General features: G+C 71.3%; 50 protein-coding genes and 1 pseudogene (1 of these 51 only partly in view). 18 read left to right on the forward strand and 33 right to left on the reverse strand.

What is annotated here, in order from left to right:
• Positions 1-770 precede the first annotated feature (770 nt).
• On the forward strand, positions 771-1772 hold the full coding sequence (gene trpS / locus OOK38_RS11195) for a tryptophan--tRNA ligase (RefSeq protein WP_266761316.1): 1002 nt from the start codon (positions 771-773) through the stop codon (positions 1770-1772).
• Between the two features lie 192 nt (positions 1773-1964).
• Here the strand turns inward: trpS and proC are convergent, their stop codons facing one another.
• The 3 genes from proC to OOK38_RS11210 all read right to left on the reverse strand — a co-directional run bounded on the left by proC (position 1965) and on the right by OOK38_RS11210 (position 4689).
• Complete coding sequence (proC, locus tag OOK38_RS11200) at positions 1965-2774, reverse strand: pyrroline-5-carboxylate reductase (protein WP_266761314.1); 810 nt, start codon at positions 2772-2774, stop codon at positions 1965-1967.
• Between the two features lie 197 nt (positions 2775-2971).
• Positions 2972-3805, reverse strand: coding sequence for an ABC transporter permease (locus tag OOK38_RS11205; protein ID WP_266761312.1), 834 nt, complete (start codon positions 3803-3805; stop codon positions 2972-2974).
• Positions 3802-4689 (reverse strand): ABC transporter ATP-binding protein, encoded by an 888-nt coding sequence (locus OOK38_RS11210; protein ID WP_266761310.1) that lies wholly within the window; start codon positions 4687-4689, stop codon positions 3802-3804. Before OOK38_RS11210 ends, OOK38_RS11205 begins: the two co-directional genes overlap by 4 nt.
• A 308-nt stretch (positions 4690-4997) precedes the next feature.
• On the opposite strand from OOK38_RS11210, the gene OOK38_RS11215 reads away from it, so the two are divergent.
• Positions 4998-6419 carry a SulP family inorganic anion transporter gene (locus OOK38_RS11215; RefSeq protein ID WP_266761308.1) on the forward strand — a complete coding sequence of 474 codons (1422 nt, stop codon included), beginning with the start codon at positions 4998-5000 and terminating at the stop codon, positions 6417-6419.
• Here OOK38_RS11215 and OOK38_RS11220 read toward each other — a convergent pair.
• The 4 genes from OOK38_RS11220 to OOK38_RS11235 form a co-directional block, all read right to left on the reverse strand.
• Positions 6383-7177 carry a class I SAM-dependent methyltransferase gene (locus OOK38_RS11220; RefSeq protein ID WP_266761306.1) on the reverse strand — a complete coding sequence of 265 codons (795 nt, stop codon included), beginning with the start codon at positions 7175-7177 and terminating at the stop codon, positions 6383-6385. The genes OOK38_RS11215 and OOK38_RS11220 overlap by 37 nt on opposite strands.
• A gap of 270 nt (positions 7178-7447) precedes the next feature.
• On the reverse strand, positions 7448-7945 hold the full coding sequence (locus OOK38_RS11225) for an EamA/RhaT family transporter (RefSeq protein ID WP_266761305.1): 498 nt from the start codon (positions 7943-7945) through the stop codon (positions 7448-7450).
• A gap of 66 nt (positions 7946-8011) precedes the next feature.
• On the reverse strand, positions 8012-8296 hold the full coding sequence (locus OOK38_RS11230) for a peptidase (protein WP_266765792.1): 285 nt from the start codon (positions 8294-8296) through the stop codon (positions 8012-8014).
• A 78-nt stretch (positions 8297-8374) separates the two neighbouring features.
• Positions 8375-8695 carry a peptidase gene (locus OOK38_RS11235; RefSeq protein WP_266761304.1) on the reverse strand — a complete coding sequence of 107 codons (321 nt, stop codon included), beginning with the start codon at positions 8693-8695 and terminating at the stop codon, positions 8375-8377.
• A gap of 133 nt (positions 8696-8828) precedes the next feature.
• On the opposite strand from OOK38_RS11235, the gene OOK38_RS11240 reads away from it, so the two are divergent.
• Positions 8829-10979: a PQQ-binding-like beta-propeller repeat protein gene (locus OOK38_RS11240; RefSeq protein ID WP_266761303.1), complete on the forward strand. Its 2151-nt coding sequence runs from the start codon at positions 8829-8831 to the stop codon at positions 10977-10979.
• A gap of 83 nt (positions 10980-11062) precedes the next feature.
• On the opposite strand, the gene ilvD is transcribed toward OOK38_RS11240, so the two are convergent.
• The 4 genes from ilvD to OOK38_RS11260 form a co-directional block, all read right to left on the reverse strand.
• On the reverse strand, positions 11063-12916 hold the full coding sequence (gene ilvD, locus OOK38_RS11245; RefSeq protein ID WP_266761302.1) for a dihydroxy-acid dehydratase: 1854 nt from the start codon (positions 12914-12916) through the stop codon (positions 11063-11065).
• 181 nt (positions 12917-13097) lie between these two features.
• Positions 13098-13715: a TetR/AcrR family transcriptional regulator gene (locus tag OOK38_RS11250; RefSeq protein ID WP_266761301.1), complete on the reverse strand. Its 618-nt coding sequence runs from the start codon at positions 13713-13715 to the stop codon at positions 13098-13100.
• Positions 13712-14536 carry a sugar phosphate isomerase/epimerase gene (locus OOK38_RS11255; RefSeq protein ID WP_266848386.1) on the reverse strand — a complete coding sequence of 275 codons (825 nt, stop codon included), beginning with the start codon at positions 14534-14536 and terminating at the stop codon, positions 13712-13714. Before OOK38_RS11255 ends, OOK38_RS11250 begins: the two co-directional genes overlap by 4 nt.
• Before the next feature lie 720 nt (positions 14537-15256).
• Complete coding sequence (locus tag OOK38_RS11260) at positions 15257-16189, reverse strand: Ppx/GppA phosphatase family protein (protein WP_266761299.1); 933 nt, start codon at positions 16187-16189, stop codon at positions 15257-15259.
• 129 nt (positions 16190-16318) lie between these two features.
• Here OOK38_RS11260 and OOK38_RS11265 point away from each other — a divergent pair, with 129 nt between their 5' ends.
• Entirely contained in the window at positions 16319-17158 is an 840-nt protein-coding gene (locus OOK38_RS11265) for a hypothetical protein (protein ID WP_266761298.1), read from the forward strand.
• A gap of 54 nt (positions 17159-17212) precedes the next feature.
• Here the strand turns inward: OOK38_RS11265 and OOK38_RS11270 are convergent, their stop codons facing one another.
• Entirely contained in the window at positions 17213-19021 is a 1809-nt protein-coding gene (locus OOK38_RS11270) for a hypothetical protein (protein WP_266761297.1), read from the reverse strand.
• Between the two features lie 363 nt (positions 19022-19384).
• On the opposite strand from OOK38_RS11270, the gene radA reads away from it, so the two are divergent.
• Both radA and disA read left to right on the forward strand, forming a co-directional pair.
• Positions 19385-20794 (forward strand): DNA repair protein RadA, encoded by a 1410-nt coding sequence (radA, locus tag OOK38_RS11275; protein ID WP_266761296.1) that lies wholly within the window; start codon positions 19385-19387, stop codon positions 20792-20794.
• 68 nt (positions 20795-20862) lie between these two features.
• Positions 20863-21987 (forward strand): DNA integrity scanning diadenylate cyclase DisA, encoded by a 1125-nt coding sequence (gene disA, locus OOK38_RS11280; RefSeq protein WP_266761294.1) that lies wholly within the window; start codon positions 20863-20865, stop codon positions 21985-21987.
• A 149-nt stretch (positions 21988-22136) separates the two neighbouring features.
• On the opposite strand, the gene OOK38_RS11285 is transcribed toward disA, so the two are convergent.
• On the reverse strand, positions 22137-22970 hold the full coding sequence (locus OOK38_RS11285) for a hypothetical protein (protein WP_266761292.1): 834 nt from the start codon (positions 22968-22970) through the stop codon (positions 22137-22139).
• A gap of 191 nt (positions 22971-23161) precedes the next feature.
• Between OOK38_RS11285 and OOK38_RS11290 the strand changes: the two genes are divergently transcribed.
• The 5 genes from OOK38_RS11290 (at position 23162) to cseC (ending at position 27740) form a co-directional block, all read left to right on the forward strand.
• On the forward strand, positions 23162-24079 hold the full coding sequence (locus tag OOK38_RS11290; RefSeq protein ID WP_266761290.1) for an A/G-specific adenine glycosylase: 918 nt from the start codon (positions 23162-23164) through the stop codon (positions 24077-24079).
• Positions 24080-24330: 251 nt separating this feature from the next.
• Positions 24331-24870 (forward strand): SigE family RNA polymerase sigma factor, encoded by a 540-nt coding sequence (locus OOK38_RS11295; RefSeq protein ID WP_266761288.1) that lies wholly within the window; start codon positions 24331-24333, stop codon positions 24868-24870.
• Entirely contained in the window at positions 24858-25508 is a 651-nt protein-coding gene (locus OOK38_RS11300; RefSeq protein ID WP_266761286.1) for a hypothetical protein, read from the forward strand. Before OOK38_RS11295 ends, OOK38_RS11300 begins: the two co-directional genes overlap by 13 nt.
• Positions 25509-25527: 19 nt before the next feature.
• Positions 25528-26235, forward strand: coding sequence for a two-component system response regulator CseB (gene cseB / locus OOK38_RS11305; protein ID WP_266761284.1), 708 nt, complete (start codon positions 25528-25530; stop codon positions 26233-26235).
• Between the two features lie 8 nt (positions 26236-26243).
• Complete coding sequence (gene cseC / locus OOK38_RS11310) at positions 26244-27740, forward strand: two-component system sensor histidine kinase CseC (RefSeq protein ID WP_266761283.1); 1497 nt, start codon at positions 26244-26246, stop codon at positions 27738-27740.
• 42 nt (positions 27741-27782) lie between these two features.
• On the opposite strand, the gene OOK38_RS11315 is transcribed toward cseC, so the two are convergent.
• From OOK38_RS11315 to OOK38_RS11325, 3 genes and pseudogenes are all read right to left on the reverse strand, one after another.
• Positions 27783-28229: a VOC family protein gene (locus OOK38_RS11315; RefSeq protein ID WP_266761281.1), complete on the reverse strand. Its 447-nt coding sequence runs from the start codon at positions 28227-28229 to the stop codon at positions 27783-27785.
• Between the two features lie 279 nt (positions 28230-28508).
• A pseudogene (locus OOK38_RS11320) lies at positions 28509-28883 on the reverse strand (helix-turn-helix transcriptional regulator); the annotation flags it as partial.
• Positions 28884-29065: 182 nt separating this feature from the next.
• Positions 29066-30589, reverse strand: coding sequence for an MDR family MFS transporter (locus OOK38_RS11325; RefSeq protein WP_266765791.1), 1524 nt, complete (start codon positions 30587-30589; stop codon positions 29066-29068).
• A gap of 297 nt (positions 30590-30886) precedes the next feature.
• On the opposite strand from OOK38_RS11325, the gene OOK38_RS11330 reads away from it, so the two are divergent.
• Positions 30887-31486, forward strand: coding sequence for a TetR/AcrR family transcriptional regulator (locus OOK38_RS11330; protein ID WP_266761279.1), 600 nt, complete (start codon positions 30887-30889; stop codon positions 31484-31486).
• Between the two features lie 78 nt (positions 31487-31564).
• Here OOK38_RS11330 and OOK38_RS11335 read toward each other — a convergent pair whose 3' ends face one another.
• On the reverse strand, positions 31565-32281 hold the full coding sequence (locus OOK38_RS11335) for a M23 family metallopeptidase (RefSeq protein ID WP_266848387.1): 717 nt from the start codon (positions 32279-32281) through the stop codon (positions 31565-31567).
• Between the two features lie 887 nt (positions 32282-33168).
• On the opposite strand from OOK38_RS11335, the gene OOK38_RS11340 reads away from it, so the two are divergent.
• Positions 33169-36300, forward strand: a complete 3132-nt coding sequence (locus OOK38_RS11340) for an NACHT domain-containing NTPase (protein WP_266761275.1) — start codon at positions 33169-33171, stop codon at positions 36298-36300.
• A gap of 104 nt (positions 36301-36404) precedes the next feature.
• On the opposite strand, the gene OOK38_RS11345 is transcribed toward OOK38_RS11340, so the two are convergent.
• A complete protein-coding gene (locus OOK38_RS11345) occupies positions 36405-38930 on the reverse strand; it encodes an ATP-dependent Clp protease ATP-binding subunit (RefSeq protein WP_266761273.1) in 2526 nt (841 codons plus the stop codon).
• 430 nt (positions 38931-39360) lie between these two features.
• Between OOK38_RS11345 and OOK38_RS11350 the strand changes: the two genes are divergently transcribed.
• Positions 39361-40119 carry an SCO3374 family protein gene (locus OOK38_RS11350; RefSeq protein WP_266761271.1) on the forward strand — a complete coding sequence of 253 codons (759 nt, stop codon included), beginning with the start codon at positions 39361-39363 and terminating at the stop codon, positions 40117-40119.
• Here the strand turns inward: OOK38_RS11350 and OOK38_RS11355 are convergent.
• From OOK38_RS11355 to OOK38_RS11400, 10 genes are all read right to left on the reverse strand, one after another.
• Positions 40098-40433 (reverse strand): Lsr2 family protein, encoded by a 336-nt coding sequence (locus OOK38_RS11355; RefSeq protein WP_010986119.1) that lies wholly within the window; start codon positions 40431-40433, stop codon positions 40098-40100. The genes OOK38_RS11350 and OOK38_RS11355 overlap by 22 nt on opposite strands.
• Before the next feature lie 227 nt (positions 40434-40660).
• Positions 40661-41230 carry an amino-acid N-acetyltransferase gene (locus tag OOK38_RS11360; protein WP_266761268.1) on the reverse strand — a complete coding sequence of 190 codons (570 nt, stop codon included), beginning with the start codon at positions 41228-41230 and terminating at the stop codon, positions 40661-40663.
• A 9-nt stretch (positions 41231-41239) separates the two neighbouring features.
• A complete protein-coding gene (locus tag OOK38_RS11365) occupies positions 41240-41692 on the reverse strand; it encodes a BlaI/MecI/CopY family transcriptional regulator (RefSeq protein WP_266761266.1) in 453 nt (150 codons plus the stop codon).
• Between the two features lie 192 nt (positions 41693-41884).
• A complete protein-coding gene (locus tag OOK38_RS11370) occupies positions 41885-42070 on the reverse strand; it encodes a hypothetical protein (RefSeq protein ID WP_266761265.1) in 186 nt (61 codons plus the stop codon).
• Between the two features lie 13 nt (positions 42071-42083).
• Positions 42084-42668, reverse strand: coding sequence for a hypothetical protein (locus OOK38_RS11375; RefSeq protein WP_266765790.1), 585 nt, complete (start codon positions 42666-42668; stop codon positions 42084-42086).
• Positions 42669-43071: 403 nt separating this feature from the next.
• A complete protein-coding gene (locus OOK38_RS11380) occupies positions 43072-43869 on the reverse strand; it encodes a type III pantothenate kinase (RefSeq protein ID WP_266761263.1) in 798 nt (265 codons plus the stop codon).
• 8 nt (positions 43870-43877) lie between these two features.
• Positions 43878-44855 carry a carboxylating nicotinate-nucleotide diphosphorylase gene (nadC, locus tag OOK38_RS11385; protein ID WP_266761261.1) on the reverse strand — a complete coding sequence of 326 codons (978 nt, stop codon included), beginning with the start codon at positions 44853-44855 and terminating at the stop codon, positions 43878-43880.
• 5 nt (positions 44856-44860) lie between these two features.
• Positions 44861-46630 (reverse strand): L-aspartate oxidase, encoded by a 1770-nt coding sequence (locus tag OOK38_RS11390; RefSeq protein ID WP_266761259.1) that lies wholly within the window; start codon positions 46628-46630, stop codon positions 44861-44863.
• Positions 46627-47619 (reverse strand): pantoate--beta-alanine ligase, encoded by a 993-nt coding sequence (panC, locus tag OOK38_RS11395; protein WP_266761257.1) that lies wholly within the window; start codon positions 47617-47619, stop codon positions 46627-46629. Before panC ends, OOK38_RS11390 begins: the two co-directional genes overlap by 4 nt.
• Complete coding sequence (locus OOK38_RS11400; protein WP_266761255.1) at positions 47616-48554, reverse strand: Rossmann-like and DUF2520 domain-containing protein; 939 nt, start codon at positions 48552-48554, stop codon at positions 47616-47618. The genes panC and OOK38_RS11400 overlap by 4 nt, the downstream gene beginning before the upstream one ends.
• Positions 48555-48773: 219 nt before the next feature.
• Between OOK38_RS11400 and OOK38_RS11405 the strand changes: the two genes are divergently transcribed.
• Complete coding sequence (locus OOK38_RS11405) at positions 48774-49982, forward strand: low specificity L-threonine aldolase (RefSeq protein ID WP_266761253.1); 1209 nt, start codon at positions 48774-48776, stop codon at positions 49980-49982.
• Positions 49983-50094: 112 nt separating this feature from the next.
• Here OOK38_RS11405 and OOK38_RS11410 read toward each other — a convergent pair whose 3' ends face one another.
• Positions 50095-50313 carry a hypothetical protein gene (locus OOK38_RS11410; RefSeq protein WP_266761251.1) on the reverse strand — a complete coding sequence of 73 codons (219 nt, stop codon included), beginning with the start codon at positions 50311-50313 and terminating at the stop codon, positions 50095-50097.
• Between the two features lie 159 nt (positions 50314-50472).
• On the opposite strand from OOK38_RS11410, the gene OOK38_RS11415 reads away from it, so the two are divergent.
• Positions 50473-51579 (forward strand): DUF5937 family protein, encoded by a 1107-nt coding sequence (locus OOK38_RS11415; RefSeq protein ID WP_266761249.1) that lies wholly within the window; start codon positions 50473-50475, stop codon positions 51577-51579.
• A 66-nt stretch (positions 51580-51645) separates the two neighbouring features.
• On the opposite strand, the gene OOK38_RS11420 is transcribed toward OOK38_RS11415, so the two are convergent.
• The 3 genes from OOK38_RS11420 to OOK38_RS11430 form a co-directional block, all read right to left on the reverse strand.
• Positions 51646-52278 carry an AAA family ATPase gene (locus OOK38_RS11420; RefSeq protein ID WP_266761247.1) on the reverse strand — a complete coding sequence of 211 codons (633 nt, stop codon included), beginning with the start codon at positions 52276-52278 and terminating at the stop codon, positions 51646-51648.
• A 68-nt stretch (positions 52279-52346) separates the two neighbouring features.
• A complete protein-coding gene (locus OOK38_RS11425; protein ID WP_266761245.1) occupies positions 52347-53018 on the reverse strand; it encodes a response regulator transcription factor in 672 nt (223 codons plus the stop codon).
• Between the two features lie 41 nt (positions 53019-53059).
• Positions 53060-54265 carry a sensor histidine kinase gene (locus OOK38_RS11430; protein WP_266761243.1) on the reverse strand — a complete coding sequence of 402 codons (1206 nt, stop codon included), beginning with the start codon at positions 54263-54265 and terminating at the stop codon, positions 53060-53062.
• Positions 54266-54533: 268 nt separating this feature from the next.
• Between OOK38_RS11430 and OOK38_RS11435 the strand changes: the two genes are divergently transcribed.
• A complete protein-coding gene (locus tag OOK38_RS11435) occupies positions 54534-55703 on the forward strand; it encodes an SAM-dependent methyltransferase (protein WP_266761241.1) in 1170 nt (389 codons plus the stop codon).
• Here OOK38_RS11435 and OOK38_RS11440 read toward each other — a convergent pair.
• A complete protein-coding gene (locus OOK38_RS11440) occupies positions 55668-56819 on the reverse strand; it encodes an NADH-quinone oxidoreductase subunit D (protein ID WP_266761239.1) in 1152 nt (383 codons plus the stop codon). The genes OOK38_RS11435 and OOK38_RS11440 overlap by 36 nt on opposite strands.
• Positions 56820-56850: 31 nt before the next feature.
• On the opposite strand from OOK38_RS11440, the gene OOK38_RS11445 reads away from it, so the two are divergent.
• On the forward strand, positions 56851-56886 hold the 5' end (the start) of the coding sequence (locus tag OOK38_RS11445; protein ID WP_266761237.1) for a PH domain-containing protein. 468 nt of this gene lie beyond the right edge of the window; only the first 36 of its 504 coding nucleotides appear in the window; the start codon lies at positions 56851-56853; the stop codon falls past the right edge of the window.

The raw sequence follows: 56886 nt of genomic DNA on the forward strand, positions 1-56886 counted from the left end.
CTCGCTGATGCGCCTACCAGGCAGTGCCCGGCAGGACTTTTTCAAAGGAACCACGTCCCGACCGATCGGCCGGAGACGGGGTATCAACAAATCTGGCGTTGATTTTTGGCACGCTGTTGAGTTCTCAAGGAACGGACGCTTCCTTTGTACTCACCCTCTCGGGCTTTCCTCCGGGCGCTTCCCTTCGGTCTTGCGTTTCCGACTCTATCAGACCGTTTCCGTATCCGATTTCCTCGGTGCTTTCCAGGTTCCCGCTTCCGCGTTTCCCTTTCCGGCGAGTCCGACTCTATCAGATCCTTTCGGGCCTGACTCCCAGTCAGCGGGGCTTGTCTTCGCGGCTGTTGGGCCGTTCCGACGAGTGAGACATTAGCGGATTCCTGGCTCCCGAGCTAATCGGGGTGGCGTCCTTTCGAACGCGGAATCCTCATTTCGCAAACACGCATGAAAACGAGCCGACGACGAGTCGTCGATCGTTGAATGGTGGTGCGGAATGGCTGTCCGGGGACCGACCGGAGTCGGCGCTCACGTCGGACAACTCGGAGAACACTACGGACGCGCCGGGGTCGTGTCAACTCCGGTCCGGGTGGGACACCCGAGGCGTACGCTGACCCCCATGACCACACATACGTGCACCCAGCAGTGGTGGGCCGCCTGACGGCGGCCGTACTCACGTATGTACCCAACGGCCGCCGCCCTCGGCGGCCGTTTTTGTGTCTCCCCCCTGGGGAGCCGGCCGGTGGGCGCGGCGGCCTCGACCAGGAGGTGGAGAGATGACGCGGATCTTCAGCGGGGTCAAGCCGACCGGGCATCTGACGCTGGGCAACTATCTGGGAGCCGTGCGGCGCTGGGCCAACACGGATCAGCACCGGGCCGACGCCCTGTTCTGCATCGTCGATCTGCACGCGCTGACCGTGGACCACGATCCGGGGCGGGTGCGCAGGCTCAGCAGGCAGGCGGCGACATTGCTGCTGGCCTCGGGGCTCGATCCGGAACTGTGCACCGTGTTCGTACAGAGTCATGTGGACGAACACGCGCGGCTGTCGTACGTGCTGGAGTGCGTCGCGACGGACGGCGAGATGCGGCGGATGATCCAGTACAAGGAGAAGGCCGCGCTGGAACGGCAGCGCGGTGGGAGCGTGCGGCTGTCGCTGCTGACGTATCCCGTGCTGATGGCGGCCGACATCCTGGCATACGGGAGCGACGAGGTGCCGGTCGGGGACGACCAGACGCAGCATGTCGAGTTGACCCGGGATCTGGCGGTGCGGTTCAACCAGCGGTACGGGCACACGTTCGTGGTTCCTCGGGCGACACGTCCTGAGGTCGCGGCGCGGGTCATGAACCTGCAGGAGCCGACGTCGAAGATGGGGAAGAGCGACGACGTCGGACCGGGCGTCGTCTATTTGCTCGATGAACCGGATGCCGTACGGAAGAAGATCATGCGGGCCGTGACGGACAGCGGCCAGGACGTCGAGTACGACCGGGAGAAGCGGCCCGGGATCTCGAATCTGCTGGAGATCCTCGCGGCCTGTGAGGGTGGGAACCCCGAAGCCTTGAGCGGTGTATATGAGTCGTACGGCGCTTTGAAGAAGGACACCGCCGAGGCCGTGGTCGAGCTCCTCAGGCCCGTACAGGAGAGGCACAAGGAGTTGTGCGCGGATCCTGCGTATGTGGAGGGGGTGTTGCGGGACGGTGCGGCGAAGGCCAGAGAGATGGCGCGGCCGAGGGTGGACGCGGCGTACGGGGCGATCGGGTTGCTGCCGGCGACTGACTGAGAGCTGAGGGTCGGCGGCCCTCGTGCTGTTGGCCTCAAGCTGCTGGCGACTGGTGGCTTGGCCGGTGGCTGGTGGCTTGGCTGGCAGTCGCCCTCGGCGGCGAGCGGCCCTCGGTATCGGGGCGGGTCGGTGCCGAGGGCGGTCGCTCGGTGCCGGAGCGGGTTGCTCGGTGTCGAGGGCCGGCCGGCTCCGTCAGCTGTTGCCGGAGGCGAGTTCGCGGCTGCGGTCGCGGGCTGCTTCCAGCGCGGCGATGAGTGCGGCGCGTACGCCGTGGTTCTCGAGTTCGCGGATGGCGTTGATCGTGGTGCCCGCGGGGGACGTGACGTTCTCCCGGAGCTTCACGGGGTGCTCGCCGCTGTCGCGGAGCATCACGGCGGCGCCGATCGCGGACTGGACGATCAGGTCGTGGGCCTTGTCGCGGGGCAGGCCGAGCAGGATGCCCGCGTCCGTCATGGCTTCGACCAAGTAGAAGAAGTACGCCGGTCCAGAGCCGGAGAGGGCGGTGCAGGCGTCCTGCTGCGACTCGGGGACGAGGAGTGTCTTGCCGACGGCGCCGAAGAGGGCCTCGGCGTGCGCGATGTGCTCGGCGGTGGCGTGGCTGCCGGCGGAGATGACGGACATGGCCTCGTCGACGAGGGCGGGGGTGTTCGTCATGACACGGACGACGGGGGTGCCGGGGGCCAGTCGCTCCTCGAAGAAGGAGGTGGGGATGCCTGCCGCGCCGCTGATGATCAGGCGGTCGGCGGGGATGTGCGGGGCGAGTTCGTCGAGGAGGGTGCCCATGTCCTGGGGCTTGACGGTGAGGATCAGGGTGTCGGCGGTCTTCGCCGCCTCCGTGTTGCTGACCGGGGTCACTCCGTGGCGTTCCTGGAGTTCCTTGGCCCGCTCCGGTCGGCGGGCTGTCACCAGGAGGTCGGCGGGGGCCCAGCCGCCTCGGATCATTCCGCTGAGCAGGGCTTCGCCGATCTTGCCGGTACCGAGGACTGCGACTTTCTGAGTCATGGTTGCGGGTGCCCTCCGAGGGTTGGGTCGTCCGCGTTCATCCTCCCACCGGGGTCATGGGGGCGGGTGGGCTGTCCGGTGGGCGGACGGCGTCCGGCCCCGGTCCCGGCCGGCGTCCGCCCGACCCGCCGGGACCGCCCGACCCGCCCGACCTGCGGGGACCGCCCGGCCAGCCGGGACCGCCGGGGCGCGGGATCCTACGGCGTCCTGCGTCGCAGGGTCGCCGCTCCGAGTCCCAGGACGAGCAGCGCGCTCCCGGCGACGATCAGGGCGTCGCGTACGAAGGTCGCGGTCATGTCGGTGTGCATGAGGACCTCGTTCATGCCGTCGACCGCGTAGGACATGGGCAGGACGTCGGAGATGGCCTCCAGGACGGGGTGCATGTTGGAGCGGGGGGTGAACAGGCCGCAGAGGAGGAGCTGGGGGAAGATCACGGCCGGCATGAACTGGACGGCCTGGAACTCGGAGGCGGCGAAGGCCGAGACGAAGAGGCCGAGGGCCGTTCCGAGGAGGGCGTCGAGGAGGGCGACCAGCAGGAGGAGCCAGGGGGAGCCCGTGGCGTCGAGCCCGAGGAGCCAGACCGCGAGTCCGGTGGCCAGGGCCGACTGGATGACGGCGAGCACGCCGAAGGCGAGGGCGTAGCCGGCGATCAGGTCGCCCTTGCCGAGGGGCATGGCGAGGAGGCGTTCGAGGGTGCCCGAGGTGCGCTCGCGCAGGGTGGCGATGGAGGTCACCAGGAACATCGTGATCAGCGGGAAGATCCCGAGGAGGGACGCGCCGATGGAGTCGAAGGTGCGGGGGCTGCCGTCGAAGACATAGCGGAGCAGGAAGAGCATCACGCACGGGATGAGGATCATCAGCGCGATGGTGCGCGGGTCGTGACGGAGCTGACGCAGGACGCGGGTCGCGGTGGCCATGGTGCGGGAGGCGTTGAGCGCGCTCGGGCGTGACGCCGGTCCCGCCTGCCCGGATGCGCCGAGGCCCGCGGGTGTGGTCGCCGGAGGGGGGCTCGTGGGTGCGGTCGGGCTCATCGTGCGGTCTCCTCGCGGGGGTGGGCGCCGGCGGACCGGGGTTCGGGGTCGGTGGGGGTCCGCGGTTGAGGTGTGGTGCTCGGCGTGGACTGCGCGGCCGCGACCGCCTCGTCGACGAGGTGGAGGAAGGCGGCTTCGACGGTGTCGGAGCCGGTCCGTTCGCGGAGGGCGTCGGGGGTGTCGTCGGCGAGGATCCCGCCCTCGCGCATCAGGAGGAGCCGGTGGCAGCGCTCGGCCTCGTCCATGACGTGGGAGGAGATCAGCAGGGTCGCGCCGCGCTCTTCGGCGATGGCGTGGAAGAGGCTCCACAGATCGCGGCGCAGGACCGGGTCGAGTCCGACGGTCGGTTCGTCGAGGACGAGGAGTTCCGGGGTGCCGAGGAGGGCGACCGCCAGGGAGACGCGGCTGCGCTGGCCGCCCGAGAGGTTGCCGGCGAGGGAGTCGGCGTGGGAGGCGAGGTCGACGTCGGCGACGGCCCGGGTGACGTCGGCGTGGCGGCGTTCGGCGGCGGCCCGGCCAGGGTCCAGGATCGCGGCGAAGTAGTCGAGGTTCTGGCGGACGGTCAGGTCGTCGTAGACGGAGGGGGCCTGGGTGACGTAGCCGATGCGGGAGCGGAGGGCGCCGTCGCCGGCCGGGAGACCGAGGACGTCGAGGGTGCCGCCGACCTTGGCCTGGGTGCCGACGATCGCGCGCATCAGGGTGGATTTGCCGCAGCCGGAAGGGCCGAGCAGACCGGTGATCTGGCCGCGCGGGACCGTGAAGTCGAGTCCGTTGAGGACGGTGCGGGTGCCGCGGACGACGGTGAGGCCTTCGGCGCGGACGGCGGTCTGGGAAGGGGGCACGGGTGTTCCTGTGGGGTCGGGCGGACGTGGACGAATAATCATCACTCGATGAATATTCCTCCCGTGCGGTGCGGCGGTCAAGAGCCGCGGCGTGCCGGCCGAACGGCCGGAGCACCGTGCGGCGCAGGCGCGCGTCGGCGCGAACGGAACCGGGCCGTCCGCTGTGCCGCCGAACGATGCGCTCCCGCGTTCGCGTGACGGTCGCCCGGAGGGGCTGTGCGATCGACCGGCTTACCTGACAATGGATTTCAATGTGCGGTGCGGCTTCCTGCCGTACCGCCAGGTCCGCCGCGCCCTCCCCCGGCGCGGCACCCACGCATCTCCCACTGTCGACCGGAGGTGCTGTCGTGATGCGCAAAGCCGATCTGTTCGCGTCCCTCGTCGTCTTTCTGGTGGCGCTGCCCCTGTGTGTCGGGGTCGCCATAGCGTCCGGTGTGCCCGCCGAGCTGGGGCTGGTGACCGGGATCGTCGGCGGGCTGGTCGCCGGGATGCTGCCCGGGAGCAGCCTGCAGGTGAGCGGGCCCGCGGCCGGGCTGACCGTGCTGGTGTACGAGGCTGTGCAGGCGTACGGGGTCCGGGTGCTGGGTGTCCTGGTGCTCGCGGCCGGGCTGGTGCAGCTCGGCCTCGGGGCGTTACGGCTCGGGCGATGGTTCCGGGCCGTGTCCGTGGCCGTGGTGCAGGGAATGCTCGCCGGGATCGGGCTCGTGCTGATCGCGGGCCAGGTGTACGCGATGGGCGACGCGACGGCGCCCTCCGGCGGGCTCGGGAAGATCGCCGGGCTGGGCTCGCTGGCCGGTGCCGCGGATCCGGTGGCACTGGCGATCGGCGGCGCCACCGTGGCCGTACTCCTGCTCTGGCCGCGGTGGCGGCGGGGCGCACGGGTGGTGCCTGCGCCCCTGCTGGCGGTGGCGCTCGCCTCGGCCGTGACCGGGGCGTTCGATCTGGCGGTGCGACGGGTCGAGGTGCGGGGGCTGCTCGACGCCGTACGGCCGCCGTCCCTCACGGACCTGGGCCGGCTCACGGAAGTGGGTGTGATCGGGACGGTACTGGCGTTCGCGCTGATCGCTTCGGCGGAGTCGTTGTTCAGTGCGGCGGCGGTGGACCGGCTGCATCGCGGGCCGCGCACCGATTACGACCGCGAGCTCATCGCGCAGGGCGCCGGGAACGCCGTGTGCGGGATGCTCGGGGCGCTGCCGATGACCGCGGTGATCGTGCGGAGCGCGGCGAACGTGCAGGCCGGGGCGCGGACCAAGGTGTCGCGGGTGCTGCACGGGGTGTGGCTGCTGCTGTTCACGGCCGTGGTGCCCGCGGTGCTCGGGCTGATTCCGGTGGCCGCGCTCGCGGGGCTGCTGGTGCACGCGGGGTGCAAGCTCGTGCCGGTGCGGGAGGTGCGGACGCTGTGGCGTGGGCATCGCGGTGAGATGGTGGTGCTGGTCGTGACCGCGGTGTCGATCGTGGCCGGGAACCTGTTCGAGGGTGTGCTGGTCGGGCTCGCGCTCGCGGTGGCCAAGACCGCCTGGGACATCAGTCATGTCCACGTGGAGACCGAGGACCGGGGCGCCGCGGGCATGGTCGTACGGGTGGTCGGCAATGCCACCTTCCTCCGGCTGCCGAAGCTGCTGGACGCCTTGGAGGCGTTGCCGCACGACCGTGACGTACGGCTGGAGCTGGGCGGGTTGCGGCATGTCGATCACGCGTGTGCGGCGGCCCTCGAGGGGTGGGCCGCCGGGCGGGATCACGAACGGGTCGCCACCAGCAGTTCCACGACGTAGGTCTCCTCCACGGACCCTTCCGGGAACGCCTCGAGGAGGTGGTTCCGTTCCTCGGCGAAGAACGCTCCGGTGGTCTCCTCGCCGAGGACCAGGAACAGCGAGTGGCTGCCGATGTTGGCGAGGCGGGTGCCGATCGGGATACGCCGGCTCCAGCGGACCTGCCGATGGCCGAAGGAGAGGCGGCCACTGGGGTCGGCGGTGAGCGCGTGGGTGGCGCGAGCGACGCCGTCGTTCTTCTCGGCCTCCTGGTCCCGGTCGAGGAAGCGCCCGGCGCGCCGGGCGGCCGCCGCGATCCACGGGACATCGAGTGCCTCGGTGTTCCACCACAGGGCCAGCGCCCCGCCGGGACGCAGCACGCGCAGCGCCTCCGGCACCGAACGGCTCGGGTCGGTCCAGTGCCAGGACTGGGCGTAGGTGAGGAAGTCCGCGGAGGCGGAGGCGAGGGGCAGGGCGTCGCCGCTGCCCCGGACGATCGGGATGCGGGGGTGGGCGCGCCGGAACTCGGCTGCCATGCCGGGGCCGGGTTCCACGGCGAGGACATCCGCGCCGCGGGCCTCCAGGAGTCCGGTCGAGATCCCGGTGCCCGCGCCCACGTCGACGACCGTGGCACCGGCCAGGGAGCGGGCCGCGAGGGCTTCGACGGCGTCGAAGAGGGCCGGCGGATACGACGGACGGTTCGCGGCGTACTGCGCCGCGGCCGCGTTGAACGAGTGGGCCCGGGCGGCGTGCGGGGAGGCAGGAGAGGAGGGAAGGGTCATGCGTTCATGGTCGGGCGTGGTGAGGGAGCTGGGGTAGTGGCTTTCCCTGACCTCTTGGGCCTCTTGGAGACCTCTTGGGATCGATTGGGATCGATTGGGATCGATTGGGATCGATTGGGATCGATCCCGGCCGGACTCGTCCTCGGGTGCGGGGCCTGGTTCGTCCGCGGTTCATCATCGATGCGGGGACCTGGTTCGCTCCCGGCTCGTCACCGGTGCGGGGACCCGGCTCGCTCCCGGCTCATCACCGGTGCGGGGACCCGGGCGGGGTCAGGACCGGCGGCTCTTCCGCGACGGGTTGCCGGTGCGGCGCGTCGTGCGGCGGGTGTACTGCTCCTTCGCCGCCTCGTACTCCTCGCGGTGGAGCTTCTCGCCCGGGGCCTCGGTGAGGGAGCGGACGGAGTAGGCGAGGAGAGAGCCGACGAAACCGATGGCCAGCAGACCGCGAAGCGAGGCCTGGCGGTCGGGGTCGGGGCGCTTGGCGAACGCTTCCGAGGTGTGGCGGAACGCGAGGGCGCTGCACACCGCGAACATCACCACGACCATCACGGTCACGGGCGTCCCCACATCCGCGATGGCCAGGCCCTGGTACGCGAAGCGGAGCACGAAGCAGCCGGCCACCGCGGCGGCGAGGGAGCCGACGGCCACGCCGATCCGGCGGCCGGTGTAGCCGCCGTCGTGCTCCACCCAGGTCGTCCCGAAGAAACGCAGGGGCTCGGGCTGGGGCCCCGCGGGGGTGCCGGTTGCGGTGTCGGTCTCGTCGCTCACCCGACGATTATCGCTCCGGTCCCGGCTCCGGCGACCGCCGCGGGTGCCCTTGGACGCGGGCGTCTGTCAGGAACACGCCGGGGCGACGTAGCCGTCGCTGCCCGTTTGCACGTACGCGTCGGAGACGAACTGCCCGTTCGCGATGTTGTCCCAGGTCTTGCTCGTCCCGTAGGTGCCGCTGACGGACTCTCCCGGGCACTGGCAGTAGATCGGAACACGCGAGCCGGCCGGCAGAGTACGGACGATGCTGAAATGGGTGCCCGGGCCGCTGCGGACGTTCACGGCCACGCCCGGCGCGATGGGATACGTACGCAACGCGGGCGACGCCTCGGACGTGGCCCCCGCCACCATCAGAAGAGCGGCAGTGGCCCCTCCGACCAGCATGGCCCGTCTGCCTGACACGATCTTCACAAGCGTTCCCCTTTGTCGTCAGGAGCAGCGCGGCGCGACGTAGCCGTCGCTGCCCGTCTTCACGTACGCGTCCGAAACGAACTGCGCGTTGGCGATGTTGTCCCAGATCGTCGAGGTGCCGTACGGACCGGTGACGGACTCTCCCGGGCACTGGCAGCGGATCGGAATGCTCGAGCCGGCCGACAGCGTACGGACGATCGGGTAATGGGTGCCCGGGCCGCTGCGGACGTTGACGTTGTGGCCCGGTGCGAGCGGGTACGTGCGCAGTGCCTGGGCGGCCAGCGGCTCCGCGTCCGCCGCATCCGCCGAGCCGGCGACAGTGATGTCTTCCGTGGCCATATCGATCTCCCCCGTTGATTGGTTCACGCCAAATTCATGCTGCGCGCAGAGGCTAGCAAGCCGTCGAGGTTTCGCACGAAGGATCGACTAGGCTCTGCGCGTCGCGCAGCGGACGGACCCACGGGGGTGAGTGATGCCGCCACAGCGCAGCACCGGTACGAACTCGGAAGCGGAACAACCGCGTTATGCCGGGCAGTACCTGCTGGAGGCGGAACTCGGCTCCGGTGGCATGGGGATCGTGCATCTGGCGCGCTCTGCCTCCGGGTTGCGGCTCGCCGTCAAGGTCGTCCATGCCCAGTTCTCTCAGGACCCCGAGTTCCGGGGGCGGTTCCGTCAGGAAGTCGCGGCTGCCCGCCGGGTCAGCGGCGCCTTCACCGCGCCCGTGGTGGACGCCGATCCCGAGGCCGAACACCCGTGGATGGCAACCCTGTTCATCCCCGGCCCGACACTTGCCGAGCATGTGAAGCGGAACGGCGCGCTGTCGTCGGCCCGGCTGCGCCACCTGATGGCCGGACTCGCCGAGGCCCTGCGGGACATCCACCGGGCCGGTGTCGTCCACCGCGATCTCAAGCCCAGCAACGTACTGCTGGCCGACGACGGGCCGAAAGTCATCGACTTCGGCATCTCGCGCCCCGCCGACAGTGAACTGCGCACGGAGACCGGAAAGTTGATCGGGACTCCGCCGTTCATGGCGCCGGAGCAGTTCAGCAGGCCACGGCATGTCGGGCCGGCCGCCGACGTGTTCGCTCTCGGTTCGGTGATCGTCCACGCGGCCACCGGGAGCGGGCCGTTCGATTCGGACAGTCCCTATCTGGTCGCCTATCAAGTCGTCCACGACGACCCGGACTTGACCGGTGTTCCGGAGGAAATGGTCGACCTCGTCTCGCGCTGCCTCGCCAAGGAACCCGAGGACCGGCCCACCCCGGACGAGCTGATGACCGCGCTGCGCTCGGTCTCGGCCTCGTACGACACCCGGGCCTTCATTCCCGAACAGCGCGTCGGGAACGGGGAGTCGGCGCCACCGGCTCGGAAGCCGCGTCCGTGGCCGGGGCGTGAACGGCCGAAGGGTGCCGAGGACCGCACCCATGTGGCCGCCCGGAAGAGGGGCGGGCGGCGTTGGCGCCTGCCCGTCACCCTGGCCCTGGCGGGACTCGCCGCAGCCGTCGGCGCCGTCGCGGGGTTCGGCGGGACGGAGACCCCAGCGACGGAGAAGCGGCAGCCGCCGAAGAGCAGCGTGTTCGAGCCGTGGGCCGTGAAGCCGGACGCCTACGGCGCGAAAGCCGCCGGTCAGCCGCAATGCACGTACGGCTCGCACCGGTTGTACTGCATCCGGCCCGGCGTACTGGCCACCGGCGTCGATCCCGCGAACGGCAAAGTGCTGTGGTCCCGGCCCGACCCGGGATGGGGGAGCGGCGACGTGACGAGCCCGCCGGTCCTGTCCGGCGGTCTGCTGCATGTCCTCAGCCGGGGCGGACAACGGCTGACGGCACTGGATCCCGCCACGGGAAAGACCCGCTGGGACCGCGACACCACGCGCTACGGCGGCGGGATCGCCCACGTCGGTGCTGTCGTCCTGCTCACCGGACAGAACTCCGAAGTCACCGCGCTCGACGCGGCGACCGGCGAGAAGCTGTGGCAACACGCCCTTCCGGGACAGGCGTTGCCGAGATTCTCGTCCTACGGGGACGGGGTCGCGTACGCCGTCTCATCGAACGGAGGGCCGACCCGAGTGGCGGCGGTCGATCCTCGGACCGGTGCCATGAGCTGGCAAAGGCGCCTGGATCACGGGCTGAGCCTCGTGCACGCGCGTGCCGGCGTCCTCTGGTTCACTTCCACCGACTCGCACCAGTACACGGACGCCGTCGTCCGGTACGACGTCACTGCCCGGACCGTCAAGCGCACCGCACTGCGCCTGCCTCTTCCGGGAGCACAGGCTGTCGTCCACGGGGACACGGCTTATCTGCTGGCCGACGGCGGCGCGCTGGTGGCCGTGGACACCGTGACCTCGGCACAGTCGTGGCGGGTGGAAACCTCCGTCAGCTGGGCGTCGGCTCCCGCCGTGGCCGACGACCGCCTCTACCTGAGCGCCGCGGACGGACGGCTCCTCGCGATCGACACCGTGCATGGAGCACTGCTCGGCCAGACCAAAGCGCGCCTGGGCGGCAAGCAGGGTTCGCTGGCCGACGTGCTCCCGGCCCCCCTCACCGCCGGCAACCACATCTACGCCACCGCCCCCGACGGCTCCCTCTTCGCGGTCGACGGGCGGGATCCCTCGGGCTGGTGACACGCGGAGGGGCCGCCCCGGCAGGAGCGGCCCCTTCGTGGACTTCTGGTGCGTGACCGTCGGCCCGGTGTCCGGGCCGGTGATCAGCCCAGCTTCGAGACGTCCCGCACCGCGCCCTTGTCCGCGCTCGTCGCCATCGCGGCGTACGCGCGGAGGGCGGCCGAGACCTTGCGCTCACGGTTCACGGGGGCGTAGGCGCCGTTCAGGGCGTCGCGGCGGGTGGTCAACTCCTCGTCGGACACGAGCAGTTCGATCGAGCGGTTCGGGATGTCGATGCGGATGCGGTCGCCGTCCCGGACGAGGGCGATCGTGCCGCCCGACGCGGCCTCCGGGGAGGCGTGGCCGATCGACAGGCCCGAAGTACCGCCGGAGAAGCGGCCGTCGGTGATCAGGGCGCAGGTCTTGCCGAGGCCGCGGCCCTTGAGGAAGGACGTCGGGTAGAGCATCTCCTGCATACCCGGGCCGCCCTTGGGGCCCTCGTAGCGGATGACGACGACGTCGCCGTGCGTGATCTCCTTCTTGAGGATCTTGTCGACGGCCTCGTCCTGGGACTCGCAGACGACCGCGGGACCCTCGAAGGTCCAGATGGACTCGTCGACGCCGGCCGTCTTCACGACGCAGCCGTCGACGGCCAGGTTGCCCTTGAGAACCGCGAGGCCGCCGTCCTTGGAGTAGGCGTGCTCGGCGGAGCGGATGCAACCACCCTCGGCGTCCTCGTCCAGGGCTTCCCAGCGCTCGGACTGGGAGAAGGCCTCGGAGGAGCGGACGCAGCCGGGGGCCGCGTGCCACAGCTCGATCGCCTCGGGGGACGGGGAGCCGGCGCGCACGTCCCACGTCTTCATCCAGTCGGAGAGGGACGGGCTGTGGACGGTGTGGACGTCCTCGTTGAGCAGGCCCGCGCGGTGCAGTTCGCCGAGCAGGGCGGGGATGCCACCGGCGCGGTGCACGTCCTCCATGTAGTACGTGCGGTCCTTGGCGACGTTCGGGGCCACCTTGGCGAGGCACGGCACCCGGCGCGAGACCTCGTTGATCTCGTCCAGACCGAAGGGGACGCCCGCCTCCTGAGCCGCGGCCAGCAGGTGCAGGATCGTGTTGGTGGAGCCGCCCATGGCGATGTCGAGGGCCATGGCGTTCTCGAACGCCGCGTGGGTGGCGATGTTGCGCGGCAGGACCGACTCGTCGTCCTGGTCGTAGTAGCGGCGCGTGATGTCGACGACCGTGCGGGCCGCGTCCTCGTACAGGCCCTTGCGGGCGGTGTGCGTGGCGAGGACCGAGCCGTTGCCGGGCAGGCTCAGGCCGATGGCCTCGGTCAGGCAGTTCATCGAGTTGGCGGTGAACATGCCGGAACAGGAGCCGCAGGTCGGACAGGCGTTCTCCTCGATACGGAGGATGTCCTCGTCCGAGATCTTGTCGTTCACGGCGTCGGAGATCGCGTCGACCAGGTCGAGCGTACGGACCGTGCCGTCGACCAGGGTGGCGCGGCCGGACTCCATGGGGCCGCCGGAGACGAAGACCGTCGGGATGTTCAGGCGCAGGGCGGCCATGAGCATGCCGGGCGTGATCTTGTCGCAGTTCGAGATGCAGATCAGGGCGTCGGCGCAGTGCGCCTCGACCATGTACTCCACCGAGTCCGCGATCAGGTCGCGGGAGGGCAGGGAGTACAGCATGCCGCCGTGGCCCATCGCGATGCCGTCGTCGACAGCGATCGTGTTGAACTCACGGGCGATGCCGCCGGCCGCCGTGATGGCCTCGCTGACGATCCGGCCGACGGGCTGGAGGTGGGTGTGCCCCGGCACGAACTCCGTGAACGAGTTGGCGACCGCGATGATCGGCTTCCGTCCGATGTCCGCGCCCGGTACACCGGAGGCGCGCATCAGGGCGCGTGCGCCCGCCATATTGCGGCCGTGGGTGACTGTGCGGGACCTCAGCTCGGGCATCGTCGCTCGCTCCTTCGGAGAGTTTTGACTGAGGTCGAGCGTACGCCGGTGCTCCAGGATCCGGACAGGCCGTCCGGATCTCGGGACGCACATCTCGCCCAGCGGCCGTCCTCGCGTGGCATACGCGCACGTCAGCGGCGTTCCGGGGAATCGGAAACGCCTCGTCGGCGGGTCCGCTCGCTCATGGGTTCGTCAGGTGTCCCTGCACCACGGGCGCCACTCTGGCCACGATGCGCTCCAGATCCACCGAGGCCAGCGGCTCGACCTTGATCACATAGCGCAGCATCGCGACCCCGACCAGCTGGGCCGCCGCCAGCTCGGCGCGCAGCTCCGCGTCCGGGACCTCGAGCCGGCCCGCGATGCGGCGCAGCAGCTGCGCGGCGACGAGACGGCGGAAGACGGCGGCCGCGGTGTCGTTGTTCACGGCCGAGCGGACGATCGCCAGCAGCGGGGTACGGCTCGTGGGGTTCTCCCAGATACCGAGGACGAAGCGGGTCAGGCGTTCACCGACACCGTCGACGGGGCCCTCGACGAGCGTCTCGGGCGCGCCGAGCGCGGGGGCGAAGGCGACCTCGATGGCCGCTTCGAAGACCTGTTCCTTGGTGCCGAAGTAGTGGTGCACGAGGGCGGAGTCCACGCCGGCGGACTTGGCGATGCCGCGGACCGACGTCTTCTCGTACCCGCGCTCGGAGAACTCCTCGCGGGCCGCCTCCAGGATGCGGTCGCGGGTGGCGGGGCCGGACTCCGTCTGCGTACGCGTGGGACGTCCCCGGCCGCGGCGGGGGGCGGCGTCCGTCATCCCCGGGGCACCTTCACGGCGGACGCGAGGTGGAGCCGGGTGAAGGCGAGGGCCTCCGCAAGGTCGGCCTCGCGCTCGGCGCTGGACATCGCGCGGCGGGTGTTGACCTCGATGACGACGTGGCCGTCGAAACCGGACTGCGCGAGGCGGTCCAGAAGTTCGGCGCAGGGCTGGGTGCCGCGGCCCGGGACCAGGTGCTCGTCCTTGTTGGAACCGTTGCCGTCGGCGAGGTGGACGTGTCCGAGGCGGTCGCCCATCCGGTCGATCATCTGGAGGGCGTCGGTGCGGGCGGTCGCGGTGTGACTGAGGTCGATCGTGAAGTGCCGGTAGTCGTCCTTCGTCACGTCCCAGTCGGGGGCGTACGCGAGCATCTCGCGGTCGCGGTAGCGCCACGGGTACATGTTCTCGACGGCGAACCGGACGTCCGTCTCGTCGGCCATGCGCCAGATCCCGGTGACGAAGTCACGGGAGTACTGGCGCTGCCAGCGGAACGGGGGATGGACGACCACGGTGCTCGCGCCGAGCTTCTCGGCGGCCGCCCTGGCGCGCTGGAGCTTGATCCAGGGGTCGGTGGACCAGACCCGCTGGGTGATCAGCAGACAGGGGGCGTGGACGGCGAGGATCGGCATCCGGTGGTAGTCGCTGAGGCGGCGCAGCGCGTCGATGTCCTGGCTGACCGGGTCGGTCCACACCATGACCTCGACACCGTCGTAGCCGAGGCGCGCGGCGATCTCGAAGGCCGTCGCCGTCGACTCCGGGTACACGGACGCCGTGGACAGCGCGACCTTCGCATCCGGGATGCGCACCACTGGTTCTGCCACGAGGGACAGCGTACGGGGTGCCTCCGGCGGTTGGGTGAGGGGCGGCGAGCTTGGCCGGGAGGCTCCTGCGGGCCCCCGGCGGGGGTGGGTTGGCCTCCGGCCGGGGGGCGTGTCGGCCTCCGACCAGGAGTGAGTCGGCCTCCGGCCCGGGGTGCGGCGGGCCTCTGCCCGGAGGGCTCGGGGCCCCGGCCGGGGGCGCTCTCGTGATGGACGCCACGGCGCCGGCCGGCTGGTCCGTGACGGACGCCACGGGCACCGGGGTGTCGCGTGATCGACGCGACGGGCACCGGCGGTGCTGCGTGATCGGCGCCACGCCCCGGCGGGACACTCCTGACGTGATCGGCGCCATGCCCCGGCGGGGCACTCCTGGCGCGATCGGTGCCAGGACACCCCGGGTGCTCCAGGCGTGATCGACGGGTCGTGCACGCCCCATCGCCGTGGGTGGGACTGGCATCGGGCGACCGTCCGCCGTGCGAGGCCGGGCGCGCCGTTCCCCGCGCCCCTTGACGGCGCCATCCCCGACGCCCGGACCCAGGCGTCGCCGGGTCGGGCGCACCTCCGCCGTGCCGGCGAACACCGGTGGGCGACCGTCCGCCGTGCGGGGCCGGGCGCGCCGTTCCCCGCGCCCCTTGACGGCGCCGTCCCCGAGGCCCGGTCCCGGGCGGGGCCCGGTCGGGTGCGCCCCGCCGTGTCGGGGAGGGCCCCCTTCTGTTCTGTTTCCTACTCCGATGCCATCTGGTCCAGGCGGCGCAGGATGACGCCCTCGCGGAGGGCCCAGGGGCAGATCTCCAGGGTTTCCACGCCGAAGAGGTCCATGGCGCCCTCGGCGACCAGGGCGCCGGCGAGGAGTTGGCCGGAGCGGCCCGGGGAGACGCCCGGCAGTTCGGCCCGTTCGTCGGCAGTCATGGACGTGAGGCGGGGGACCCAGTCCTCCAGGGACCGGCGCTTGAGCTCGCGCTGGACGTACAGGCCGTCCGTGGAGCGCGCGGCCCCGGCGAGGCGGGCGAGCTGCTTGAACGTCTTGGAGGTGGCGACCACGTGGTCCGGGGCGCCGAAACGGCTGAACTCACCGACCGTCCGGGCGATCTGGGCCCGCACATGGCGGCGCAGGGCCCGCACGTCCGCGGGGTCCGCCGGATCGGTGGGCAGCCAGCCCGCGGTCAGCCGGCCGGCGCCGAGCGGCAGCGACACGGCCGCGTCCGGCTCCTCGTCCATGCCGTACGCGATCTCCAGGGAGCCGCCGCCGATGTCGAGGACGAGCAGCTTGCCCGCCGACCAGCCGAACCAGCGGCGGGCCGCCAGGAAGGTGAGCCGCGCCTCCTCGGCGCCGGTGAGGACCTGCAGCTCGACATCGGTCTCGGCGTGCACCCGGGCAAGAACCTCGTCGGCGTTGCTGGCCTCGCGTACGGCCGACGTCGCGAACGGCAGCAGGGCCTCGACACCCTTGTCCTCGGCGGCCTCCAGGGCGTCCCGGACGGTCTGGATCAGCTTGTCGACGCCTTCGGGGCCGATCGCCCCGCTCTCGTCGAGCAGTTGGGCAAGCCGCAAATCGGCCTTGTGCGAATGCGCGGGCAGCGGGCGGGCGCCGGGGTGGGCGTCCACCACCAGCAGATGCACCGTGTTCGAACCCACGTCGAGGACACCGAGTCTCATGTACGGAACGCTACTGCCCACACGGCGATCCACGTGGGGCGGGGCGAAGGCCCACATCGAACGGTGCTCTGCGGACAGTGGACGAGGGAGGCGTCCCCGGAGCGGGCAGAAGCGACTTACCCTGGACGCGTGCCAAAGACGAAAAAGGCGAAGCCTGACAAATCGGCCACGGGGTCTTCGCAGGCGAAGGCCGCGAAGCCCAAGAAGTCCGTGAAGAAGAGCGACGAGAAGGGGCTCGACTTCGCTCGCGCGTGGGTGGAGTTTCCTGACCCGGCCGATGACGAGCAGGTCTTCCGGTGCGATCTGACATGGCTGACCTCTCGCTGGAACTGCATCTTCGGGAGCGGCTGCCAGGGCATCCAGGCGGGCCGCGCCGACGACGGCTGCTGCACGCTGGGCGCCCACTTCTCCGACGAGGACGACGAGAAGCGGGTGGCGGGGCACGTGGCACGGCTCACGCCGGAGATCTGGCAGAACCATGACGTGGGCGTGGAGACGGGCTGGGTGTCGCAGGACGAGGACGGCGACCGCCAGACCCGCCCGTACCAGGGCTCCTGCATCTTCCAGAACCGTCCCGGCTTCGCCGGTGGCGCGGGCTGCTCGCTGCACATCCTGGCCGTCAAGGAGGGGCGCGAGCCGCTGGAGACCAAGCCGGACGTCTGCTGGCAGCTGCCCGTGCGCCGCACGTACGAGTGGATCGACCGGCCCGACGACACCCGGGTGCTCCAGGTCTCCATCGGCGAGTACGACCGCCGCGGCTGGGGCCCGGGCGGCCACGACCTGCACTGGTGGTGCACGTCGGCGACCTCGGCGCACGGCGCCGGCGACCCGGTGTACGTCTCGTACCGTCCGGAGCTCGTCGAGCTCATGGGCAAGGCGGGATACGACCGCCTGGTCGAGCTGTGCGAGGAACGGCTGGCCTCACAGCTGCCGCTGCTGGCACCGCATCCCGCGGACCCGGTGGGCTGAGCCCGGCGGGGCCCGCACCGCCGCACGTCCTGTTCACGGCCGACGGCCCGGGCCCTACGAGGGGTCCGGATCGCCGCTGTCGCCCGGCGGCGACGTCGAGTCGCCCGGGTCCGAGGAGGCCGAGTCGGTGGGAGTGGGCGTCGGCGTCGGATCGCTCGGAGCGGGGGACGGGTCCGGGCTGGTCGGGGGCTGGGTGGAGCCCGGCCCCGAGGGGCTCGGGTCGCTCGGGGTGGGGGCGGGGTCGTGGCCACCGGGGTGGGACGGGCCCGCCTTCCCGTACCCGGCGATGGTGACCACCGCGCCCGCCGGGGAGATCGACACCCGCGCGCTCCAGTGGCCCACCGGCTCGCGAAGATGATCGACGTACACCTTGATCGTCAACGACTCGCCCGGGTCGAGCGTTCCCGAGTACTGGCTGAGGTAGAGCCAGGACGCGCCGGTGCGCGCCGACCAGTGGACCGGTGAACTGCCCGACGCGGTCAGCGTGACCAGGGTCGTGTCGCCGTCGGTGCCGGCCGCCACCGACAGGTGTCCCGCGTTCTGTCCCGGGGTGCTTCCGGGGGCGCTGACGACCTCCACGGAGACATCCGGCGAGCGGCTGCCCTTGGTGAAACGGGCGTCGGGTCCGGCGCTGGCGTTGCCGGCGTTCTCGTAGCCGCCCGCGCGCCCGTCGTCCAGACCGTCGGGGTCCTGGGCCTCGCTCGTGGTGGCCGGGCGGCCGTCCACCCCCTCGCCGACCAGGGGCGCGCCCCGGTACGCCGCCCAGAGGGCGAGAACGGGCGCGGCGACGACGGTGGCGACGATCGTGGTCGTGACGGCACGCGCGCGCAGCCGGTCCCTGCGGGCGGCGTGGTCCTTGGGGTCCATCGGGAAACCGCGCCGGTCGAAGCGTGGGGCGCTGCCCCGAGCGCGTGGGGCGTGCGCCATGGCGACGCGCAGGGCCGCGTGCGGGGCCTCCAGGACGGGGAGCGCCGCGGGCGTGACGCTGGTGCCGGGCCAGGCGCCGGGGACCGCGCGCTCGGCGGTGCGGCGGCAGCGCGGGCAGTCGTCGACGTGCCGGACCAGCTCGCCGCGCAGGGTGGTGCTCAGCACGAGCTGGTTGTCGCCGGTGAGCCGGGCCACGCTGGGGCAGGCGCCGGTCTCCACCACGGCGAGGGCCGCGCGGGTGCGTTCGACCTCGCAGGCGGCGGAGGCGAGCAGCTCGCGCGCGGTGGCGAGGTCCATGCCCAGGACGGCGGCGACCTCGTGGGCGGCGAGCTGGTGGCGTACGGCGAGTTCGAGCGCCTCGCGCTGCTCGGGGGTGGTGCCGGCGGCCTCCGGCCAGGCCAGCAGACCGAGTTCGTGCCGCCGGTGGGTCTGGACCTCCTCGGAGAGGGGCGCGGCGCTCAGGGCCTCGGCCGCGCGCCGGTCGGCGGCGGCCTTGTGGGCTCCCTTTTGCGCGGCTTCCTTGTGGGTGCTCTGCGAGGCGCCCCCGGGGTCGCTCTTGTGCGGGGCGGAGCGCCCGGAGGCGTGCGCCGCCTGCCGCTTGCGCCGCGCTTCCGTGAGCTTGCGCAGGCAGGACCAGCGGGCCAGCGCGTAGAGCCAGGCCCTGCGGTCGGCGGCGGACTCGGGGCCGCGCTGGCCGCGCCGCTCGGCCAGCGCGAGGGCGTCGCCCAGGGCGGCGGTGGCCGCGTCGTGGTCGCACAGCACGGACAGGCAGTAGGTGAACAGGCCGTCCAGGTAGGGCTCGTAACGCGCGGGGGGACGCTGGGACAGGGTGCGGGGGGTCGCGGCACGGGGCGCGGCCGCCCGCTTGCGCGCGGCTCCGTGCGCCCGGTGTGCGCCGGTGGTGTGCGTGGAGGTCTCCGAACTGCTGCTCATCACCCGTGCGACCGTAGGTGCCCGGGGGCGGCCCCTTCCTCCCCCTTGAGCACATTTAATCCGTACGGGTGAAACGATCCCTCATAAGGGGACAGGAACCCCCGACCCCTGGCCTGGGCCGTCACGGGTGGCGATGGCAGGGGATGGCATATGGGGTCGCGAAGGCTCCGCGGAGGGCTCGGTCGCACGGGGGTGGGAAGGGGGCACGGGGGCTCGGCGCACGGGCTGCGGCGGCTCGGGGGACAGGCCACGGCGGCCGGGGGCCGAGGTGCGGCGGCTCGGGTCGGACGGGGGCCGGAACGGGGCCCGGGGCCGGGGTGCACCGGTGCGTGCCGGGTTGTCAGTGGCTCCGGCTACGGTTCGGTCATGGCTGCCCGTACGAAAACCGCGAAGGACCGGCCGTCCTACCGCTGCACCGAGTGCGGCTGGCAGACGGCCAAGTGGCTCGGCCGCTGCCCCGAATGCCAGGCCTGGGGGACGGTCGAGGAGTACGGCACGCCCGCTGTCCGGACGACGGCACCGGGGCGGGTCACCACGTCAGCGGTGCCCATCGGACAGGTCGACGGCCGTCAGGCCACCGCCCGCAGCACCGGCGTGCCCGAGCTGGACCGCGTCCTCGGCGGCGGTCTCGTGCCCGGAGCGGTGGTCCTCGTCGCGGGTGAGCCGGGCGTCGGCAAGTCCACGCTCCTCCTGGACGTGGCGGCCAAGTCCGCGAGCGACGAGCACCGCACGCTGTACGTGACGGGCGAGGAGTCGGCGAGCCAGGTGCGGCTCCGCGCGGACCGCATCAAGGCGATCGACGACCACCTCTATCTCGCCGCGGAGACCGATCTGGCGGCCGTCCTCGGCCACTTGGACGCGGTGAAGCCGTCCCTGCTCATCCTGGACTCCGTCCAGACGATCGCCTCCCCGGAGATCGACGGCGCGCCCGGCGGCATGGCGCAGGTCCGCGAGGTCGCGGGCGCGCTCATCCGTGCCTCCAAGGAGCGCGGCATGTCCACCCTGCTTGTGGGCCATGTCACCAAGGACGGCGCGATCGCCGGACCCCGGCTGCTCGAGCACCTCGTGGACGTCGTCCTGTCGTTCGAGGGCGACCGGCACGCGCGTCTGAGGCTCGTCCGAGGCGTCAAGAACCGTTACGGGACGACGGACGAGGTCGGCTGCTTCGAGCTGCACGACGAGGGCATCACCGGCCTCACCGACCCGTCGGGGCTCTTCCTCACGCGCCGCACCGAGCCCGTCCCCGGCACCTGTCTGACCGTCACCCTCGAAGGCCGCCGCCCCCTGGTCGCCGAGGTGCAGGCGCTCACGGTGGACTCGCAGATCCCCTCCCCGCGCCGTACGACATCCGGCCTGGAGACCTCCCGCGTCTCGATGATGCTCGCCGTTCTGGAGCAGCGCGGGCGGATCAGCGCACTCGGAAAGCGGGACATCTACTCGGCGACGGTCGGCGGCGTGAAGCTCTCCGAGCCCGCCGCGGACCTCGCCATCGCGCTCGCCCTGGCGTCCGCGGCGAGCGATACCCCGCTGCCCAAGAACCTCGTGGCGATCGGCGAAGTGGGGCTCGCGGGCGAGGTCAGACGGGTCACGGGCGTCCAGCGCAGGCTGGCCGAAGCACACCGTCTGGGCTTCACCCACGCGCTCGTGCCGACCGATCCCGGCAAGGTCCCGGCGGGCATGAAAGTCCTGGAAGTGGCCGACATCGGAGCGGCGCTGAGCGTGCTTCCGCGCTCGCGTCGCAGAGAGGCCCCACGGGAAGAGGAGCAGCGCCGGTAGACTTTGCCCTGGTCTCGCCCGTCCGTACGAACCGAGCGCGACCGGAAACCCGCGACCGGAGGAGTGCAGTGGCAGCCAACGACCGGGCAGCAGCTCCCGGAAAGTCCGGCGGGAGCTCCGGTGCCGATGGCCTGATGCGCGCCGCACTCAGCGCCGTGGCACCCGGTACGGCACTGCGCGACGGGCTTGAACGGATTCTCCGGGGCAACACGGGCGGACTCATCGTGCTCGGCTCCGACAAGACCGTCGAAGCGATGTGCACGGGTGGTTTTGTCCTGGATGTCGAGTTCACCGCGACCCGTCTGCGCGAACTGTGCAAGCTCGACGGCGGCATCGTGCTCGACAAGGACATCACCAAGATCCTTCGGGCGGGCGTGCAGCTGGTGCCCGACCCGACGATCCCGACGGAGGAGACGGGCACGCGGCACCGCACCGCGGACCGGGTGAGCAAGCAGGTCGGCTACCCCATCGTCTCGGTCTCCCAGTCGATGCGTCTGATCGCCCTGTACGTCGACGGTCAGCGCCGCGTCCTGGAGGACTCCGCCGCGATCCTCTCCCGCGCCAACCAGGCCCTCGCCACGCTGGAGCGCTACAAGCTGCGCCTGGACGAGGTCGCGGGAACGCTGTCGGCGCTGGAGATCGAGGACCTCGTCACCGTCCGGGACGTCTCCGCGGTCGCCCAGCGTCTGGAGATGGTGCGCCGGATCGCCACCGAGATCGCCGAGTACGTCGTCGAGCTGGGCACCGACGGGCGTCTGCTGACCCTCCAGCTCGACGAGCTGATCGCCGGCGTCGAGCCCGATCGCGAGCTGGTCGTCCGGGACTACGTTCCCGAGCCGACCGCCAAGCGTTCCCGCACGGTCGACGAGGCGTTGTTCGAGCTGGACGCGCTCAGCCACGCGGAGCTCCTCGAACTCTCCACAGTGGCACGGGCGTTGGGTTACACCGGCTCCCCCGAGGCGCTCGACTCCGCGGTCTCCCCGCGTGGTTTCCGCCTTCTCGCCAAGGTGCCGCGGCTGCCGGGCGCGATCATCGACCGGCTCGTGGAGCATTTCGGCGGGCTCCAGAAGCTGCTCGCCGCGAGCGTGGACGACCTGCAGACGGTCGACGGCGTGGGCGAGGCCCGGGCGCGCAGCGTCCGCGAGGGCCTGTCCCGGCTGGCGGAGTCGTCGATCCTGGAGCGTTACGTCTAAGGGCCTGCCGCCCGGATCACGCCGCGGGCGCGGGGTCTGGCACGCACGTCTGCGGCCTTGCCGCCCGGATCACGCCGCGGACGCGCGGCGGGGTCCTGGATTTCGGCCGGGCCCTGCACGGCCGAGGGGCGGACCGCCCCTCGGGACTCTCAGTCCTTGGACAGTACGAACGACGTCTGCGCCTTCGTCAGGCCCGGCGCCTTCGCCTCGACCAGGTACGTGCCGGCGGGAGCCGCACCCGGCGTGGGCGTCGCGCACTCGGGGGCGGAAGCCTTGCGGTCCCACTTCACCGTGTAGGTGACCTGGTTGCCGGCCGCTACGCGGTAGAGGACGCCCGCGGCACTCTTCGGGCAGTCGTCCGAGGCCCAGATGTCGTCGTCGCTTCCCGCCTGAGTGATCGTCAGAACGGTGTTCTTCGGGCCGAGATCGACCTTGCAGTCGCTGCCCGAGGAGTTCTTGGCGATGAGCTCGATCGTGGGCTGCTCACCGGGGGCGTACGTGTTGCGGGCGCTCTTGAGCGTCAACTTCACCTTGCCCGCAGTGCAGTTGGGGAGCGTGGAACCGGCCGGGAGCTGATCGGCCGATCCGCCACCGGTGCCGGCCCCTTCGCCGGAACCGCCACCGGCGCTCGCGCCGGAGCCCGCGGAACCGCCGTCGGAGCCGTCGCCGGACCCCCCGTCGCTTCCGCCGCTGTCGCCGGAACCCCCGGCACCGCCGTCACCGCCGCCGCTACCGCTCGACTCGTCGCGGCCGCCCGGGTGTTGACTGATCGCGGGACCCGAACCGGAGGGACCCGGCGTGATCGAGGGCGCGGGGTTCTTTCCGTTCGACCCACCGGAGTTGTTGTTGCCACCCCCGCCGCCGGTACTGACCACCCAGACCGTCAGCAGCGCCAACAGCGCTACTACGGACAGCAGAACGGCCCTCCGACGCCAATAGATGGTGGAGGGGAGCGGCCCGACCGGATTGCGCAGAGATCCCACGGCGCAAACTGTACGAGAGATCCGCCGCGCGGCTGGCCCCACCCGCCGCCCTGGTCACAACTTTTCCGGATCATCATCCCGGCAGACAGCCTTCCCGGCGCCTCGACGGACGCCGAGGGCGGTCTTTCACCACCGCCCGCCCCGGCGTCGTCCCCGCATCCCCGCCACCGCATGGCAGGATCGATATCGCCATGACTGCACCCACCAAGCCCACCCAGCCCACCCGGAACGCTTCCGGCGAGGACCTCCACACCCCCGTCATCGCCTGGTTCGACGAGCACGCCCGCGATCTGCCCTGGCGGCACCCCGATGCCGGCCCCTGGGCGGTGATGGTCAGCGAGTTCATGCTCCAGCAGACCCCGGTCAACCGCGTGCTGCCCGTGTACGAGCAGTGGCTGGCCCGCTGGCCGCGCCCCGCCGATCTGGCGAAGGACGCTCCCGGGGAAGCCGTCCGGGCCTGGGGGCGGCTCGGTTACCCGCGCCGCGCCCTGCGTCTGCACGGCGCCGCGGTGGCCATAACGGAGCGGCACGGCGGCGACGTACCGACGGAGCACGCCCAGCTGCTGGCGCTGCCCGGTATCGGGGAGTACACGGCGGCGGCCGTCGCGTCGTTCGCGTACGGCCAGCGGCATCCCGTCCTGGACACGAACGTCCGCCGGGTCTTCGCCCGCGCCGTCACCGGCGTGCGGTACCCGCCGAACGCCACCACCGCCGCCGAGCGCAAGCTCGCCCGTGCCCTGCTTCCCGAGAGCGAGAGCACCGCGTCGCGCTGGGCCGCCGCCTCGATGGAGCTCGGCGCACTGATCTGCACGGCGAAGAACGAGACGTGTCACCGCTGCCCGATCGCCGCGCAGTGCGCGTGGCGGCTGGCCGGCAAGCCGGAGCACGAGGGGCCGCCGCGCAAGGGGCAGACGTACGCGGGCACGGACCGCCAGGTGCGCGGCAAACTGCTGGCCGTCCTGCGGGAGGCCCATACGCCGGTTCCGCAGTCCGCGCTGGACCGGGTGTGGGACGAACCGGTGCAGCGGGCCCGGGCGCTCGACGGACTCGTCGCCGACGGGCTGGTGGAGCCGCTCCCCGGTGGTCTGTATCGGCTGCCGATGACATAGCGGAGGCACCCAACCGGCATCAACCCGGACGTACACCCCCTCCGCCTTACCCCGCGCCTACAACCGTTACACAACCGACGGACAGCCGAGTGCTGGCCGCAGGCTGGCTCGGACAACCCCGTGACAACGCCTCCGTAGCTTCATTGCCGTACCGCAGGAAGGGCCGCAACGAGCAGCCGCGGAGCGGCGGTTCGCAGGCAATGGACAACCGGCAGCAGGCAGGTCGGAAACGGGGATGGAGGCGGTTGATCATGGCGCACGGCGAGGTGCTCGAATTCGAGGAGTACGTCCGCACTCGACAGGACGCGCTGCTGCGCAGTGCCCGCCGCCTGGTCCCCGACCCGGTCGACGCCCAGGACCTGCTCCAGACCGCGCTCGTCCGGACGTACGGCCGCTGGGACGGTATCGCCGACAAGCGGCTGGCCGATGCCTATCTGCGCCGCGTCATGATCAACACCCGCACCGAGTGGTGGCGCGCCCGCAAGCTCGAGGAGGTGCCCACCGAGCAGCTGCCGGACGCGAGCGTGGAGGACGCCACCGAGCAGCACGCGGACCGCGCGCTGCTGATGGACATCATGAAGGTGCTGGCACCCAAGCAGCGCAGTGTCGTGGTGCTGCGACACTGGGAGCAGATGTCCACGGAGGAGACGGCCGCCGCACTCGGCATGTCGGCCGGAACGGTAAAGAGCACGCTGCACCGGGCGCTGGCCCGGCTCCGCGAGGAGCTGGAGAGCCGCGACCTGGACGCCCGCGCGCTCGAACGTGAGGAGCGGGAGCGTTGCGCGGCCTAGGAGTTCGGGTCAGACAGGCCCTGAAGGCGGGGAGTTCGGCGGCGGCCGGGCTCACCGCCCTCGGTCTTTTCGTGACCGCGTGCGCCACCGGCGGCACCGGCGCCCGCGACGAGGGGCCGGCGGGCAGCGACGCGGTCGCCAAGGGCGGTGCCACCCCGGTCGTCTCCGGCTCGCCCACCCGGGCGCCCAGGCGCGCGGACGCGGTCAGGATCGTCAAGGCCGACCCGGCGGTCAGCGCGGCGGTCAAGCGCGACCTGAAGCCGTGCGTCGCCGACGAGTACCCGGTCGACGTGTCGTACGGGGACCTCACCGGCGGATCGTCGAACGACATCGTGATCAACGTGATGACCTGTGCCGACGCCGTGGGCGTCGGCTCGTACGTCTATCGCGAGGAGAACGGCAGGTACCAGAATGTCTTCAAGGCCGAGGAGCCGCCGGTCTACGCCGAGATAGACCGCGGCGATCTGGTGGTCACCCAGCAGCTGTACGAGAAGGGCGACCCGGTGTCGTACCCCTCCAGCGAGGAAGTGATCACCTACAGCTGGTCCGCGGCGCGGTTCGTCGAGCAGTCCCGGATCCACAACGACTACAGCAACGCGGTGGGCGGCGCGAGCTCGCCCGCCCCCGACGCGAACTGAGAGCGGACGGAACAGCCGGATGGCAGAGCAGACCCACGTCCTGTTCGTCGAGGACGACGACGTCATCCGCGAGGCCACGCAACTCGCCCTGGAACGCGACGGCTTCGCGGTCACGGCCATGCCCGACGGGCTCTCGGGCCTGGAGGCGTTCCGTGCCGACCGCCCCGACATCGCCCTGCTGGACGTGATGGTCCCCGGGCTCGACGGCGTCTCACTGTGCCGCCGTATCCGCGACGAGTCGACCGTGCCGGTCATCATGCTGTCCGCGCGCGCGGACTCGATCGACGTCGTGCTCGGCCTGGAGGCCGGCGCCGACGACTATGTGACCAAGCCCTTCGACGGCGCCGTGCTGGTCGCCCGGATCCGCGCGGTGCTGCGCCGCTTCGGACACGCGAACGGCGGGCAGGGAGCAGGGGCCGAGGGGGCCGGGTCGCTGGACGGCGGGATGCTCGCCTTCGGTGACCTGGAGATCGACACCGAGGGCATGGAGGTACGCAGGAACGGTACGCCGGTGGCCCTGACGCCCACCGAGATGCGGCTGCTCCTGGAGTTCTCCGCGGCGCCCGGGACGGTGCTGAGCCGCGACAAGCTGCTCGAACGGGTGTGGGACTACGGCTGGGGCGGGGACACCCGGGTGGTCGACGTCCATGTGCAGCGGCTGCGTACGAAGATCGGCCAGGACCGTATCGAGACGGTCCGCGGCTTCGGCTACAAGTTGAAGGCCTGAGCAGGGGTATGCGGGGGATATTTCAGCGCTCGGCTCCGGGGAAACCCTCGGTTCCGGGCCAGGGACCGATTCCGGGGAGACGCCCGGACGCGGGCGGCGGCGCGACCACGGGCCCGCGCGACGGCACCGCCACCGGCAGAGTCGCCGGCAGGAGCAGAGGCCTCAGTATCGGCATCGACCGGGGCACGGATTCGGGTACGAGCATTCGTACGGGCATCCGGTGGAAGCTCAGTACGGCGATCGCCCTGGTCGGCGCGCTGGTCGCGATCGCGCTGAGCCTGGTCGTGCACAACGCGGCCCGTGTCTCGATGCTGGACAACTCGCGCGACCTGGCCGACGAGCGCATCCAGCTCGCCCAGCGCATGTACGGGCCGGGCCGGACGCCACCGTTCGGGGCCACGATCGACGATCCCTCCATTCCGGCGGACCTGCTGGCGAAGGTCTCGGAGGGACGGCGGGCGACCTACGTCTCCGCGGGTTCGAACGGTATTCCGGACATCTGGGCCGCCGTACCGCTCAGGAACGGCCAGGTGCTGTCCTGGCACGAGCGGTTCACGGACCGCAACGCGGACGTGATGAAGGACCTCGACCAGGCGCTGATCATCGGCTCCATCGCGGTCGTCTTCGGCGGCAGCGCCCTCGGTGTGCTGATCGGCGGCCAGCTCTCGCGCCGCCTGCGCAAGGCGGCGTCCGCCGCGAACCGGGTCGCCAAGGGCGAGACCGACGTCCGGGTCCGGGACGCGATCGGCGGTGTCGTGCTCGACGAGACCGACGACCTCGCGCGCGCCGTGGACGCCATGGCCGACGCGCTCCAGCAGCGCATCGAGGCCGAGCGCCGGGTGACCGCCGACATCGCCCATGAACTGCGCACACCGGTGACCGGGCTGCTCACGGCGGCCGAGCTCCTGCCGCCCGGCCGCCCCACCGAGCTCGTACGGGACCGGGCGCAGGCCATGCGCACGCTCGTCGAGGACGTGCTGGAGGTCGCCCGGCTCGACGGTGCCTCCGAGCGGGCCGAGCTGCAGGACATCATGCTCGGCGAGTTCGTGAGCCGGCGGGTGGCCGCCAAGGGCGCGGACGTCGAGGTGCGCGTGGTGCACGAGTCGGAGGTCACGACGGACCCGCGCCGCCTGGAGCGCGTCCTGCACAACCTTCTCGCGAACGCCGCCCGGCACGGCAGGCCGCCGATCGAGGTCACCGTCGAGGGGCGCGTCATCCGCGTCCGCGACCACGGTCCCGGCTTCCCCGAGAAGCTCCTCGCCGAGGGGCCGAGCCGGTTCCGCACCGGCAGCGCCGACCGCGCGGGCGACGGCCACGGGCTCGGCCTCACCATCGCCGCGGGCCAGGCCCGGGTGCTCGGCGCGCGGCTGACCTTCCGCAACGTACGGCCCGCCGGGGCCCCGGACGACGTACCCGCCGAGGGCGCGGTCGCCGTCCTGTGGCTGCCGGAACACGCACCGACGAGCACGGGAAGCTACCCGATCCTGCCGGCGTCCGGGAAGTAGCCGGAGGGCACGGCCTCTTCCCAGGGGCTGTCCTGACAGCCCCTAGCGGCTCCAGTCCTGGTCCGGGTCGAGGCCGCCCTCGCGGCGCTGGGTGAAGGAGAACCAGTTCCCCGAGTCGTCGCGGAACAGCGCTTCCGTGCCGTACGGGCGCTCCTGCGGCTCCTGGAGGAACTCCACGCCGCGGTCCTTGAGCTTCTTGTAGTCGCCGTGGATGTCGTCGGTGCTCAGCACGCCCGCGCCGAGCGCGCCCTTGGCGACCAGCTTCTTCATCATCTCGGCGGACTCGGGGTCCATGGCGGGCGGTCCGGGCACCATGAGGGTCAGCTCGACCTCGGGCTGCCGCGGGGCACCGACGGTGAGCCAGCGCATACCGCCCTCACCCATCGTCATGTCCGTACGGACCTCGAGCCCGAGCTTCTCGGTGTAGAACTCCTTGGCCCGGTCCTGGTCGAGAACCCAGACGGTCGAAATGGCGAGTCCTTTGATCATGGTCTGCTCCAGGTGTGCGGGGTCACGCGGGTGCCCGGTCGTGCCGGGTCGCCGTCCTCGGTGCGTGCCCTGCCACGGTAGGCAGCCGCCGCGTCAGGACGCTTCTTCGGAATTGCGCTCCCGGACCCCGCCACCGGCATGGGACCCGGCATCGGCACAGGTCGCGGCATCGGCACGGGTCGCCACCTCGCCACGGGTCGCCACCTCGCCACGGGCCGCCGCCTCGGAACGGGTCTCCGCCTCGGAACCGGCCTCCGCACGCGCGCCCGGGCCCGTCCGGAAGCCGCCGGCCCAGAGCATCGCGTAGCAGCCGGGTATGAGCGCGGCACCGCGCCCCACGTGTCTCGCCCGGTACTCGCTGGGCGTCAGCCCGGTCCATGTCTTGAAGCGCGCCGAGAAGGTGCCGAGGCTGCTGAAGCCGACCAGATGGCAGATCTCGGTCACCGAGAGGTTCGCCGTGCGCAGCAGGTCCTCCGCCCGGTCGATGCGCCGGTGCGTCAGGTACTGGCCCGGTGTCTCGCCGTACGCCGCCTTGAAGGCCCGTATGAAGTGGTACCGCGAATACCCGGCACGCGCGGCCAGCGCGTCGAGATCGGTGCCGGGCTCGGCCCAGTCCCGATCCATGACGTCCTTGGCCAGCCGCAGCTGCCGCATCCGGTCCACGTTCCGATGGTGGCACGCGCCACTGACAGTCACGTGGAACGGGAGACGGAACGGGATGCGGAACGCGGCCGGAACGAGGGGCGGCACGGGAGAAGGCCCCCGGGGCGGACAACGCCGGGGGCCTTCTGTCGAGGAGCTCAGGGGCGGACGGGAGAGGTGAGACCTCCGGTCGGTCAGACCGGCTCGGCGAGCGGGGCCTGAGAAGCCTCGTCCCGCACCTCGTCCTCGCCGGGCTTGGGAGCGCCCCCTCCGGCGCCCTTCAGCGGGACTTCCTTCACGAAGACCGCCGCGACCAGCGCGAGCACGGCCACCACGGAGCCCAGCAGGAACGCGGAGTGCGTACCGGAGGACACCGCGTGCTGGTACGCCTCCCGGGCCTCCGCCGGCAGCTTCGCCAGGCTGGCCGCGTCGAGCTGCGCGGACTTCTCGGTCAGCTTGGAGCCGATCGCCCCGGCCCGCTCGGCCATGACGTCCTGCACCCGGTGGTTGAACAGCGCGCCCATGATGGCGACGCCGAACGACGAGCCGAGCGTACGGAAGAGAGTGGTGGACGAGGACGCGACGCCCATGTCCTTCATCTCGACGCTGTTCTGCGCGACGAGCATCGTGACCTGCATCAGGCAGCCCATGCCCGCGCCGAGCACCGCCATGTACAGACCGGAGGTGACCCGCGTCGTCTCCGTGTCCATCTGCGAGAGAAGGAACAGGCCGACGATCATCAGGACGCTGCCGACGAGCGGGAAGATCTTGTAGCGGCCGCTGTTGGTGGTGACGCGTCCGGCGACCATCGACACGGCGAGCATCGCGCCGAGCATCGGCAGGAGCAGCAGACCGGAGTTGGTCGCGGACGCGCCCTGCACGGACTGCTGGTACAGCGGCAGGAAGAGCACGGCGCCGAACATCACGAAGCCGGTGATGAATCCGATGGTCGACATCAGCGTGAAGTTGCGGCTGCGGAAGATGTGCAGCGGCATGACCGGCGCGGCGGCCTTGGTCTGCCAGAACAGGAAGCCGACGAGGGCGGCGACGCCGATCCCGGTCAGCTCCATGATCCGCGCGGAGCCCCAGGCGTACTCGGTGCCGCCCCAGGCGGTGACGAGGACGATGGAGGAGATACCGAGGGCCAGCAGCCCGGCACCGAGGTAGTCGATCTTCGCCTCGACACGCTTCTTCGGCAGGTGCAGTACGACACTCACCGCGATCAGCGCGACGACGCCGAGCGGAAGGTTGATGTAGAAGGACCAGCGCCAGCCCCAGTGGTCGGTGATGGTGCCGCCGACCAGCGGGCCGAGGATCATGGCGAAGGCCATCACGCCGGCCATCATGCCCTGGTACTTGCCGCGCTCGCGGGGCGGAATGAGGTCACCGATGATCGCCATGACGCCGACCATCAGACCACCGGCGCCCAGACCCTGAATGGCGCGGAAACCGATGAGCTGGCCCATGTCCTGGGCCATACCGCTGAGCGCGGAGCCGATCAGGAAGATCACGATCGAGGTCATGAAGGCGCCCTTGCGCCCGTACATGTCGCCGAGTTTGCCCCAGATCGGGGTGGAGGCCGCGGTGGCGAGGGTGTAGCCGGTGACCACCCAGGACAGGTGCTTCAGGCCGCCCAGCTCGCCGACGATCGTCGGCATCGCCGTGCCCACGATCATGTTGTCGAGCATCGCGAGCAGCATCGCGATCATGAGCGCCATGAGGACGACCCGCACGCTGCGCTGCCGCTTCTCGCCGTCGGCCGCCGGTTGGCCCTCGGCCGGTTTCCCGGCATGCTCGGCGGCCGGTTCGGCCGCCTTCGTCTTGTCCGCCATCGTTCCCACTCCCCTAAGTACCTCTGCCGCCGTCCGGCTACTTACTTGCCGACCGGCAAGCTGACTACACTCCGGGAAAATAGCCTCGCAACTAGCCGGGCGTCAAGTAAGTAAGACTAGTTTTGCCAGCCGGTCGACAGGTAAGTTTCAAGGAGCGCGAGGCATACGAGGATGGGCGGCACGATGGACGGCACCAAGCGGCAGCGCCGGGGCGACACGCGGCAGCGCATCCAGGACGTGGCTCTCGAGCTTTTCTCCGAGCAGGGCTACGAGAAGACCTCGCTGCGCGAGATCGCCGAGCACCTCGACGTCACCAAAGCGGCGCTCTACTACCACTTCAAGACCAAGGAAGAGATCCTCATCAGCCTCTTCGAGGATCTGACGAGGCCGCTCGACGAACTGATCGAGTGGGGCAAGCAGCAGCCGCACAGCCTGGAGACCAAGCAGGAGGTGCTGCGCCGCTACAGCGACGCCCTCGGCGGCGCGTCCCCGCTCTTCCGCTTCATGCAGGAGAACCAGGCGACGGTGCGCGAGCTGAGCATCGGCGAGACCTTCAAGGACCGCATGATCAGCATGCTGGAGATCATCAAGGAGCCCGAGTCGCCGCTGACCGACCAGGTCCGCTGCATCAGCGCGCTCTTCACGATGCACGCCGGCATGTTCGTCCTCAAGGACGTCGAAGGCGACCCCGAGGACAAGCGCAAGGCTGTCCTGGAGGTCGCCATCGATCTGGTGACACAGGCCCACGGGGGCGGAGCGGCCCACGGAGGCGGAGCTTCCTAGCGCCGCTTCCGACGCCGGGGCTCCGCCTCGGGCTCCGCACCTGGGCTCCGCGCCGGGTCACCGGCGCGGGCAGGCGGATCAGACCTTGACGCCCTTGGCACGCAGGAACGAGGCCGGGTCGATGGCCGAACCGTAGTTGGCGGTCGTACGGATCTCGAAGTGCAGGTGCGGGCCACTGGAGTTGCCGGTGTTGCCGGACAGGGCGATGTGCTGACCGGTGGCGACGACCTGGCCGATCTTCACGTCGATGCGCGACAGGTGGGCGTACTGCGAGTACGTGCCGTTGGCGTGCTTGATGACGACGGCGTTGCCGTACGCGGGACCGTCACCGGCGCCGTTGCCGCCGGCCTTGACCACGGTGCCACCGTGCGCGGCGACGACGTTGGTGCCCGTCGGCACGGCGAAGTCCTGGCCGGAGTGCTTGTGGGACCACATGCCGCCGGCCTGGTTGAAGGAGGCGGACAGGGTGTACTTCGCCACCGGGTCGACCCAGGAAGCGGCCTTCTTGGCGACGGACTTCTTGGCGGACGCCTTCGCTGCGGCGGCCTTCTTGACGGCCGCGGCCTTCTTGACGGCGGCGGCCTTCTGCGCGGCGGCGGCCTTCGCCTGAGCGGCCGCCTGCGTCTGCACGGCGTTGGCCGCGGTGACGGTACCGCTGCTGCTGAGGCCGGTTTCGGCGGCGGTCGCGACCCCTGCGCCCAGAACGACCGAGGCGCCCAGACCGACGGCGAGAACGGCCGCCCGAGTGCGGACCATGGACGTAAGGGACTTGCGGGACGTGACGCGCTTCGACATGAATACCTCGTGGAGACGGGGACAGGGACTGAACGACCACTCCGGTGCACTGGCGGCCACCGAGCGGGCCATTCATTGGTAACCCGCACCCCCAGGGGCACTCAAACGGCCTATCTACGACGCGAGCTAGTACTTCACCGCAAAACTTGATGAACCTTGACACCCCGGACATCTCGCACGGGATCTTGTCGTTTTTGCCCCAGAAACCAGGTTTAGCCCCACTTCGGGCCAGCACATCCCTTGCTAAACCTGCCCCCGGCCCATCCGTCCTCGCGAGGTGCGAATCGACCTCCGAACCCTGGACCGAAGGTCCTTTTTGTCCGATTTGGCGTCTCCACTATTCAACCTAGTATCGGACAAACCGCCTGTGCGTCATGTCACCGGGCCCCCGGATTCAGGGGGCCCCGAATGTGACGCGGGCTACGCTGCGGCCCCTGTTTTCAAGGGCTTTGGGGAGCCGGCCGGCCCTCCCCGGCCGCCCGGATCACCGCCCCGGCGTCGTCATGGCACGGATGGGCCCCGACCGCGCCCCTGTGACCGCTTCACGCAAGGCCGTCCGCCCGGCTACGGGGCCGCCGCCGCAAGGCAGGACCGCTCCCCTGGCGCAGGACCGCCCCGTTATGTGGGGGCCGCCCCTGATGTGGGCCCGCCCCCTTATATGGGGCCGCCTCCCTGACGTGGGTCCGCCTCCCTGACGCGGGCCCCGCCCCCTGACGCGGATCCGCCCCCCACGTGGGGGCCGGCGGACGGATCCCTGCCGGGGGCGCCTGCGGGCCGGGATCTGTCGGCGATTGCCCAGGGTGGTGCGCTACCGCGCCCTGCTGTGTGGATCAGCTGTCAGAACATACGGTTGTCCTTCAGGCTCAACGTTCTCCCGGGGGATCGTCATGGACCCAGTAGCCGTCGGCACCCGCCTGGCCTCCAGCGTGGCCGCGCCTCTCGTCAGAAAGCTCTTCGTGACGGAGGGCCCGGGAGCCGGGCTCGTGGACAAGCCCGTACGCATCTCGGCGTTCGTCTCCTTCAAGGGCGAGAAGCGGGTCATCGGCGAGAAGGAACTGGCCGCTCTTTCCGCCGAGTTGGTCGGCCGCGCGATGCGGGCCGGAGAACGTCCGATCCCCGCCGACGAGGAGCAGGCCGTCGTCCACGCCCTCGCCGCGACCCTGTACGGCCTGGGCGACCTCACCATGACGGACATCCAGGCCGTCGAGCTCGGCCACCGTGCGCTCGCCCTGCACCTGCGCGCGGCGAGCGGGAACCCCGACCGTGACCTGTCCTTCGACGCGACCCTGTTCTACGAGGGACTGCTCGACACGGCCTGCCTCCACATCCTGCACTTCTTCACCCAGCGCTCGACCTTTGTCGCCCGCACCCTCGTGGAGCACAGCCGCAGACAGCGCGAACTCATCGCCAAGGTCGACGAGTTGATCGCCCGCACTCCCATGGCGGGCGGCACCGACCAGGCCTTCGAGCAGCGCTATCTCGCCCATGTCGCCACCAAGCACAGCCACCTCACCATCTACGGCATCGACCTCGTCAACTCCCCGGAACGCTGGCCATTGGACGCCGCCTACCTCAGCCTCCAGGCCGTACGACCCGGGGGAGACGAGGAGACCGCTTCCTCGGACGGTGTGCTCATCGCGGCGGCGGGCACCTCTCTGCCCGCCGAACAGGCCTTGTCGGAACAGGACTTGGTCCTCCTGCGCGGCGTGGCCGGTTCCGGCAAGACCACGCTCGTGCAGTGGCTCGCGGTGACCGCCGCACGCGGAGAGCGGGGAGACCGTATCCCCTTCGTTCTCCCCCTCCGCACCCTCGTCCGCCGCCCGGACGGCCTTCCGTCCCCCGACGCCTTCCTCTCCGCCGTCCGCGTCCCCTTCCACGCGACCCAGCCCGGCGGCTGGACCGACCGGGTCCTCGGCCAGGGCCGCGGCCTGCTGCTCGTCGACGGCCTCGACGAGATCCCCGAACGCGACCGTGAGCGCACCCGCCGCTGGCTGCGCGAGCTCCTCGACGCCTACCCCGGCAACCAGTGGCTGGTCACGTCCCGACCCTCGGCCGTACGGGAGGACTGGCTCGCGCCCGACGGATTCACCGAGCTCGTCCTGGCGCCGATGACCGGCGACGACGTGGCCGCGTTCATCCGCCGCTGGCATGCCGCGGCCCGTCCGGACGCCTCGGACACGGACCGCCTCGACGGCTACGAGCGTTCCCTCCTCGACGCCGTCCGGACCAAGCCGGACCTCGGCCGGCTGGCCACCAATCCCCTGATGTGCGGCCTGATCTGCGCGCTGCACCACGACCGGCGCGGCTATCTGCCGCACGGCAGGCAGGAGTTGTACGACGCCGCGCTGTCCATGCTGCTGTCGCGCCGCGACGAGGAGCGCGACATGTTCCCGCGGGGAGGCGGGCAGGACGGCATCCATCTCACGGAGCTTCCGCAGATCCAGCTTCTGCAACGCCTCGCCTACTGGCTCATCCGCAACGGCCGGGTGGAGATGGACCGCGAACGCGCCGAACGCATCGTCGCCGATGTGCTGCCCTCGCTCCCGGCCGCCGCCCACCAGGGCGATGCCTCGCAGGTACTGCGTCATCTCATCGTCCGCAGCGGCCTCCTCCGTGAACCCACCCTCGGCACCGTCGAGTTCGTCCATCGCACCTTCCAGGACTACCTGGGCGCCAAGGCCGCGGTGGAGGACGGGGACTTCGGTCTGCTGGTGCGCAACGCAGGGGAATCCCAGTGGGCGGATGTGATCCGGATGTCCGTCGCCCATGCCCGCCCACGGGAACGGGCCGACTTGCTGGGCGCCATGACCGACTCGGCGACCCGGCTCGACGGGGCGTCCGCCACCCGCGTACGGCTTCTCGCCCTCGCCTCGCTGGAGCACGCCACGCAACTCGCGCCCGAGGTACGGGCCGCCGTGGAGGGCGACGCGGCGGCGCTCATCCCGCCGAGGACGTCCGAGGAGGCGCGCGCCCTGGCCGAGGCCGGTCCCCTCGTCCTCGAACTGCTGCCCGGGCCGGAGGGGCTGACCGAGGCAGAGGCCCGAGGAGTCGTGGTCACCGCCTCCCTGATCGGCACCGACGCGGCGGTCCCCGTACTGGCACGCTTCCGCTCGCACCCCGCCCTGTCCGTACGGGCCCAGCTCACCTGGGGATGGCACCGGTTCGACACCGAGCGCTACGCGTCCGATGTGGTCGCCCATCTGGACCCGGCCGGCCTGTACTTCACCGCGCACTCGACCACCCAGCTCCGCGTGCTGCGCGACCTGGGCGGCCGGTCCATGCTGCAGATCGTCGGAGACTTCGGCTCGGCGGAGCTGCGCTCCTGCCTGCCGCCCGACCAGGTGACACATCTGGTGCTGCGCTACAACAACCGTCTGCGGGACCTGGACTTCCTGGCGGCTCAGCCGCGACTGGAGCAGCTCAACCTCGATCAGTGCCAGGATGTCGAGGACCTCTCGCCCCTCGCGGCGCTGCCCCTGCGGGCGCTGTCACTGCTGTCCGCCGGATCACGGGGCCGGGCTCCGGAAGGTCTGCCGGCGCTGAGCTCGCTGCGCGAACTGAACGTCGGACACCGGCTCGCGGGCCGGTCCCTGACCGAGACCCTCCCCCTGGACGCGCCGCTGGAAGTGATCTCCTTCGGGCTGGACGTGCTCCGCGACACCGGGATGCGGGGGCTGCGTCACTGGGAGTCCCTGCACACCCTCTGGCTGAGCCGGGTGCCCGGCGAGCTCTCCCCCGCCGACTGGTCCGAGGTCGCCGCACTGCCGGGGCTCAGAGAGCTGCGGATCCACCGGGCGGCCCTGGGTTCCCTCGGGTCGGCACCGGCGCTGCCGGGCGTCGAGCACCTGGAGCTCAGAAAGCTGCTGGGGAACGAGGACCTGTCCGGGCTCCGGTCCGTGGTGCCGAATCTGCGGACGGTCAATTTCGTCCTCAATTCGGACACCGGCACCGCACCGGAGCATCTCTCGGGTCAATTGCCCGGCGAACACACGACGACGAGGACCCACAACATTCTGTGACTCCTCCCCCTCCTGCCCATCCTGACTCCTGCCCATCCTGAAATAAAAGGGGGCTGCTCCGGGACCGAAGTCCCGGAGCAGCCCCCTTCAGGCGGACCCTGAGGTCACGCCTCCTTGCTCAGGTTGGGACCGGCACCGCCGGCGGCCTGCTCGATCGGCGGGACGTCGGGCAGCGCCGACTTCTCCTCACCGCGGAAGGTGAAGGCCTTGGTCTCGCCCTCGCCCTCCGTGTCGACGACCACGATGTGGCCGGGACGGAGCTCGCCGAAGAGGATCTTCTCGGAGAGGACGTCCTCGATCTCGCGCTGGATGGTCCGGCGCAGCGGCCGGGCGCCCAGGACGGGGTCGTAGCCCTTCTTCGCGAGGAGGGACTTGGCGCTCGGGCTGAGCTCGATGCCCATGTCCCGGTCCTTCAGACGCTCGTCCACCTTCGCGACCATGAGGTCGACGATCTGGATGATGTCTTCCTCGGTCAGCTGGTGGAAGACCACCGTGTCGTCGACACGGTTCAGGAACTCGGGGCGGAAGTGCTGCTTCAGCTCCTCGTTGACCTTGGCCTTCATCCGGTCGTAGTTGGACTTGACGTCGCCCACGGCCGCGAAGCCGAGGTTGAAGCCCTTGGAGATGTCCCGGGTGCCGAGGTTGGTCGTCATGATGATGACCGTGTTCTTGAAGTCCACGACCCGGCCCTGGGAGTCGGTCAGGCGACCGTCCTCCAGGATCTGCAGCAGCGAGTTGAAAATGTCCGGGTGGGCCTTCTCGACCTCGTCGAACAGGACGACGGAGAACGGCTTGCGGCGGACCTTCTCGGTCAGCTGGCCGCCCTCTTCGTAGCCCACGTAGCCGGGGGGCGAACCGAAGAGACGCGAGACCGTGTGCTTCTCGCTGAACTCCGACATGTCGAGGGAGATCAGCGCGTCCTCGTCACCGAAGAGGAACTCCGCGAGGGTCTTCGACAGCTCCGTCTTACCGACACCCGAGGGGCCGGCGAAGATGAAGGAACCACCGGGACGCTTCGGGTCCTTCAGACCCGCTCGCGTACGACGGATCGCCTGCGAGAGCGCCTTGATGGCGTCCTTCTGGCCGATGACCCGCTTGTGGAGCTCGTCCTCCATGCGCAGCAGACGCGAGGACTCCTCCTCGGTCAGCTTGAAGACCGGGATGCCGGTGGCGGTGGCCAGGACCTCGGCGATGAGCTCGCCGTCGACCTCGGCCACGACGTCCATGTCGCCGGCCTTCCACTCCTTCTCGCGCTTGGCCTTCGCCGCCAGCAGCTGCTTCTCCTTGTCGCGGAGAGAGGCCGCCTTCTCGAAGTCCTGGGAGTCGATGGCCGACTCCTTGTCGCGGCGCACGCCCGCGATCTTCTCGTCGAACTCACGGAGGTCCGGCGGTGCGGTCATCCGGCGGATGCGCATCCGGGAGCCCGCCTCGTCGATCAGGTCGATCGCCTTGTCGGGGAGGAAGCGGTCCGAGATGTACCGGTCGGCGAGCGTCGCCGCCTGCACCAGGGCCTCGTCCGTGATGGAGACACGGTGGTGGGCCTCGTACCGGTCGCGCAGACCCTTGAGGATCTCGATCGTGTGGGGGAGAGAAGGCTCCGCCACCTGGATCGGCTGGAAGCGGCGCTCGAGGGCCGCGTCCTTCTCGAGGTGCTTGCGGTACTCGTCCAGCGTGGTGGCACCGATGGTCTGCAGCTCACCGCGGGCCAGCATCGGCTTCAGGATCGAGGCCGCGTCGATGGCGCCCTCGGCGGCACCCGCACCGACCAGCGTGTGGAGCTCGTCGATGAACAGGATGATGTCGCCGCGGGTGCGGATCTCCTTGAGGACCTTCTTCAGGCGCTCCTCGAAGTCACCGCGGTAGCGGGAGCCGGCGACCAGCGCGCCGAGGTCGAGGGTGTAGAGGTGCTTGTCCTTGAGGGTCTCGGGCACCTCGCCCTTGACGATGGCCTGGGCGAGGCCCTCGACGACGGCGGTCTTGCCGACGCCGGGCTCGCCGATCAGCACCGGGTTGTTCTTCGTACGGCGGGACAGCACCTGCATGACCCGCTCGATCTCCTTCTCGCGCCCGATGACCGGGTCGAGCTTGGACTCACGAGCGGCCTGGGTGAGGTTCCGGCCGAACTGGTCGAGGACCAGGGACGTGGAGGGGGTGCCCTCGGCAGGACCACCGGCGGTGGCGGTCTCCTTGCCCTGGTAGCCGGAGAGCAGCTGGATCACCTGCTGCCGCACCCGGTTGAGGTCTGCGCCCAGCTTGACCAGGACCTGGGCGGCGACGCCCTCGCCCTCACGGATCAGGCCGAGCAGGATGTGCTCCGTGCCGATGTAGTTGTGGCCCAGCTGAAGGGCCTCGCGGAGCGACAGCTCCAGGACCTTCTTGGCACGGGGGGTGAAGGGGATGTGGCCGGACGGGGCCTGCTGGCCCTGGCCGATGATCTCCTCCACCTGCTGGCGGACCGCCTCGAGCGAAATCCCGAGGCTCTCCAGGGCCTTAGCGGCGACACCCTCACCCTCGTGGATCAGGCCCAGGAGGATGTGCTCGGTGCCGATGTAGTTGTGGTTGAGCATCCGGGCTTCTTCCTGAGCCAGGACGACAACCCGCCGCGCGCGGTCGGTGAACCTCTCGAACATCGTTAATCGCTCCTCAGAGCGGTCAGGCAGTAAGGGGACGCTCCCCTCCCTGTCCTTCCGCAGCTTAGTCCCGCAAGCGGGGACCGCTCATTCCAACTGCCGACACCGTCCTTGGCCTCCTGACCCCGAACGCCGACATCTGCTCCAACCTGATGGTGCGAGACGATGTTCCCGCAGGCCAGGCAGATACCCTCTCCCGCTGTACGCCGATGGCGAACGTGAGATGCCCGAGCCGTGCGTGTCGCCCCTCCCACTAGGGATGTCTTACCCGTACGCACCGACAGTCCATGCCGCGCGCACCGGTTCCCTCCGCTACGGGCGAACACTCTTGCCCGGCCGAAGGCCCTCGCACGCCCATTTTCCCGGAACTCTGTGCGTTCACGGAAACGCCCAGCGTAACTCCGGGGCTCTTCCGGCGGTTGCTCCTTGCATGGTTCCCACCGTCCCTCTCCCCCGCCGGCCGTTCGATCCGGGAGATCCGGTCGATCCGGTGCATCAGTGGTACGAGAACGAACTGGACTGGGCGGCAGTGCCCGGGTCGCCGGTACGGCTCGTCACGGGGCTGCGCTTCGACGTCCTGGAGGTGCCGGCGGAGGCGGGATTCGCGGCGCTGCGGCATCTGGGGCCCGCGTCTCCGGTGGCGTTGCACGGGGAGCGGATGCTGTTGCTGGTGGCCGCGGGGAGCGCGGAGGAGCTGCCGGGGCTGCTCGACTGGCTGGAGTGGGGCGCTCTCGCGCTGGATCTCACGGCGATCGGCGCGGGCGGAAGCATCGAGGCTCCCCCGCCGCCGGATCTCGGCGTCCCGGTGGTGCCGGGCTTCGGGGCTCCGATGTCACCGGGTCCCCACGCTCCGCTGCCGACCGGCCCGGAGGCCCGGACAGCGGACCACCCGCAAGCCGGTCCAGTGAACGGGACAGAGGACCGCCCGCAAGCCCGTCCCGTGGACCGGCCGGAGGCCGGTCCGGAAACACAGAGGGGCCCGCGAGGGGCCGCCCGCTGGCTGCGGCCCCCGGAGCCCGGCTGCGCGGTGGAGCCGGCATTGCCGACACTGTCGGCGCTGGGCGGCGGGGCCGTCGGCGGGGGCGGTGGGGGCGCCCCCGATCTCGTACGACTCGTGCAGACGATGGCGACGCAGTGCCATCGGGTAAGGCTGCGGCGCGCCTGCGCTCAGCCGTTGGCCTTCTCGTAAGCCTCACGAATGGACGCGGGAACTCGGCCGCGGTCGTTGACCTCGTAGCCGTTCTCCTTCGCCCAGGCACGGATCTGCGCGGTGTCCTGGCTGCCGCCGGAAGCGACACGGGCCTTTCCGCGTCCGCCCGAAGCACGGCCTCCGGTACGACGACCACCCTTCACGTAGGGCTCGAGAAGGCCACGGAGCTTGTCCGCATTGGCGGTCGTGAGATCGATTTCGTACGTCTTGCCGTCCAACGCGAACGTCACGGTCTCGTCCGCCTCGCCACCGTCGAGGTCGTCGACAAGAAGGACCTGAACCTTCTGTGCCACCGGATTTCCTTTCATCGATAACTTCAGGGCAAGGAGGGCCCGCGGCGTCCGCCGTTTCGCCGTCCCTTGTTATATGCAGTACTGCAGTACGTCGGAAAGCAAACCGCTTTTGCTGGAAAAACACAAACCCCTGGCAGAGACTCAGTGACCACTGCCCGCCCGGAAACGTGCGCGTTTCGGACATAGGGAACGTGGGCAACGCACTCCGACGGAATAGCCGGTGGCGATCACAGATGCAGAAGCATCCGGCTGTTGCCCAAGGTGTTCGGTTTCACTCGTTCGAGACCGAGGAACTCCGCCACGCCCTCGTCATAGGAACGCAGGAGCTCGGTGTAGACATCGGTGTCGACGGGTGTCTCGCCGATCTCCACGAAGCCGTGCTTCGCGAAGAAGCCGACTTCGAAGGTCAGACAGAAAACCCGCCGAACGCCGAGCCAGCGAGCAGTCTGCAGCAACTTCTCCAGCAACTGATGACCGACGCCGAGGCCCTTGACCGCGGGGTTCACCGCGAGAGTGCGGACTTCCGCGAGGTCTTCCCACATCACGTGCAGGGCACCGCAGCCGACCACCTCGGCGTTGTCGTCGCGTTCCGCGACCCAGAACTCCTGGATGTCCTCGTAAAGGGTGACCGTGGCTTTGTCGAGCAGGATACGGCGGCGCACGTTCGCGTCGAGGAGTCCGCGTACGGCCGCGACATCGCTGGTCCTGGCCCGCCGGACGGTGATGGCTTTTGCGGTGACTTCGGGATGCTGTGCAGGAAGCTCTGCTGGAACCTCTGCGGGATGCTCTGCTGGCATGAGCGGACGCTATCGCTCTGAGCCGTCCCCGTCCCCGGCGGGGTTCTCCTCGGAGCGCTGGGGCTCCGGTGGCCTTTCGACGGGTTCGGAAGCCTGTGGTTCAGGCCCTTGCACCATGCGTACGGCATCCCTGAGCGCGACCCGCTGTTCCTCGCTCATCATCCCGAAGAAGGCGACGAGAGCGGCTGCCGGGTTGTCGCTCTGCGACCAGGCGTCGTTCATCAGCGCCGCCGAGTAGGCGGCACGAGTGGAGACCGCCTCATATCGATAGGCCCGGCCTTCCGCCTCGCGGCGGACCCAGCCCTTCTGATGGAGATTGTCCAAAACGGTCATCACCGTGGTGTACGCGATGGACCGTTCCTGTTGAAGGTCTTCCAGGACTTCCCGAACGGTCACCGGGCGGTTCCACTTCCACACCCGCGTCATGACCGCGTCTTCGAGTTCTCCCAATGGGCGAGGCACAGCTCAGAACAATAGTGGGAGATGGCCAACAAAAAGGGCGTACGACTCGAAGAACGTATGAAACGCATGAAACGTCTGAGTCGTACGCCGGTGGGGGCGCGGTTCGGTCGGGGCGGCCGTGCGCCCGAGGGGTCGGGGCGGCCGTACGCCGAAGGGGACGCGGTCGGGGCTCCGCGCGGGGCCGCCCTGGGCTCAGGCCCCGGCGTCCTTGGGACCCGAGGCCTGGTGGGCGCCCTCCACGCGCGCGAGGGCGGCGTCGACGACCGCGTCCTCCTTGGCCTTGTTGGCGCCGCCCTGGCTCTTCACGATCGTCACGATGAGCCCGATGAAGAACACGGCCATCACGACGGGGGGCACGAGCGCGGAGACATAGTCCATGCCTCCAGAGTAGCTAGCCCGCCGCGAGCTGCTGCGGGGGGTTCGCCGGAGGCGGCCCGGGCTTGCGCCTCGGCGGGAAGACCTCGCCCGGGGTGGGGATGGGCCGGTCCGGGCGGGGCGGCTGGGACTGCGGCTTCGGCTCGGGCTTCTTCTCGGGCTCGTCGGCGGCCCGGCCCCCGGGCAGGGCCAGCAGCCGGGTGCGGGACGACGGCACCGAGGGGACCGAGCGTCCCGCGAGACGGGCGCGCACGTCCTGCTCGGCGAGGATCCGGCAGCGGTCCAGGAGGGCCGCCGCGGTGGGGTTTCCGCGCAGCGCGCGGAGCGCGGCGAGGTCGTCGGGGTTCGGCCGGTAGCCGGCCGCGAGGACCTCCTCCAGGAGGACGAGGTAGCCGGCCGCGGTGCCCGGCAGCGCGGCCCGGTAGCGGGCCAGGTCGGCCACCAGGAAGGCCCGGAGCCTGGCTCCCTCGCGGGCCGCCTCGTCGACGGACTCGGCGAGGCGGAGGCAGTCCTGGACGTCCTCGGCCGAGGCGGGACTGGGGTGCAGGGCGAGGGCGAGGGCACGGCGGAGCACACGCAGCTCCTCCGCACCGAACGCCATGCCGCCGTGGGATCCGTAGGGCGTGGGCATGCGGCGACGATACGCGCTAATCAGACAAAATCCGCATAGCGGGCGAAATGTGGCGCGTCATGTTTTCGCGGATGCCGGAGCAATTTCGGAATCGGATCCCGGAAGCGGATCCCGGAAGCGGATCGAGGCTCTCCCCGCCGGAGTCGGCGCGGAGAGCCTCGCAAATGTGCCGCTCACGGCACCGGCCCCGGAAAGCGCGCAGGGGCGAGACGCCGCGGCCCCGGTGCGCGGAACGCGTGTGCGTGCCGCACAGGGGGCGCCCGGTTCGAGGGATGCCATGCCGCGCCGCCCGTCGGGAAGCGCTCACGCACCGCCCGTCGGCGCACTCCGAGGGGCGCGGACGGCGCCGGTTCTCGGGGTGCGCTCCGGGAGCTCACATGCGCGAGACGTTCCGCTCGTACACCAGGCGCAGCCCGATCAGCGTCAGCCACGGCTCGTGCTCGTCGATCACCGAGGACTCGCCGAGGACCATGGGAGCCAGCCCGCCCGTGGCGATGACGGTGACGTCCTCGGGGTCGTCGGCGAGCTCGCGCGCCATACGGGTCACGACTCCGTCGACCTGGCCGGCGAACCCGTAGATGATGCCGGACTGCATCGCCTCGACGGTGTTCTTGCCGATCACCGCGCGCGGCCGGGCCACCTCGATCTTCCGCAGCTGCGCGCCCTTGACGCCGAGCGCCTCGACGGAGATCTCGATGCCGGGAGCGATGACACCGCCGATGTACTCGCCCCGCGCGCTGACCGCGTCGAACGTGGTCGCCGTACCGAAGTCGACGACGATCGCCGGTCCCCCGTACAGCTCGACCGCCGCCACGGCGTTGATGATCCGGTCGGCGCCGACCTCCTTGGGGTTGTCCGTGAGGATCGGCACGCCCGTCTTGACGCCGGGCTCGACGAGGACGGCGGGGACATCTCCGTAGTAGCGCCGCGTCACCTCGCGCAGCTCGTGCAGCACGGACGGAACGGTGGCGCAGATCGCGATGCCGTCGATGCCGTCGCCGAGCTCCTCGCCGAGCAGCGGGTGCATGCCCATGAGGCCCTGGAGGAGCACCGCGAGCTCGTCGGCGGTGCGGCGCGAGTCGGTGGAGATGCGCCAGTGCTCGATGATCTCCTCCCCGTCGAAGAGGCCGAGGACCGTGTGGGTGTTGCCCACGTCGATGGTCAGCAGCATGGCCGGGGTTACTCCGCCGCTCGCAGGTCGAGCCCGATGTCCAGGATCGGTGCGGAGTGCGTGAGCGCGCCCACGGCCAGGAAGTCGACGCCCGTCCGCGCGTACGCCGCGGCGTTGTCGAGGACGAGCCGCCCGGACGCCTCCAGAAGGGCCCGGCCCTCGACGACGGCCACCGCCTCCTCGCACTCGACGGGCGTGAAGTTGTCCAGAAGGATCAGGTCGGCGCCCGCGTCGACGACCTCGCGCAGCTGGTGCAGGGTGTCGACCTCGACCTCGACCGGAACCTCCGGGAACATCTCCCGTACGGCCTTGAAGGCCTGTGCCACGCCGCCGGCGGCGACCACGTGGTTGTCCTTGACCAGCGCGGCGTCGGAGAGCGACATGCGGTGGTTGACGCCGCCGCCGCAGCGCACGGCGAACTTCTCCAGCGAGCGCAGGCCCGGCGTCGTCTTGCGGGTGTCCCGCACGCGGGTCTCGGTGCCCTCCAGGGCGTCCGCCCACGCGCGCGTGGCGGTCGCGATGCCGGACAGCCGGCACAGGAGGTTCAGCGCGCTGCGTTCGGCCGTCAGCAGGTCGCGGGTGCGCGTGGTGACACTCAGCAGCTTCTGCCCGGCCTCGACGCGGTCGCCGTCCTCGACGTGCCGCTCGACCTCGAACTCGTCGGTGCAGACCACGGAGAGGACGGCCTCGGCGACCCGCAGACCCGCGACGACGCCCGCGTCCCGGGCGGTGAAGTCGGCGGTGGAGACGGCGTCCTCGGGGATGGTCGCGACCGTCGTCACGTCCACACCGTGGTCGAGGTCCTCCTGGATCGCCACGTTCGCGATGTCCTCGACCTCGAGGGGGTCGAGACCGGCGTCGGCGAGGAGCTGGGCGAGAGCGGGATCGAGGCCGCACTCCATGTACGCCTCGTCCGTGTCGGCGCCGCAGCCGCAGCCGTCGCCGCAGCCACCGCTCTCGGCGAGGGGAAGGTCGTGGGTGCTCACTTCGGTCACTGCTCCTGGGGACGGGACTGGGGCGCCGGGTGGGGCTGCCGGGACGTCGGGGGGAAGTCTGCGGTATCGGTGGTGCGAACGGCGAGGGTCCGGTCGGGATTCAGCCGTACGACGATGTGGCGGCGCCACTGCGCGTCGTCCCGGTCGGCATGGTCCTCGCGCCAGTGGCAGCCCCGGGTCTCCTCGCGGAGGCGTGCGGCGGCGACCAGGACACGGGCCACGCACAGCAGGTTGGTCGCTTCCCAGGTGTCGACGCCGGGCTCGGAGGTCTTGCCGTTCTCGTCCAGGGCGTCACGCGCGTCGGTGTGCAGCCGCTGGAGCTGGTCGGCGGCGGTCGCGAGGGACTCGGCGGAGCGCAGCACACCGGCGCCCACGGTCATGATCCGCTGGATCGCGAAGCGGGACTCGGGGGCGAGCAGCGGGTGCGCGGGCGTCTCGGGGTGCGGCACGGGTTCGGGCACGCGCGCGTGGAGACCGTCCTCGGCGTGGCTCGCCGCGATGTCGGCGGCGATGCGCTCGGCGTAGACCAGGCCTTCCAGGAGCGAGTTGGAGGCGAGCCGGTTGGCGCCGTGGACGCCGGTGCAGGCGACCTCGCCGCACGCGTACAGGCCGGGGACCGTGGTGCGGCCCCGCGCGTCGGTCCGTACGCCTCCGGACGCGTAGTGCGCGGCCGGCGCGACCGGGACGGGCTCGGTCACCGGGTCGATGCCGTGGGCGCGGCAGGCGGCGAGGATCGTCGGGAAGCGGTGCTCCCACATGGCGGCGCCGAAGTGCCGGGCGTCGAGGAACATGTGCTCGGCGTCCTGCTCCTGCATGCGGCGCGTGATGCCCTTGGCGACGATGTCCCGGGGCGCCAGCTCGGCCAGCTCGTGCTGGCCCACCATGAAGCGCACGCCGTCACCGTCGACCAGGTGGGCGCCCTCCCCGCGTACCGCCTCGGAGACCAGCGGCTGCTGGCCCTCCGCGTCCGGTCCGAGGAAGAGCACGGTCGGGTGGAACTGGACGAACTCGAGGTCGGAGACCTCGGCGCCCGCGCGCAGGGCGAGGGCCACGCCGTCGCCGGTGGAGACGGACGGGTTGGTGGTCGCGGAGTAGACCTGGCCCATGCCGCCGGTCGCGAGGACCACGGCGGGGGCGTGCACGGCGCCCACTCCGTCGTGCTGGCCCTCTCCCATGACGTGCAGGGTCACGCCCGCGGTGCGGCCGTCGGCGTCGGTGAGGAGGTCGAGGACGAGGGCGTTCTCGACCGTGCGCAGGCCACGCGCGCGTACCGCCTCGACGAGGGCCCGGGAGATCTCGGCGCCCGTCGCGTCGCCGCCAGCGTGCGCGATGCGGCGGCGGTGGTGGCCACCCTCGCGGGTGAGTTCGAGCCGGCCCTCGGCGGACTCGTCGAAGTGCGCGCCGGTCGCGATGAGCCGGCGGACGGCGTCGGGACCCTCGGTGACGAGGATGCGCACGGCCTCCTCGTCGCACAGGCCCGCGCCCGCGACCAGGGTGTCGTCCAGGTGCTGCTCGGGGGTGTCGCCCTCGCCGAGGGCCGCGGCGATGCCGCCCTGCGCCCAGCGGGTCGAGCCGTCGTCCAGGCGGGCCTTGGTGACGACGACGGTCCTCAGCCCGGCGGCCTCGCAGCGCAGGGCCGCGGTGAGTCCGGCGACGCCGGAGCCGACGACCACGACGTCCGCGGTGAGGGCCCAGCCGGGGGCGGGGGCGTGCAGTCGTATGCCGGTGCCAGTGGCAGTACCTGAACCTGTGCCTTTGCCGGTCACGAGGCGGCTCCGAAGGTGAGGGGGATGTTGTCGATCAGCCGGGTCGTCCCGACCCGGGCGGCGACGGCGAGGACCGCCTCGCCGGTGAAGTCGTCCGGGATCTCCGTGAAGTCGGAGGGGTCGACGAGTGCCAGATAGTCCAGGGCCAGCGGCGGTCGCATGCGGGCCGCCTCGTCGAGGACCAGCCGGGCGGCCGCGCGGACACCGGCGGGACCGCCGGGGACGGCCTTGGCGACGGCGTGCGCGTCGGCGGCGGCCCGGGACTCGCCGATGGCGCTGAGGGCTTCGGCACGCGCGCGTGTGGCGGGAACCTCGAGGGCCCGCGCGCGCAGCGCCTCCTGTGCGGCGTGCCGGTCACGGCCCGCGAACAGGGCCTGCGAGAGGGCGAGCGCGGTGCGCCGCTCCTCGGCCGAGAGGTAGCGGTTGCGGCTGGAGAGGGCGAGCCCGTCCTCCTCGCGCACGGTGGGGACCCCGGTGATCTCCACCCCGAAGTTCAGGTCGCGCGCCATGCGCCGGATCAGGGCCAGCTGCTGGGCGTCCTTCTGGCCGAAGAGCGCCACGTCGGGCCGGGTGAGGTGCAGCAGCTTGCCGACGACGGTGAGCATGCCGTCGAAGTGGCCGGGCCGCACGGAGCCTTCCAGCCGCCCGCCCATCGGTCCCGCGGAGATCCGGACCTGGGGCTCGCCGCCGGGGTAGACCTCGTCGACGGAGGGGGCGAACACGACGTCCGCTCCCGCGAGTTCGGCGATCTTCAGGTCGGCGTCGAGGGTGCGCGGGTAGCGGTCGAGGTCCTCGCCCTGGCCGAACTGGAGGGGGTTCACGAAGACGGTCACGACGACCTCGCCTCCGACGCCCGCGATCTCGCGGGCGGTGCGGATCAAGGTGGCGTGGCCCTCGTGGAGGGCGCCCATGGTCATCACGACGGCACGGCGGCCCGCGCGGGCCCGCGCGTGCAGTTCGTCGGCGGTGCGCAGCAGGGCGGTGGTCATCGGGCGTCTCCCTCGGTCCCCTGGGTCCCGTCCGCCCCGTTGGCGAGTACCCCCAGGAGGTCCTCGGCGAGTTCCGGCTTGAGCAGTCCGTGGGCGAGGGCGCGGTCGGCGGTCGCGCGGGCCATCGCCAGATAGCCGGCGACGGTCCCCGGGGCGTGCTCGCGCAGCTCGGCGATGTGCGCGGCGACCGTGCCCGCGTCCCCGCGCGCGACCGGTCCGGTCAGGGCCGCGTCGCCCGACCTGAGCGCGTTGTCCAGAGCGGCGCCGAGCAGCGGGCCCAGCATCCGGTCCGGGGCTTCCACGCCGGCGGTGCGCAGCAGCTCCATCGACTCGGCGACCAGGGTCACCAGGTGGTTGGCGCCGAGCGCGAGGGCCGCGTGGTAGAGCGGCCGGGACTCCTCGGCGATCCACTCGGGCTCGCCGCCCATCTCGATCACCAGGGCCTCGGCGGCCAGCCGCAGCTGTTCGGGCGCGGTGACCCCGAAGGAGCATCCGGCGAGCCGCTGGACGTCCACGGGGGTGCCCGTGAACGTCATCGCGGGGTGCAGTGCGAGCGGCAGCGCGCCGGCCCTGAGCGCCGGGTCGAGCACCCGGGTGCCGTACCGCCCGGAGGTGTGCACCAGCAGCTGGCCGGGCCGGACGGACCCCGTGTCGGCGAGCCCCTCGACGAGCCCGGGCAGGGCGTCGTCCGGGACGGTCAGCAGCACGAGGTCGGCGCGCTCCATGACCTGTGCCGGGGACACCAGCGGCACGTCGGGCAGGAGCTGCGCGGCACGCCGCCTGGAGGCGTCGGAGACGCCGGAGACGGCCACCGGGCGATGTCCGGCGAGCTGGAGTGCCGCGGCGAGCGCGGGGCCCACGCGGCCGGCGCCGACAACGCCGACGGTGAGCCGCGCTGGGCGGTCCTTGGGGTCTGGCTGGGGGAATGTACTCACTCGACGGCGGCCTTCCGTTCCAGTCCGCTCGGGGTACCGGACGATTTCTCGTCATGTTAACGCGATTGGTTCGAGGGCCGTTCGGCCATCCACAGGCTGTGGGTTGCCGCCGGCCGCGGGGACCGGACGTGCGCCGGCCGCGTGAACGGGCTTTCCGCAGGTCACCGGCGCGCGGAAATCGGGGTGACCGGCCGGGCGGGCGCGGGACATCATCCTGGGATGAGCGATACGGCGGCAGAGAGCGGTACGGAGCCTGCGGAGCGGGCCGGGGAGGAGGCGGCACCGCTGTCTCCCGAGGAGCGATTCGAGCGGCGCGCCGCGGCCTGGAAGGCGGCGGAGCGGGTGCTGTGGCGGCCCAGCCACCAGCAGACGCTGCGCGAGCGCCTGACGTGGCTGAGCGAGGCCGCCGAGAGCGTGTGCGATCTCGACGGGCGGGTCGACATGTACGGCGACGGCCTCGTCGAGACCCTGGAGGAGCGGGTCGCCGAGCTGCTGGGCATGGAGGCGGCCGCCTTCTTCCCGACCGGCACCATGGCCCAGCAGGTCGCCCTGCGCTGCTGGGCGGGCCGTACCGGCGACGCGACCGTGGCACTGCACCCCCTCAATCACCCCGAGGTCCATGAGCGGCATGCCTTCAGCCGGGTCAGCGGACTGCGCCCGGTGCATGTGACGGACGCGCCCCGGCTGCCGACCGCCGAGGAGGTGCGGGACTTCCCCGAGCCGTTCGGAGCGCTCCTTCTGGAGCTGCCCCTCCGCGACGCCGGTTTCGTCCTGCCCTCCTGGGAGGAGCTCAACGAGGTCGTGGAGGCCGCCCGGGAGCGCGACGCGGTGGTCCACTTCGACGGGGCCCGGTTGTGGGAGTGCACCCCGCACTTCGACCGTCCGCTGGAGGAGATCGCGGGCCTCGCGGACAGCGTGTACGTGTCGTTCTACAAGTCGCTCGGCGGCTTCGGGGGTGCGGCGGTCGCGGGCCCCAGGACACTCGTCGACGAGGCGAAGACCTGGCGGCACCGGTACGGCGGCATGATCATCCAGCAGTTCCCGACCGTCCTGTCCGCGCTGATCGGCCTGGAGCGGGAGCTGCCCCGGCTGCCCGAGTACGTCGCCCACGCGCGCGTGGTGGCCGGCGCCCTGCGCGAGGGCTTCACGGAGGCCGGTGTCCCCTGGGTCCGGGTCCACCCGGAGGAGCCGCACACCCACCAGTTCCAGATCTGGCTGCCCTACGAGCCGGACGTCCTCGGGGACGCGGGACTGCGGCAGACCGAGGAGACGAAGACGGGCCTCTTCGCCCAGGGCTGGGCCCGGGGCGGCCCCGGACTCGCGTACACCGAGATCACGGTGGCCGGGCCGGGTCTGGAGTGGACGGCGGACGACGTGAAGGCGGCGGTCCGGGCGTTCGTGGAGCGGCTGCCGGGCGGGACCGAGTAGCCGGGCGGAGCGAGGCGGCGGCGGTGGCCGGAGGAGCGGCGGCGGAGCGCATCGGCCGGGGCGACCGGCCGCCCGTCCCATGGCGGCGGCACCTCGGGCCGGATGCGGGGCCTCAGCGGACCGGGTGCCGGCGCGGTCCGCGCAGCCACCGGCCCAGAGCGCCGCGTATCCGGCCGTGCGACGGATGCCCGGCCATGACGGCCCGGAACCGCCGGAAGTCGCGCAGCCCCCGCAGGGCCTCCCGGTCGTGGGTGCCGGGGGCCGGAGGAGCCGCTTCCCCGTGCTGAGAGGCCCGGTAGGTGTCCAGGAGGTACTGCTGGGTGATGCTCATGACGGATCGCCTCTCGGGACGAGGGATGGGATCCGAAGGCCCCGCGCGGACTGCCCCGGTCGTCCCAGATTGCGCCTGATCACAACGGCTGTCGCCTCGATTGACGGCCGCCGTCAATCGACGGCGGCCGTTGTCGGTGGCGAGGTGCACCATGGGGGCATGAGCGTGCACATCGACATCAGCGGGCTGCGGCCGGAGCGGATCGCCGTCGTGCCGTCGCCGCTGGCCGAGCTGGGGATGGCGCTGCACGCGCTGGCGGAGCCCGGGCACCACCCGGGGCTCCAGGGCTGGGTGACGGGCGTGACCGCCCGGCTCGATCCCCATCTCGCGGACCGGATGTGCGAGGCGGACTTCCTGTGGCGTACGACGTTCTCGGACCTGTTCCTGCCCTGTGCGGGCATCCCGGGCGGGGCCGCGCTGCCGGGGGCGACGCTCGCCGAGGACCTGGATCTGCTGGACAAGCTCACGGACGAGCAGTTCGTGGACGCGGCCCTGGAGTTCACCTGCGCGCTCGCGTACAGCTCCGAGGGGCCGCACGCCCTCTCCGATCCCGAGGTGCAGCGGCGTGCCGTGGATCTGGCCGCCTCGCGCGGGCCGCAGCAGACGCGGTTCACGGAGCGGCTGCTGGTGGACCCGCCGGGCGTGCGGGCCTGGCTGAGGCAGTTCCTGGAGGACTGTGACGAGGCCTTCTTCGCCGAGACCTGGTCCCGCCTGCGCCACCCGCTCGCCGCGGAGGCCCGCCACAAGACGGATCTGCTCCGGCACAAGGGCCTGCCCGAGGCGCTGGCCTCCGTCTCCTCCGCCCTGTCCCTCGACGAGACGGCGCGGCGCATCACCGTCGACAAGCTGACCGAGGGGCTCACGGTCACGGCGGACGGCGGCCTGCTCCTCGTCCCCACCAGCCTCGGCCGCCCGCACCTGATGGTGCTGCACCGGTACCGGTGGCAGCCGGTGCTGCACTACCCCGTCAGCTCCCCCGACCTCGCCACCCCGCCCTCGGTCGAGCAGCTCACCCTGCGGATGGCGGCCCTGTCCCACCCGGTCCGGATGCGCATCTGCCGCCATCTGGCCAGGAGCGCGTACACGACCGGCGAGCTGGCCCAGGTGCACGGCATGACCGCACCGGAGATATCCCGGCACCTGAGCGTGCTCAAGAAGGCGGGCCTGATCACCACACGGCGCCGCGGGCGGTATGTGCTGCACCAGCTCGACGTCAGCGTGGTGGCCCGGCTGGGCAGCGATTTCCTCGAGGGCCTTCTGCGTTAGGGCGGTTCGACGAGGTGCTGTGGTGGATGTCGCGGACCCTGCGGGGCCTGGACCGCACCCGCCGGTTCAGTCGAAGCGGATGTGGCGCGCGCTCGTCCACGCCCGCCGCAGACGTCCGCGTACGGCCCCGTCGCGGTTCGGCGTGAGGGTCAGCCCCGCGAGGACGGCGATGCGGTCGGCGGTCTTGGCGACCGTCGTGTGGTCGGTCCACAGATGCTCGGCGAACTCAGGCTCGCGCAGCCGCTCCAGGCAGTGGTCGAGCTGCCCCACAGCCCAGCTCTCGCCTCGCAGCGGGGCGTCCTTTCCGGCGACGTACCGCAGGAGCCGCCCGAAGCCGCGCTCGCGCAGCCGCCCCAGTACGGTCTCGCGCTGGGCCAGCAGCGTGAAGTGCCGTACGTCGTGGCCCAGTTCGCCCAGCCGGCCGACCGTCTCCGCGAAGTACCGGGGGTCCGTGACCGTCATGGGAGCGATGACCACGCCCTCGTGCTTGGCCAGAGCGAGGTCGAGCACCTCGACCACGCCCTGCCGCCAGGACACCAAGTCCTGGAAGTCGCCGCGGAGTTCGGGCGGAAGCATGCGGCGCAGGCCGAAGCCGGCGTGTTCCGGATCGCAGATGACGCTGCCGGGCAGCCGTCGCTGGATCTCGTGTGCGGTCTGTGTCTTGCCGCCCCCGAAGGGGCCGTTGATCCACAGGAGCATGCGCAGACCCTAGTGGGCGCCGGTCACGCCCCGGTCACGCCCCGTCCGCCGGCCGCACGCGGAACGCGTCAGCCGTGGCCGCCCGCCCGGACGATTCCCGTCTCGTAGGCGAGCACGACCACCTGGACCCGGTCGCGCAGCCCCAGCTTCGTGAGAATGCGCCCGACGTGGGTCTTCACGGTGGCCTCGGAGAGGACGAGACGAGCCGCGATCTCGCCGTTGGACAGTCCCTGCGCGACGAGGATCATGACCTCGCGCTCGCGCTCGGTGAGCCGTTCCAGCCCCTTGTGCTGGGGCTCCTTGCCGGCGTTGGGCAGCAGCGGCGCGAACCGGTCGAGCAGGCGCCGGGTGGTGGACGGCGCGACGACGGCGTCGCCGCTGTGCACGGACCGGATGGCGGCGAGCAGCTCGCCCGGGGGCACGTCCTTGAGCATGAAGCCGGAGGCGCCCGCCTTCAGCCCGGAGAAGGCGTACTCGTCGAGGTCGAAGGTGGTGAGGATCAGCACCTTCGGCGGGTTCGGGTCCGAACAGATGCGGCGGGTGGTCTCCACACCGTCCAGCTTCGGCATGCGTACGTCCATCAGCACCACGTCGACCTCGGTGGCGCGCAGCACCTGGAGGGCCTCGACGCCGTCGCCCGCCTCGGCCACGACCTCCATGTCCGGCTGGGCGGCGAGCACCATCCGGAAGCCGGTGCGCAGCAGCACCTGGTCGTCGACGAGCATCACGCGGATCGCCATCGGGGTCCTTTCACTTCGTACGGAACACGTATGTACAGGTGTCAGTGGGCCGGTTTGAGCGGCAGCAGGGCGCTGATGCGGAAGCCTCCACCAGGCCGCGGCCCCGCGTCCAGCGTGCCGCCGACCATGCCGACGCGCTCGCGCATGCCGATCAGGCCGTGGCCCTGCCCGTCGGCGCCGCCGTCCTCGTACAGCTCGTGGGGAGCGCCCTTGCCGTCGTCCTCGACGAGCAGTCCGAGGCCGTCGTCGAAGTAGACCAGGCGGACGCTCGCACCCGCGTTCGGACCCCCGTGCTTGCGGGTGTTGGTGAGCGCCTCCTGCACGATGCGGTACGCCGTGAGCTCCACGCCACTGGGCAGGGGACGCGGGGTGCCCTCCACCTTGAAGTCGACGGGGAGGCCGGAGGTACGGCACTGCGCGATGAGGTCGTCGAGCTGCTCGACGTCGGGCTGCGGCACGTACTCGCCGCCCTCCTGGTGCTCGCCGGTGCGCAGGACGCCGAGCAGGCGGCGCATCTCGGCGAGGGCCTGACGGCCGGTCCCCGAGATGGTCTCCAGGGCCTTCTTGGCCTGGTCCGGGGCGGTGTCCATGACGTACGCGGCGCCGTCGGCCTGGACCACCATCACCGAGACGTTGTGCGCGACGACGTCGTGCAGCTCGCGCGCGATCCGGGCGCGCTCGGCGGCGACCGCGACCTTGGCCTGTGCCTCGCGCTCCTTCTCCAGGCGGGCGGCGCGCTCCTCCAGCTGCGCGAGATAGGCGCGGCGGGTGCGGATCGAGTCGCCGAGCACCCAGGCGAGCGCGAACGGCACCGTCTGGAAGATCGCTATGAGGACGCCGCCCAGCCCGCCCGACTCGGTCGCGGGCCAGCGGAGCTGCGAGAGCGTCCCCGCGCACAGACCGCCGATCAGCGCGAACCGGGAGGCCCAGCGGGCGCCGTCCGCTGCGACGGTGTAGATGATCACCAGCATCGCGAAGTCCGCGGTCATCACCTCCACGTCGAAAATCAGCTGGAGGAAGCCCAGGGCCGCGGCCAGGATCAGCATCTTCTCCGGCATGCGGCGGCGCAGCGCGACGACCAGGCACAGGAAGGAGGCGATCGTCAGGGACTCGGCGAACGACCCGTGGTGGTCCTTGGCCCCGTCGACAGTCGCGATGTTCACGCCGGTGACGCCGAGCAGGGCGACGGCCCAGAAGCTGTCGACCCATGTCGGGTACCTGCGGAGAAAGTCATAGAGGCGCTGCACGTAACCCAGAGTAGGGAAGCGTGCAGTGTGCAGGGGTCAGCCGGAGGATCGATCCGGGACCGCCCCTCGTACTCCCCAAGGTGGATGCCCACCACTCCGCGACGCTCGGGCACGGTCGTCCGGACCCCGGCGCGGACGCGGGGTGCGGCCCGCACGCCCTCCGCGGATCCCCGCCGGCCTGCACCGTCCGCACCGCCCGCCCGGCACCGCCCGCACCCTGCGACCCGACCTGGACGACAGCCCCTGGGACACCCCCTAGCCTGGCCCGGTGAGACGTGAGGCGGCGGGCGAGTGGCGAGGGTGGCGCGAGGCGACGGAGGAGGCGCTGTACGGCCCCTCCGGCTTCTATCGCAGGCCCGAGGGGCCCGCCGGGCACTTCCGGACCTCGGTGCACGCGTCCCCGCTGTTCGCCGCCGCCGTGGCGCGGCTGCTGTGCCGGGTCGACGCGGCGCTCGGCCGGCCGGACGTGCTGGACTTCGTCGACATGGCGGCGGGCCGCGGCGAGCTGGTGACCGGCGTCCTCGCCGCCCTCCCGGCCGAGGTGGCCTCCCGCGCGCACGGGTACGCGGTCGAGCGCGCCGACCGGCCGGCCGGCCTCGATGACCGGATCGCCTGGCTCACCGAGCCTCCGAAGGGGATCACCGGGCTGCTGTTCGCCAACGAGTGGCTGGACAACGTGCCCGTGGACGTCGCCGAGGCCGGCCCGGACGGGGTGCCGCGTCTGGTCCTCGTCCGCGGCGACGGGGCCGAACGCCTCGGGGAGGCCGTCACCGGGGCGGAGGCGGAGTGGCTGGAGCGCTGGTGGTGGCCCGGCGCGCGGCCCGCCCGCACGCCCGCACCCGGAGCGCGGCAGGTCCCCACGCCCCCACAAGGAGCTCCATTCCCACAGGGAGCGCACGCGGCCCCCCAGGAGCCCCCCGCGCCCGCCGAAGGCGCCCGTGCCGAGATCGGGCTGCCCCGGGACATCGCCTGGGCCTCCGCCGTCTCCGCGCTCGACCGGGGTCTCGCCGTCGCCGTCGACTACGCGCACTTCGCGGGCGGACGGCCGCCCTTCGGGACGCTCACCGGTTTCCGGGAGGGGCGCGAGACGGTTCCGGTGCCGGACGGTTCGTGCGACATCACCGCGCACGTGGCGCTCGACGCGTGCGCGCTGCCCGGGGGTCGCGTGACGACCCAGCGCGCGGCACTTCACGCACTGGGCGTGAGCGGCGCACGCCCCCCGCTCACGCTGGCGTCCAGGGACCCCGCCGCCTATGTCCGCGCCCTCGCCGGCGCCGGCGCGGCCGCGGAGCTCACCGCGCCGGGCGGCCTGGGCGACTTCGGCTGGCTGCTCCAGCCCGTGGGCCTCCCGGAAGTGCTCCCGGACACCCCGGCCGACGAGAGCGCGCTCCTTCGCGGCGCCCTACTTGTCGATGTCCCCGACGACGAAGAACAGTGACCCCAGGATCGCCACCATGTCCGAGACCAGCGTCCCCGGCAGCAGTTCGGCGAGCGCCTGGATGTTGTTGTATGAGGCGGAGCGCAGCTTCAGCCGGTACGGGGTCTTCTCGCCCTTGCTGACGAGGTAGTAGCCGTTGATGCCGAGGGGGTTCTCGGTCCAGGCGTACGTGTGCCCCTCGGGCGCCTTCAGGACCTTGGGCAGGCGCTGGTTGATCGGCCCGGGCGGCAGCTCGGCGAACCGGTCGAGGCAGGCGTCCGCGAGATCCAGGGAGACGTGTGTCTGCTCCAGGAGGCACTCGAAGCGGGCCAGGCAGTCGCCCTCCTGGCGGGTGACGACCTTCAGGGTGTCCTGGAGCTCGCCGTACGCGAGGTAGGGCTCGTCACGGCGCAGGTCGAAGTCGACGCCGGAGGCACGCGCGATGGGGCCGCTCACGCCGTACGCGTGCACGGCCTCCGGTGAAAGAACGCCCACGTCGCGCGTACGCGCGCGGAAGATCTCGTTGCCGAGCACCAGGTCGTCGTACACGCCCATGCGCGAGCGCAGCGCGGCGACGCAGGCACGCGCGCGGGTGGCCCATCCGGCCGGGAGGTCCTCCTTGAGGCCGCCGACGCGGTTGAACATGTAGTGCATGCGCCCGCCGGAGATCTCCTCCATGACGTGCTGGAGCTCCTCGCGCTCCGTGAAGGCGTAGAAGATCGGGGTGATCCCGCCCAGCTCCAGGGGATAGGAGCCGAGGAACATCAGGTGGTTGAGGACACGGTTGAGCTCCGCGAGGAGCGTGCGCGTCCACACCGCGCGCGGGGGGACCTCCATGCCGAGCATCCGCTCCACGGCGAGGACGACGCCCAGCTCGTTCGAGAACGCCGACAGCCAGTCGTGGCGGTTGGCGAGCATGATGATCTGGCGGTAGTCGCGCGCCTCGAAGAGCTTCTCCGCGCCGCGGTGCATATAGCCGATGACCGGCTCCGCGTGCTGGATCCGCTCGCCGTCGAGCACGAGCCGCAGCCTCAGCACTCCATGGGTCGAAGGGTGCTGGGGGCCGATGTTGAGCACCATGTCGGTGCTCTCGGCAGCGCCACCGATACCGACCATGGTCTCCGTCGTAGGAGTCATGGACACAGTCTCTCGTACGTACGCTTGCCGCATGGAGACGGGGAGCACGCAGACCGCCGAGAACGCG

It is taken from the genome of Streptomyces sp. NBC_00568 (assembly GCF_026341855.1).
GTDB lineage: Bacteria > Actinomycetota > Actinomycetes > Streptomycetales > Streptomycetaceae > Streptomyces.

What these genes read in the sequence shown, in the direction of transcription:
- trpS (WP_266761316.1), top strand. Translation starts at nt 771, where the DNA reads ATGACGCGGATCTTCAGCGGGGTCAAGCCGACCGGGCATCTGACGCTG.
- proC (WP_266761314.1), bottom strand. Translation starts at nt 2,774, where the DNA reads ATGACTCAGAAAGTCGCAGTCCTCGGTACCGGCAAGATCGGCGAAGCC.
- OOK38_RS11205 (WP_266761312.1), bottom strand. Translation starts at nt 3,805, where the DNA reads ATGAGCCCGACCGCACCCACGAGCCCCCCTCCGGCGACCACACCCGCG.
- OOK38_RS11210 (WP_266761310.1), bottom strand. Translation starts at nt 4,689, where the DNA reads ATGATTATTCGTCCACGTCCGCCCGACCCCACAGGAACACCCGTGCCC.
- OOK38_RS11215 (WP_266761308.1), top strand. Translation starts at nt 4,998, where the DNA reads ATGCGCAAAGCCGATCTGTTCGCGTCCCTCGTCGTCTTTCTGGTGGCG.
- OOK38_RS11220 (WP_266761306.1), bottom strand. Translation starts at nt 7,177, where the DNA reads ATGACCCTTCCCTCCTCTCCTGCCTCCCCGCACGCCGCCCGGGCCCAC.
- OOK38_RS11230 (WP_266765792.1), bottom strand. Translation starts at nt 8,296, where the DNA reads ATGGTGGCGGGGGCCACGTCCGAGGCGTCGCCCGCGTTGCGTACGTAT.
- OOK38_RS11235 (WP_266761304.1), bottom strand. Translation starts at nt 8,695, where the DNA reads ATGGCCACGGAAGACATCACTGTCGCCGGCTCGGCGGATGCGGCGGAC.
- OOK38_RS11240 (WP_266761303.1), top strand. Translation starts at nt 8,829, where the DNA reads ATGCCGCCACAGCGCAGCACCGGTACGAACTCGGAAGCGGAACAACCG.
- ilvD (WP_266761302.1), bottom strand. Translation starts at nt 12,916, where the DNA reads ATGCCCGAGCTGAGGTCCCGCACAGTCACCCACGGCCGCAATATGGCG.
- OOK38_RS11250 (WP_266761301.1), bottom strand. Translation starts at nt 13,715, where the DNA reads ATGACGGACGCCGCCCCCCGCCGCGGCCGGGGACGTCCCACGCGTACG.
- OOK38_RS11260 (WP_266761299.1), bottom strand. Translation starts at nt 16,189, where the DNA reads ATGAGACTCGGTGTCCTCGACGTGGGTTCGAACACGGTGCATCTGCTG.
- radA (WP_266761296.1), top strand. Translation starts at nt 19,385, where the DNA reads ATGGCTGCCCGTACGAAAACCGCGAAGGACCGGCCGTCCTACCGCTGC.
- OOK38_RS11290 (WP_266761290.1), top strand. Translation starts at nt 23,162, where the DNA reads ATGACTGCACCCACCAAGCCCACCCAGCCCACCCGGAACGCTTCCGGC.
- OOK38_RS11295 (WP_266761288.1), top strand. Translation starts at nt 24,331, where the DNA reads ATGGCGCACGGCGAGGTGCTCGAATTCGAGGAGTACGTCCGCACTCGA.
- cseB (WP_266761284.1), top strand. Translation starts at nt 25,528, where the DNA reads ATGGCAGAGCAGACCCACGTCCTGTTCGTCGAGGACGACGACGTCATC.
- cseC (WP_266761283.1), top strand. Translation starts at nt 26,244, where the DNA reads ATGCGGGGGATATTTCAGCGCTCGGCTCCGGGGAAACCCTCGGTTCCG.
- OOK38_RS11315 (WP_266761281.1), bottom strand. Translation starts at nt 28,229, where the DNA reads ATGATCAAAGGACTCGCCATTTCGACCGTCTGGGTTCTCGACCAGGAC.
- OOK38_RS11325 (WP_266765791.1), bottom strand. Translation starts at nt 30,589, where the DNA reads ATGGCGCTCATGATCGCGATGCTGCTCGCGATGCTCGACAACATGATC.
- OOK38_RS11330 (WP_266761279.1), top strand. Translation starts at nt 30,887, where the DNA reads ATGGACGGCACCAAGCGGCAGCGCCGGGGCGACACGCGGCAGCGCATC.
- OOK38_RS11335 (WP_266848387.1), bottom strand. Translation starts at nt 32,281, where the DNA reads ATGTCGAAGCGCGTCACGTCCCGCAAGTCCCTTACGTCCATGGTCCGC.
- OOK38_RS11340 (WP_266761275.1), top strand. Translation starts at nt 33,169, where the DNA reads ATGGACCCAGTAGCCGTCGGCACCCGCCTGGCCTCCAGCGTGGCCGCG.
- OOK38_RS11345 (WP_266761273.1), bottom strand. Translation starts at nt 38,930, where the DNA reads ATGTTCGAGAGGTTCACCGACCGCGCGCGGCGGGTTGTCGTCCTGGCT.
- OOK38_RS11350 (WP_266761271.1), top strand. Translation starts at nt 39,361, where the DNA reads ATGGTTCCCACCGTCCCTCTCCCCCGCCGGCCGTTCGATCCGGGAGAT.
- OOK38_RS11360 (WP_266761268.1), bottom strand. Translation starts at nt 41,230, where the DNA reads ATGCCAGCAGAGCATCCCGCAGAGGTTCCAGCAGAGCTTCCTGCACAG.
- OOK38_RS11370 (WP_266761265.1), bottom strand. Translation starts at nt 42,070, where the DNA reads ATGGACTATGTCTCCGCGCTCGTGCCCCCCGTCGTGATGGCCGTGTTC.
- OOK38_RS11375 (WP_266765790.1), bottom strand. Translation starts at nt 42,668, where the DNA reads ATGGCGTTCGGTGCGGAGGAGCTGCGTGTGCTCCGCCGTGCCCTCGCC.
- OOK38_RS11380 (WP_266761263.1), bottom strand. Translation starts at nt 43,869, where the DNA reads ATGCTGCTGACCATCGACGTGGGCAACACCCACACGGTCCTCGGCCTC.
- panC (WP_266761257.1), bottom strand. Translation starts at nt 47,619, where the DNA reads ATGACCACCGCCCTGCTGCGCACCGCCGACGAACTGCACGCGCGGGCC.
- OOK38_RS11405 (WP_266761253.1), top strand. Translation starts at nt 48,774, where the DNA reads ATGAGCGATACGGCGGCAGAGAGCGGTACGGAGCCTGCGGAGCGGGCC.
- OOK38_RS11410 (WP_266761251.1), bottom strand. Translation starts at nt 50,313, where the DNA reads ATGAGCATCACCCAGCAGTACCTCCTGGACACCTACCGGGCCTCTCAG.
- OOK38_RS11415 (WP_266761249.1), top strand. Translation starts at nt 50,473, where the DNA reads ATGAGCGTGCACATCGACATCAGCGGGCTGCGGCCGGAGCGGATCGCC.
- OOK38_RS11420 (WP_266761247.1), bottom strand. Translation starts at nt 52,278, where the DNA reads ATGCTCCTGTGGATCAACGGCCCCTTCGGGGGCGGCAAGACACAGACC.
- OOK38_RS11425 (WP_266761245.1), bottom strand. Translation starts at nt 53,018, where the DNA reads ATGGCGATCCGCGTGATGCTCGTCGACGACCAGGTGCTGCTGCGCACC.
- OOK38_RS11440 (WP_266761239.1), bottom strand. Translation starts at nt 56,819, where the DNA reads ATGACTCCTACGACGGAGACCATGGTCGGTATCGGTGGCGCTGCCGAG.